General features: G+C 64.7%; 43 protein-coding genes, 6 rRNA genes and 1 pseudogene (2 of these 50 only partly in view). 14 read left to right on the forward strand and 36 right to left on the reverse strand.

The genetic code is table 11. The features are described from left to right. On the forward strand, positions 1-324 hold the final stretch of the coding sequence (locus tag VUN84_16955; protein XAS63953.1) for a hypothetical protein. It extends 669 nt beyond the left edge of the window; the window shows 324 of its 993 coding nt (coding positions 670-993); its start codon lies off the left edge, out of view; it ends in the stop codon at positions 322-324. A gap of 362 nt (positions 325-686) precedes the next feature. Here the strand turns inward: VUN84_16955 and VUN84_16960 are convergent, their stop codons facing one another. The 7 genes from VUN84_16960 to VUN84_16990 form a co-directional block, all read right to left on the reverse strand. Continuing rightward, positions 687-2,651: an NHL domain-containing thioredoxin family protein gene (locus tag VUN84_16960; GenBank protein XAS63954.1), complete on the reverse strand. Its 1,965-nt coding sequence runs from the start codon at positions 2,649-2,651 to the stop codon at positions 687-689. After that, positions 2,648-4,810 (reverse strand): cytochrome c oxidase assembly protein, encoded by a 2,163-nt coding sequence (locus tag VUN84_16965; protein XAS63955.1) that lies wholly within the window; start codon positions 4,808-4,810, stop codon positions 2,648-2,650. The genes VUN84_16960 and VUN84_16965 overlap by 4 nt, the downstream gene beginning before the upstream one ends. 162 nt (positions 4,811-4,972) lie before the next feature. Continuing rightward, on the reverse strand, positions 4,973-5,260 hold the full coding sequence (locus tag VUN84_16970) for an HU family DNA-binding protein (protein ID XAS63956.1): 288 nt from the start codon (positions 5,258-5,260) through the stop codon (positions 4,973-4,975). A gap of 354 nt (positions 5,261-5,614) precedes the next feature. After that, positions 5,615-5,731, reverse strand: a 5S ribosomal RNA gene (gene rrf / locus VUN84_16975). Positions 5,732-5,934: 203 nt separating this feature from the next. After that, positions 5,935-9,060, reverse strand: a 23S ribosomal RNA gene (locus VUN84_16980). A 17-nt stretch (positions 9,061-9,077) separates the two neighbouring features. After that, positions 9,078-9,209 (reverse strand): hypothetical protein, encoded by a 132-nt coding sequence (locus tag VUN84_16985; GenBank protein ID XAS63957.1) that lies wholly within the window; start codon positions 9,207-9,209, stop codon positions 9,078-9,080. 391 nt (positions 9,210-9,600) lie between these two features. Then, a 16S ribosomal RNA gene (locus VUN84_16990) occupies positions 9,601-11,124 on the reverse strand. Together the 16S, 23S and 5S rRNA genes form the textbook arrangement of a ribosomal RNA operon. Positions 11,125-11,619: 495 nt before the next feature. Here VUN84_16990 and VUN84_16995 point away from each other — a divergent pair. Further along, positions 11,620-14,088 (forward strand): HAD-IC family P-type ATPase, encoded by a 2,469-nt coding sequence (locus VUN84_16995; GenBank protein ID XAS65890.1) that lies wholly within the window; start codon positions 11,620-11,622, stop codon positions 14,086-14,088. Between the two features lie 107 nt (positions 14,089-14,195). Here the strand turns inward: VUN84_16995 and rrf (VUN84_17000) are convergent. The 7 genes from rrf (VUN84_17000) to rpmB form a co-directional block, all read right to left on the reverse strand. Beyond that, positions 14,196-14,312 (reverse strand): 5S ribosomal RNA (gene rrf, locus VUN84_17000). A gap of 204 nt (positions 14,313-14,516) precedes the next feature. Further along, positions 14,517-17,642: ribosomal RNA gene (locus tag VUN84_17005) — 23S ribosomal RNA — on the reverse strand. Between the two features lie 17 nt (positions 17,643-17,659). Further along, entirely contained in the window at positions 17,660-17,791 is a 132-nt protein-coding gene (locus tag VUN84_17010; protein XAS63958.1) for a hypothetical protein, read from the reverse strand. Positions 17,792-18,182: 391 nt separating this feature from the next. Then, a 16S ribosomal RNA gene (locus tag VUN84_17015) occupies positions 18,183-19,706 on the reverse strand. Between the two features lie 690 nt (positions 19,707-20,396). Continuing rightward, positions 20,397-20,702 carry a 30S ribosomal protein S14 gene (gene rpsN, locus VUN84_17020; protein ID XAS63959.1) on the reverse strand — a complete coding sequence of 102 codons (306 nt, stop codon included), beginning with the start codon at positions 20,700-20,702 and terminating at the stop codon, positions 20,397-20,399. A 4-nt stretch (positions 20,703-20,706) separates the two neighbouring features. Next, positions 20,707-20,874: a 50S ribosomal protein L33 gene (gene rpmG / locus VUN84_17025; protein ID XAS63960.1), complete on the reverse strand. Its 168-nt coding sequence runs from the start codon at positions 20,872-20,874 to the stop codon at positions 20,707-20,709. Then, positions 20,874-21,110 (reverse strand): 50S ribosomal protein L28, encoded by a 237-nt coding sequence (rpmB, locus tag VUN84_17030; protein XAS63961.1) that lies wholly within the window; start codon positions 21,108-21,110, stop codon positions 20,874-20,876. The genes rpmG and rpmB overlap by 1 nt, the downstream gene beginning before the upstream one ends. Before the next feature lie 475 nt (positions 21,111-21,585). On the opposite strand from rpmB, the gene VUN84_17035 reads away from it, so the two are divergent. The 3 genes from VUN84_17035 (at position 21,586) to VUN84_17045 (ending at position 24,405) form a co-directional block, all read left to right on the forward strand. Further along, positions 21,586-23,022 (forward strand): ferredoxin reductase family protein, encoded by a 1,437-nt coding sequence (locus tag VUN84_17035; GenBank protein XAS63962.1) that lies wholly within the window; start codon positions 21,586-21,588, stop codon positions 23,020-23,022. After that, positions 23,019-23,534: an FMN-binding protein gene (locus VUN84_17040; GenBank protein ID XAS63963.1), complete on the forward strand. Its 516-nt coding sequence runs from the start codon at positions 23,019-23,021 to the stop codon at positions 23,532-23,534. The genes VUN84_17035 and VUN84_17040 overlap by 4 nt, the downstream gene beginning before the upstream one ends. A 109-nt stretch (positions 23,535-23,643) precedes the next feature. Further along, complete coding sequence (locus VUN84_17045; GenBank protein ID XAS63964.1) at positions 23,644-24,405, forward strand: FAD:protein FMN transferase; 762 nt, start codon at positions 23,644-23,646, stop codon at positions 24,403-24,405. On the opposite strand, the gene VUN84_17050 is transcribed toward VUN84_17045, so the two are convergent. From VUN84_17050 to VUN84_17060, 3 genes are read right to left on the reverse strand one after another with little or no spacing between them, the layout of a single operon-like run. After that, positions 24,402-25,163 (reverse strand): SGNH/GDSL hydrolase family protein, encoded by a 762-nt coding sequence (locus VUN84_17050; protein ID XAS63965.1) that lies wholly within the window; start codon positions 25,161-25,163, stop codon positions 24,402-24,404. The two genes, VUN84_17045 and VUN84_17050, sit on opposite strands and share 4 nt — an antisense overlap. 41 nt (positions 25,164-25,204) lie before the next feature. Continuing rightward, a complete protein-coding gene (glsA, locus tag VUN84_17055; GenBank protein XAS63966.1) occupies positions 25,205-27,022 on the reverse strand; it encodes a glutaminase A in 1,818 nt (605 codons plus the stop codon). 43 nt (positions 27,023-27,065) lie between these two features. Further along, a complete protein-coding gene (locus VUN84_17060) occupies positions 27,066-27,554 on the reverse strand; it encodes a MarR family transcriptional regulator (GenBank protein XAS63967.1) in 489 nt (162 codons plus the stop codon). A gap of 102 nt (positions 27,555-27,656) precedes the next feature. On the opposite strand from VUN84_17060, the gene VUN84_17065 reads away from it, so the two are divergent. Next, entirely contained in the window at positions 27,657-27,944 is a 288-nt protein-coding gene (locus VUN84_17065; GenBank protein ID XAS63968.1) for a YciI family protein, read from the forward strand. A gap of 15 nt (positions 27,945-27,959) precedes the next feature. On the opposite strand, the gene VUN84_17070 is transcribed toward VUN84_17065, so the two are convergent. The 9 genes from VUN84_17070 to VUN84_17110 all read right to left on the reverse strand — a co-directional run bounded on the left by VUN84_17070 (position 27,960) and on the right by VUN84_17110 (position 40,140). After that, complete coding sequence (locus VUN84_17070) at positions 27,960-28,808, reverse strand: SGNH/GDSL hydrolase family protein (protein XAS63969.1); 849 nt, start codon at positions 28,806-28,808, stop codon at positions 27,960-27,962. Between the two features lie 78 nt (positions 28,809-28,886). Continuing rightward, the gene (locus tag VUN84_17075) at positions 28,887-29,894 is read right to left on the reverse strand and encodes a siderophore-interacting protein (GenBank protein ID XAS65891.1); all 1,008 of its coding nucleotides are present in this window, start codon (positions 29,892-29,894) and stop codon (positions 28,887-28,889) included. A 65-nt stretch (positions 29,895-29,959) separates the two neighbouring features. Next, the gene (locus VUN84_17080; protein XAS63970.1) at positions 29,960-30,796 is read right to left on the reverse strand and encodes an ABC transporter ATP-binding protein; all 837 of its coding nucleotides are present in this window, start codon (positions 30,794-30,796) and stop codon (positions 29,960-29,962) included. A gap of 1 nt (position 30,797) precedes the next feature. Further along, positions 30,798-31,823 carry an iron ABC transporter permease gene (locus tag VUN84_17085; protein ID XAS63971.1) on the reverse strand — a complete coding sequence of 342 codons (1,026 nt, stop codon included), beginning with the start codon at positions 31,821-31,823 and terminating at the stop codon, positions 30,798-30,800. A gap of 89 nt (positions 31,824-31,912) precedes the next feature. Continuing rightward, entirely contained in the window at positions 31,913-32,986 is a 1,074-nt protein-coding gene (locus tag VUN84_17090) for an iron chelate uptake ABC transporter family permease subunit (GenBank protein ID XAS63972.1), read from the reverse strand. Positions 32,987-32,996: 10 nt separating this feature from the next. Beyond that, a complete protein-coding gene (locus VUN84_17095) occupies positions 32,997-34,097 on the reverse strand; it encodes an iron-siderophore ABC transporter substrate-binding protein (GenBank protein XAS63973.1) in 1,101 nt (366 codons plus the stop codon). Positions 34,098-34,277: 180 nt separating this feature from the next. Then, complete coding sequence (locus VUN84_17100; protein XAS63974.1) at positions 34,278-37,760, reverse strand: ATP-binding protein; 3,483 nt, start codon at positions 37,758-37,760, stop codon at positions 34,278-34,280. After that, positions 37,757-38,689, reverse strand: coding sequence for a DUF4194 domain-containing protein (locus VUN84_17105; GenBank protein XAS63975.1), 933 nt, complete (start codon positions 38,687-38,689; stop codon positions 37,757-37,759). Before VUN84_17105 ends, VUN84_17100 begins: the two co-directional genes overlap by 4 nt. A gap of 2 nt (positions 38,690-38,691) precedes the next feature. Continuing rightward, positions 38,692-40,140, reverse strand: a complete 1,449-nt coding sequence (locus tag VUN84_17110) for a DUF3375 family protein (GenBank protein ID XAS63976.1) — start codon at positions 40,138-40,140, stop codon at positions 38,692-38,694. Between the two features lie 266 nt (positions 40,141-40,406). Between VUN84_17110 and VUN84_17115 the strand changes: the two genes are divergently transcribed. The 3 genes from VUN84_17115 to VUN84_17125 all read left to right on the forward strand — a co-directional run bounded on the left by VUN84_17115 (position 40,407) and on the right by VUN84_17125 (position 43,840). Beyond that, entirely contained in the window at positions 40,407-40,745 is a 339-nt protein-coding gene (locus tag VUN84_17115) for a hypothetical protein (protein ID XAS63977.1), read from the forward strand. A 64-nt stretch (positions 40,746-40,809) separates the two neighbouring features. Then, positions 40,810-42,822, forward strand: a complete 2,013-nt coding sequence (locus VUN84_17120) for an acyl-CoA dehydrogenase family protein (GenBank protein XAS63978.1) — start codon at positions 40,810-40,812, stop codon at positions 42,820-42,822. Positions 42,823-42,985: 163 nt separating this feature from the next. After that, positions 42,986-43,840, forward strand: a complete 855-nt coding sequence (locus VUN84_17125) for a YrzE family protein (protein XAS63979.1) — start codon at positions 42,986-42,988, stop codon at positions 43,838-43,840. On the opposite strand, the gene VUN84_17130 is transcribed toward VUN84_17125, so the two are convergent. After that, the gene (locus VUN84_17130; protein ID XAS63980.1) at positions 43,837-44,268 is read right to left on the reverse strand and encodes a YchJ family protein; all 432 of its coding nucleotides are present in this window, start codon (positions 44,266-44,268) and stop codon (positions 43,837-43,839) included. The genes VUN84_17125 and VUN84_17130 overlap by 4 nt on opposite strands. Before the next feature lie 221 nt (positions 44,269-44,489). Between VUN84_17130 and VUN84_17135 the strand changes: the two genes are divergently transcribed. From VUN84_17135 to VUN84_17150, 4 genes and pseudogenes are all read left to right on the forward strand, one after another. Further along, complete coding sequence (locus tag VUN84_17135; protein ID XAS63981.1) at positions 44,490-45,197, forward strand: hypothetical protein; 708 nt, start codon at positions 44,490-44,492, stop codon at positions 45,195-45,197. 40 nt (positions 45,198-45,237) lie between these two features. Continuing rightward, positions 45,238-46,242 carry an aldo/keto reductase family protein gene (locus VUN84_17140; protein ID XAS63982.1) on the forward strand — a complete coding sequence of 335 codons (1,005 nt, stop codon included), beginning with the start codon at positions 45,238-45,240 and terminating at the stop codon, positions 46,240-46,242. Positions 46,243-46,246: 4 nt separating this feature from the next. Continuing rightward, positions 46,247-47,100, forward strand: a pseudogene (locus VUN84_17145) (SDR family oxidoreductase). 112 nt (positions 47,101-47,212) lie between these two features. After that, positions 47,213-48,343 carry a sulfite oxidase gene (locus VUN84_17150; protein XAS63983.1) on the forward strand — a complete coding sequence of 377 codons (1,131 nt, stop codon included), beginning with the start codon at positions 47,213-47,215 and terminating at the stop codon, positions 48,341-48,343. Between the two features lie 23 nt (positions 48,344-48,366). Here the strand turns inward: VUN84_17150 and VUN84_17155 are convergent, their stop codons facing one another. The 9 genes from VUN84_17155 to VUN84_17195 form a co-directional block, all read right to left on the reverse strand. Then, positions 48,367-49,146: an SDR family oxidoreductase gene (locus tag VUN84_17155; protein XAS63984.1), complete on the reverse strand. Its 780-nt coding sequence runs from the start codon at positions 49,144-49,146 to the stop codon at positions 48,367-48,369. An 82-nt stretch (positions 49,147-49,228) separates the two neighbouring features. Beyond that, positions 49,229-50,029 (reverse strand): anti-sigma factor, encoded by an 801-nt coding sequence (locus VUN84_17160; GenBank protein ID XAS63985.1) that lies wholly within the window; start codon positions 50,027-50,029, stop codon positions 49,229-49,231. Next, positions 50,016-50,642 (reverse strand): sigma-70 family RNA polymerase sigma factor, encoded by a 627-nt coding sequence (locus VUN84_17165; protein XAS65892.1) that lies wholly within the window; start codon positions 50,640-50,642, stop codon positions 50,016-50,018. The genes VUN84_17160 and VUN84_17165 overlap by 14 nt, the downstream gene beginning before the upstream one ends. Next, the gene (locus VUN84_17170; GenBank protein ID XAS63986.1) at positions 50,642-51,061 is read right to left on the reverse strand and encodes a class F sortase; all 420 of its coding nucleotides are present in this window, start codon (positions 51,059-51,061) and stop codon (positions 50,642-50,644) included. Before VUN84_17170 ends, VUN84_17165 begins: the two co-directional genes overlap by 1 nt. Before the next feature lie 425 nt (positions 51,062-51,486). Next, a complete protein-coding gene (locus VUN84_17175; GenBank protein XAS63987.1) occupies positions 51,487-52,323 on the reverse strand; it encodes a DUF4397 domain-containing protein in 837 nt (278 codons plus the stop codon). A 140-nt stretch (positions 52,324-52,463) separates the two neighbouring features. After that, positions 52,464-54,104 carry a DUF4389 domain-containing protein gene (locus tag VUN84_17180; protein ID XAS63988.1) on the reverse strand — a complete coding sequence of 547 codons (1,641 nt, stop codon included), beginning with the start codon at positions 54,102-54,104 and terminating at the stop codon, positions 52,464-52,466. A 37-nt stretch (positions 54,105-54,141) separates the two neighbouring features. Beyond that, a complete protein-coding gene (locus VUN84_17185) occupies positions 54,142-54,486 on the reverse strand; it encodes a flavodoxin (protein XAS63989.1) in 345 nt (114 codons plus the stop codon). Beyond that, positions 54,483-55,538, reverse strand: a complete 1,056-nt coding sequence (locus tag VUN84_17190; GenBank protein ID XAS63990.1) for a zinc-dependent alcohol dehydrogenase family protein — start codon at positions 55,536-55,538, stop codon at positions 54,483-54,485. Before VUN84_17190 ends, VUN84_17185 begins: the two co-directional genes overlap by 4 nt. Then, positions 55,535-55,837: a hypothetical protein gene (locus tag VUN84_17195; GenBank protein XAS63991.1), complete on the reverse strand. Its 303-nt coding sequence runs from the start codon at positions 55,835-55,837 to the stop codon at positions 55,535-55,537. The genes VUN84_17190 and VUN84_17195 overlap by 4 nt, the downstream gene beginning before the upstream one ends. A 402-nt stretch (positions 55,838-56,239) precedes the next feature. On the opposite strand from VUN84_17195, the gene VUN84_17200 reads away from it, so the two are divergent. Further along, positions 56,240-57,671, forward strand: the 5' portion of a protein-coding gene (locus tag VUN84_17200; GenBank protein XAS63992.1) for an amidohydrolase family protein. It continues 56 nt past the right edge of the window; 1,432 of the gene's 1,488 nt are visible here — the first part of the coding sequence; the start codon lies at positions 56,240-56,242; the stop codon falls past the right edge of the window.

Raw genomic sequence — 57,671 nt, forward strand, 5'->3', positions numbered from 1 at the left:
GAATTCCTCGACACCTGCGCCGACACGGCCGACAAGGCGCAAAAGCTCCAGCCGGACTGCCCGTTCTACCACACCACCGACAACCGCGTGATGGACGGCACCATCGACTGGAGCATCACCGAATACCCCGCCGTCAAGATCGAGCCCTTCGGTGGACGCTGGGTAGTCGCGCCCCTGGACGGCAAAGCCCGGATCACGGCCCGGCAGATCGACCTTTTCACCGGGGCCATAACGGATTTGAACACGGTGCACGATTTCAGTTTCACCACCCGCCTGGACATTGACGGCGACACCGTCAACATCACCCCGCTGCTGAACTACTGACCCTGAGGCTGAGCCGCCGGCAACCCGTCCTGCCCCACCTGCCCGGTCCGGTCCGGTCCGGTCCTACAAGCGTGCTGGCGTGACGCCGGCCCCGTTGTTGCGGCGCTGATCCTTCCGGGTCTGCGCCCACTGATCATGATGCGGCCGCCGAGGTTCCATCGCGATCCAGGCCTGGCGGAAGAGAGTGCGTGCGAGGGTTTCACCGTGGACTCGGCACCCCGGTCCGCCCGACGCCACCCACCAACCACGAAGAGCCGCCAACGGCGCCGTGGGCCGCCCGCATTCCGCGGCCGCGGGTTCTCCGCCGGGCCAATAGTCCACTGTCCGTGACACCGCGGCCACGGACAGCTCTCCAGCGGGGCTTAGTCCATACCCCGCAGGTCCAGGACCAGCCCGGTGTCGCCGTCGGCCTGCAGGAGAACCGGGATGCCCCAGTCCTGCTGGTACAGGTGGCAGGCGGCGTGGTCCGGGATTTCACCGTCTGCGTCCTCCGGACCGTCGCAGGCCGCAGCGCGGGCAGTGATGTGCAAAACTCCTTCGGGCACGTCGGCGGCCAGTTCGAGGGTGCGGGTCAGACCCACGGAGGTTCCCCCGCCGGCGAGCAGCAGTTCCGGCGGGGTGGAGGAGATCTTCAATTGGGTCGGGTCGCCCCAGCGGTCGTCCAGCTTCTGGCCGGTCGGCGCGCTGAACCGGACGGTCAGCTCCAGCAGCCCGGCGGCCACAGGGGTCTTCGGCCGCTGCGTCTGGGCTGCGCCCTCGTCCACCTGCTGCGCCTCCTTGGGGATCGGTACGTAGATGAGCTGGTGCTTGTTGGCTTCGACCACCACCAGCAGCGGCTCAGCGCCGGCCACCTGCGTGTGGTCCACGATCACGTCGGAAGGCTCGGACAGCCCGCGCGCCAGGGTGGAGACCGTGCCGGAGGCGGGGTCGTAGCGGCGGACGGCACCGTTGTACGTGTCCGCGATCGCCACTGAGCCGTCCGGGAGAACCGTGACGCCCAATGGGTGCTGCAGGCGCGCCTCGGAGGCCTCGCCGTCGCGGAACCCGAAATCGAACAGGCCCTTGCCGACGGCGGACTCAACGGTAACGGCGCCGCCGTCGCCGATCACGAGTTTGCGAAGCGCCGAGGTTTCGGAGTCCGCCACCCAGATGTTGCCGTCGGCATCCTCGGCGAGCCCGGAGGACTGCGCGAACCAGGCTTCCGCGGCCGGGCCATCGAGCAGGCCCTCCAGGCCGTTGCCGGCGATGATGGAGACAGCGCCGGAGCGCGGGTCGAAGCTGAAGATCTGATGCACGCCGGCCATCGCGACCACCACCGCGTCCAGCTTGGCGGACCAGACAACGTCCCAGGGTGAGCTGAGGGCGACCCGCAGCGGATCAGCCTCGAGCCTGGCACCATAGGCGGCGCCTTCCTCGTCCACCCGGGCCGGACCGGTCTCCAGGAGCCGCTGCACGCCGTTGCCGGCCAGGGTCCGGACCGTTCCGCCCGCGAGGGACAGCCCGCGCAAGCGGTGGTTCACGGAATCGGCAATCACGACGTCGTAGCCTGACGCGGCAGCGGCGTCCGCCGGCAGCAGAACGAGCCCCTGCGGCTCGTTGAAGCGGGCGTCGGCGGCGCCGCCGTCGGCGTGGCCCTTCTCGCCCGAGCCGTAAGTGGCCAGCACGGTCTGGAAGTCGGTGGAAAGCTCCACGAGGCGGTGGTGGCCGGTGTCCGTGACGAGCCAGGAGCCGGCGTCGCCTGCAGCGTCAGAGCCGCCGCGGCCGGCGGGAAGGAAAAGTGCCTTGCCGGGGAACCGCAGGGTACCCGACGTCGGCTCCGGAGCCACATAGGGGCCGTCGCCGCGGTGCAGCGTGCCCTTGGCCTCATGCTCGGCGATCAACTCCGGAATCAGCACCGCGAGGCCGTCCGCGTGGCCCTCTCCGGAGAGGTGCGCCACGATGTAGCCTTCGGGGTCGACGACCACCAGTGTGGGCCAGGCCCGGGCGGTGTAGGCCTTCCAGGTGTCCAGCTCGGGGTCGTCCAGGACAGGGTGGCGGATCTCGTAGCGTTCCACGGCCGCGGCCAGGGCCACCGGATCCGCTTCGTGCTCGAACTTGGGCGAGTGGACCCCGACAGTCACGAGGACGTCGGAATACTCCTGTTCGAGCGGGCGGAGCTCGTCCAGCACGTGCAGGCAGTTAATGCAGCAGAAGGTCCAGAAATCGAGCAGCACGATCTTGCCGCGCAGCGATTCCAGATCCAGGGATTTGCCGCCGGTGTTGAGCCAGTTGCGGCCCACCAGTTCGGAGGCGCGGACCCGGAGGTGGGTGCGTACGGTTTCGGTCATGAGCGTCCTTCCAGCTTGGTATTGCGTTCGGCCTGCCGGGCATCGCGCTCAGCCAGCTTGGCAAACATATCGTTGTAAGCAGTCAGATCGGCGTCATTATTCCTGTCCGCCGCCCGGTCGGTGCGCTTGGACTCGCGGGCATCGGAGCGGGACCATTGGACCGCGACGCCGATCGCCACCAGCAGCGTCGGTATTTCGCCGATGCCCCAGGCCACGGCGCCGCCCATCTGCTGGTCCAGCAGTGCCGACGCGCCCCAGGTCCGGCCGAGGTTGCCGAAGTAGTCCGCAGCGAGGAGCCCGGTGCCGCCCATGATCGCGACGCCGAAGAACGCGTGGAAGCCCATCGTGGCTAGCAGGAGCAGCAGCCGCATGGGGTACGGCGCGCGCCGGGGCAGCGGGTCGGCGCCGATCATGGTCAACACGAAGATGTAGCCCGTAAGGGCGAAGTGCAGGTTCATCAGCTCGTGGCCGACGTGGTCGCGCATCGCATAGCCGAAGGCGTCCGAGTAGTAGAACAGCACGATCGAGCCGGCGAAGTTGGCGGCTGCGAAGAGAGGGTGTGTGACGAGTTGGGAGAATCTGGAGTGCACGAAGATCAGCACCCACTCGCGGGGGCCGCGCGAGCTGTCGCGCCGCGGGGCCAGCGCACGGAGGGCCAGCGTCACCGGAGCTCCCAGCACAAGGAAGATGGGGGCCACCATGGTCAGCGCCATGTGGTCCACCATGTGGGCGGAGAACAGCACCCGGCCATAGACCGACGGCGGACCGGAGGTGACGTAGGTCAGGACCACCAGCCCGATGACCCAGTTGACGGCACGGAACCAGGACCAGGAATCCCCGCGTCGGATCACCTTCCGCATGCCCAGGACGTAGGACACGAAGCCAAAGATCGCCACGGTGACCCAGAGCCAGTCGAGTCGCCATTCACTCAGCCAGCGGTCGGGGGTGAGCTCCGGCGGCAAGTCGTAGCCGGAGACGATGAAGGCCGGCGACGCGTTCGGCACCAGAGCCTCGCCCTGCGGCGGCGCCGAGCGGCCCAGCGCGACGGCGATGCCCGACGTCGTCCCCATGATCAGCAACTCCGCAACAACCAGCTGCCACAGCACGCGCCGGGCTGACAGTCCGCCGTCCCGGCTGCCCAGCTGCGGGATGACCCAGCGCCGGTGCATCAGCCCGATGCCGCCAAGGACCAGGGTGGCCGCTGCCTTCGCAAGGACTAGCTGGCCGTAGGACGAGCCGAAGAGATCGTCCCACGACGTGAGGCGGATGCTGGCGTTAATCACCCCGGACGCGAAGACGAGCACGAATGCGAAGCCAGCCAGGGCGGAGAAACGCCGGAGCGTCGGCTCAGTGATGTCCGGGTTGCTCCCGTTCTTCGAACCCGCCGCAGCGCCGCCCAGCAGGCCTGAGAGCAAGGCCAGCATGATGATGCCCCCCACCCAGGCCGACACGCCGACCAGGTGCAGGCCCAGCGAGTTGATGGCGCCTTCGTGATCCGCAGAGCTGGCCGAGTGGCCAATCAATGCCGACGGGACCAGGCCCATCAGGGACAGCACGAGAGTTGCCGCCAGCCCGCCCAGCGACCGGATGCCGACGAGGGCGGTCGTTACGACGGCGGCGATAATGACGACGGCCAGCCAGGCGCGGCCAGTCTCGATGTCAGTCATGAAATAGACCAGGGAGCGGGTGAATTCCGGATCACCGGAGATCTGCTGGCCCGCGATGTCCGCGTAGCTGAGCACCAGCACGGCAACAGCCGAGAGCGTCCATACGGCGCCCGCGGCGGCGGCTACAGCCAGCGCACGGGTGAAGGCCGGATGTTCCGGGAGATTCCTGGCTTTGGACCGGGACCCGGCCAATGAGCGCGGCAGGATTCCCACGGCGAAGAGCAGGCCGCCGATCACGGTGGCCAGCGAGACGTTATGCAATGCTTTGCTGGCGGGCAGGCCCCAACGGACCAGTGCCCCCGGGTCGGAGACTTGGCGGGCGGCAGCCGCGCCCGAGAACAGCAGGGCGGCTACCAGGCCCAGGAAAAGCGCTGCAAGGCCCGCGTACAGCCAGGGCCGGGAGATCGCGCCGTTGCCCGCAACAGCGCTTCTCGCTCCCCCGGTCGGGGTCGGAGCGGAGGAGGTGGCACGGGGAGTAGCTGCAGCTGGCACACTTCCATTGTCCGCTACGCCCCGGCCGCAGGCCGAATCGGGAATACCAGAGGACCAGCGGAAACCGCCTCCCGTGGCCGGGCCCCGCCGACGGCGTGGCAGCTAACCAAAAAGGAGCGGCGACCCAAGGGGTCGCCGCTCCTTTCAAGCAATTCCGGAAGACTACTTCTTCTTGGAGACCGCAGCCTTCAGCTTGGAGCCGGCGGTCAGCTTGACGCTGTGGCCCGCGGCGATCTGGATGGTCTCGCCGGTCTGCGGGTTGCGGCCGGTGCGAGCTGCACGGTCGGTGCGCTCGACTGCAAGCCAGCCCGGGATGGTGATCTTTTCGCCCGCGGCGACGGAGGTTTCGAAAACCTCGAACAGTGCATCCAGCACGGAGTTGACGGCTGCCTGGCTGGTGCCGGCCTTGCCTGCTACGTCTGCAACAAGTTCACTACGGTTCTTAGCCATTTATGTCCTCCTGGACGGTCATGATTCCTGGAGCCTGCACACGGCGTGCGCACAAGCCACTGTTCGAAAACTTACCAGCTTGGCGCGGCAGAGGCGGCAAATTCCGCGTGTTTTCGGTCTTTTTCGAGGAAAAAGCCGGGATTCACTGCCTTTGGGGGCCATATTTCGCCGAGAGCGGACGAGCCTGCAGCTCCGGTACTGCCCGCCTTGAAGCTCCTGCTGCACCGGCTGGTTCCCCGTCGGAACTCCCGCTGCGCTAACCGGCTCCGGAAGCCGGCCGGGCTCCCGCGGTGGGGGTTAAATGCGGGAGAGCCCCTGACCTGGTGGTTAGGGGCTCTCGACCGTTTAATGGTGTTCCGGCGGTGACCTACTCTCCCACACCCTCCCGGGTGCAGTACCATCGGCGCTGTGGGTCTTAGCTTCCGGGTTCGGAATGGGACCGGGCGTTTCCCCCACGCTATGACCGCCGTAACTTTTTCTCCGCACCGTACCAGGGGCCCCGTGGGGGGGGTGGTGGTGGGAAACTTTTGGTTACAACTGTGGTGTTGTTATTTTGTTGTGTTCGCAAGCAACGGGTTTGTTGGTTGGGAACCACATAGTGGACGCGTGCAGTCTTGTTATCTTTGTACCTCCCGGTGGTGCAAACGCTTTTGAATCGTTTGCCCGGGTGGTGTGTGGTGTAAGTTATCGGCCTATTAGTACCGGTCAGCTTCACGAGTCGTTAGTCCTCGCTTCCACATCCGGCCTATCAACCCAGTGGTCTGGCTGGGGGCCTCTCACACACAAGGTGTATGGAAATCTCATCTCGAAGCGAGCTTCCCGCTTAGATGCTTTCAGCGGTTATCCCATCCGAACGTAGCTAATCAGCGGTGCACTTGGCAGTACAACTGACACACCAGAGGTTCGTCCGTCCCGGTCCTCTCGTACTAAGGACAGCCCTTCTCAAATTTCCTGCGCGCGCAGCGGATAGGGACCGAACTGTCTCACGACGTTCTAAACCCAGCTCGCGTACCGCTTTAATGGGCGAACAGCCCAACCCTTGGGACCTACTCCAGCCCCAGGATGCGACGAGCCGACATCGAGGTGCCAAACCATGCCGTCGATATGGACTCTTGGGCAAGATCAGCCTGTTATCCCCGAGGTACCTTTTATCCGTTGAGCGACGGCCATTCCACAATGTACCGCCGGATCACTAGTCCCGACTTTCGTCCCTGCTCGAGATGTCTCTCTCACAGTCAAGCTCCCTTGTGCACTTACACTCGACACCTGATTGCCAACCAGGCTGAGGGAACCTTTGGGCGCCTCCGTTACTTTTTAGGAGGCAACCGCCCCAGTTAAACTACCCATCAGGCACTGTCCCTGACCCGGATTACGGGCCGAAGTTAGATGTCCAAAGTGACCAGAGTGGTATTTCAACGATGACTCCACCCGAACTGGCGTCCGGGTTTCAACGTCTCCCACCTATCCTACACAAGCCACTCCGAACACCAATACCAAACTATAGTAAAGGTCTCGGGGTCTTTCCGTCCTGCTGCGCGTAACGAGCATCTTTACTCGTACTGCAATTTCGCCGAGTTTATGGTTGAGACAGCGGGGAAGTCGTTACTCCATTCGTGCAGGTCGGAACTTACCCGACAAGGAATTTCGCTACCTTAGGATGGTTATAGTTACCACCGCCGTTTACTGGGGCTTGAATTCTCAGCTTCGCCTTGCGGCTAACCGGTCCTCTTAACCTTCCAGCACCGGGCAGGAGTCAGTCCGTATACATCGTCTTGCGACTTCGCACGGACCTGTGTTTTTAGTAAACAGTCGCTTCCCCCTGGTCTCTGCGGCCCCTGCACGCTCCGGACAGCTGGTGTCCATCACGATGGGGGCCCCCCTTCTCCCGAAGTTACGGGGGCATTTTGCCGAGTTCCTTAACCATAATTCTCTCGATCGCCTTAGTATTCTCTACCTGATCACCTGTGTCGGTTTGGGGTACGGGCGGCTAAAACCTCGCGTCGATGCTTTTCTCGGCAGCATAGGATCACCAAATCCCCCCTTGACGGGGGTCCCATCGGGTCTCAGGCATCATGAACAGCGGATTTGCCTACCGTTCGCCCTACATCCTTAGACCGGGACAACCATCGCCCGGCTTGGCTACCTTCCTGCGTCACACCTGTTAATACGCTTGCCTCCCAGGATCAGGTCCCGCGCTCCACCAAAACCCTCCACCCACAAGGGGTGTCAGGCAGGTCTCGGGCAGTTAGTATCCCCTGTTCAACATGGACGGTTTTTCGCCGGTACGGGAATATCAACCCGTTGTCCATCGACTACGCCTGTCGGCCTCGCCTTAGGTCCCGACTTACCCAGGGCAGATTAGCTTGACCCTGGAACCCTTGATCATTCGGCGGACGGGTTTCTCACCCGTCTTTCGCTACTCATGCCTGCATTCTCACTCGTGTAGGCTCCACCGCTGGTTTACACCGCGACTTCACTGCCCACACGACGCTCCCCTACCACTCCAGACGCCTGAACCACAAGGGCTTGGCTACTATCTGAAATCCACAACTTCGGCGGTGTACTTGAGCCCCGCTACATTGTCGGCGCGGAATCACTTGACCAGTGAGCTATTACGCACTCTTTTAAGGATGGCTGCTTCTAAGCCAACCTCCTGGTTGTCTTCGCAACTCCACATCCTTTCCCACTTAGCACACGCTTAGGGGCCTTAGTTGGTGGTCTGGGCTGTTTCCCTCTCGACTATGAAGCTTATCCCCCACAGTCTCACTGCTGCGCTCTCACTTACCGGCATTCGGAGTTTGGCTGACGTCAGTAACCTTGTAGGGCCCATTAGCCATCCAGTAGCTCTACCTCCGGTAAGAAACACGCAACGCTGCACCTAAATGCATTTCGGGGAGAACCAGCTATCACGAAGTTTGATTGGCCTTTCACCCCTACCCACAGCTCATCCCCTCCATTTTCAACTGAAGTGGGTTCGGTCCTCCACGACGTCTTACCGTCGCTTCAACCTGGCCATGGGTAGATCACTTCGCTTCGGGTCTAGATCACGCCACTGCAACGCCCTATTCAGACTCGCTTTCGCTACGGCTTCCCCACACGGGTTAACCTCGCGACGTAACACTAACTCGCAGGCTCATTCTTCAAAAGGCACGCCGTCACAGCTACAAGGCTGCTCCGACGGATTGTAAGCACACGGTTTCAGGTACTGTTTCACTCCCCTCCCGGGGTACTTTTCACCTTTCCCTCACGGTACTGGTCCGCTATCGGTCATTAGGGAGTATTTAGGCTTATCAGGTGGTCCTGACAGATTCGCACGGGATTTCTCGGGCCCCGTGCTACTTGGGATACTCCCCGGGCGGTACACAACATTTCGGTTACGGGGCTCACACCCTCTCTGGCCGGCCTTTCAAGACCGTTCACCTATGCCTGCACTACACACCCCACTGTCCCGGCAGAGACAGAATGGGAAGTCCCACAACCCCGACCATGCAACGCCCGCCGGCTATCACACATGGAACGGTTTAGCCTGATCCGCGTTCGCTCGCCACTACTGACGGAATCACTATTGTTTTCTCTTCCTGCGGGTACTGAGATGTTTCACTTCCCCGCGTTCCCTCCACGCACCCTATGTGTTCAGATGCGGGTCACCAGGTGACTCGCGCCCCTGGCGGGGTTTCCCCATTCGGACACCCTGGGATCACAGTCCGGTTATCGACTCCCCCAGGCTTATCGCAGATTCCTACGTCCTTCTTCGGCTCCTAATGCCAAGGCATCCACCGTGTGCTCTTAAAAACTTGACCACAAAAGATCAAAAACGCTAATTTTCGAGAGAACCACGAAAACCAGCCACACCCAACAACACCCCCACAAAGGGAATGCCACCACGCGCAGCCAGATCCAGGTTCATATTCTTGGAAATTGCTTCTTTATAAAAGATGCTCGCGTCCACTATGTAGTTCTCAAACAACAACCCCAAACCACACACCCCACACGCACCCCCGCAAAAGGGGCGACACCGTGTGCTCGCTGCAGCCAGGAAACCAGAAACACAAGTCCCGGCAGAACAACAACCCCAAAAGGCCATCCCCCCACCGGTCCTGTTGCCTCAGGACCCAACAGTGTGCCAAACACTAAACCACCAGCACCCCCCGCACACCGTTCCAGGAACCACACAAGTGCAGAACCGTACTAAGTGCCGCAGGAAAAACCAGCGGCCGCTATTTGTTGATATTCCACCCGTGAGCACCCGCCGCAGAACTTACGTCTGCGCAACGGGCGTACTCCTGACAACCCCTCCACACTCACATACATGAGGCAAGGTGGCTGTAGGTGCTCCTTAGAAAGGAGGTGATCCAGCCGCACCTTCCGGTACGGCTACCTTGTTACGACTTAGTCCCAATCGCCAGTCCCACCTTCGACAGCTCCCTCCCACAAGGGGTTAGGCCACCGGCTTCGGGTGTTACCAACTTTCGTGACTTGACGGGCGGTGTGTACAAGGCCCGGGAACGTATTCACCGCAGCGTTGCTGATCTGCGATTACTAGCGACTCCGACTTCATGGGGTCGAGTTGCAGACCCCAATCCGAACTGAGACCGGCTTTTTGGGATTAGCTCCACCTCACAGTATCGCAACCCTTTGTACCGGCCATTGTAGCATGCGTGAAGCCCAAGACATAAGGGGCATGATGATTTGACGTCGTCCCCACCTTCCTCCGAGTTGACCCCGGCAGTCTCCTATGAGTCCCCGCCATAACGCGCTGGCAACATAGAACGAGGGTTGCGCTCGTTGCGGGACTTAACCCAACATCTCACGACACGAGCTGACGACAACCATGCACCACCTGTAAACCGACCGCAAGCGGGGCACCTGTTTCCAGGTATTACCGGTTCATGTCAAGCCTTGGTAAGGTTCTTCGCGTTGCATCGAATTAATCCGCATGCTCCGCCGCTTGTGCGGGCCCCCGTCAATTCCTTTGAGTTTTAGCCTTGCGGCCGTACTCCCCAGGCGGGGCACTTAATGCGTTAGCTACGGCGCGGAAAACGTGGAATGTCCCCCACACCTAGTGCCCAACGTTTACGGCATGGACTACCAGGGTATCTAATCCTGTTCGCTCCCCATGCTTTCGCTCCTCAGCGTCAGTTAATGCCCAGAGACCTGCCTTCGCCATCGGTGTTCCTCCTGATATCTGCGCATTTCACCGCTACACCAGGAATTCCAGTCTCCCCTACATCACTCTAGTCTGCCCGTACCCACCGCAGATCCGGAGTTGAGCCCCGGACTTTCACGGCAGACGCGACAAACCGCCTACGAGCTCTTTACGCCCAATAATTCCGGATAACGCTTGCGCCCTACGTATTACCGCGGCTGCTGGCACGTAGTTAGCCGGCGCTTCTTCTGCAGGTACCGTCACTTTCGCTTCTTCCCTACTGAAAGAGGTTTACAACCCGAAGGCCGTCATCCCTCACGCGGCGTCGCTGCATCAGGCTTTCGCCCATTGTGCAATATTCCCCACTGCTGCCTCCCGTAGGAGTCTGGGCCGTGTCTCAGTCCCAGTGTGGCCGGTCACCCTCTCAGGCCGGCTACCCGTCGTCGCCTTGGTGAGCCATTACCTCACCAACAAGCTGATAGGCCGCGAGTCCATCCAAAACCACAAAAAAGCTTTCCACCCCCCACCATGCGATGAGGAGTCATATCCGGTATTAGACCCAGTTTCCCAGGCTTATCCCAGAGTTAAGGGCAGGTTACTCACGTGTTACTCACCCGTTCGCCACTAATCCACCAGCAAGCTGGCATCATCGTTCGACTTGCATGTGTTAAGCACGCCGCCAGCGTTCATCCTGAGCCAGGATCAAACTCTCCGTTGAAGTAAAACAGACACAACCAACACCCCCGGGAAAACGGGACGCGCCAGCTGCACAAAATTTGAAACCAGCTGTAAAAACCAGACCACACCACGGGGTGGCGCAATCCAGTCAATTCAACCAATTCAATACAATAAATTGGTATCAACAAACTTGGCACACTATTGAGTTCTCAAACAACAGACACACCCGGCACCACCACAACCACAAGCCATGGATCGCTCCGGAGCAACTTCCCAAACTTACCCGATACCGCGAAGCTACGCAAATCAACGTTTCCGCGATTCCCCACTCCACCAGCACCATCCCCACCCAAAAACAACGCGTAACAAACCACGCCATATTCCAGGCCGTTCAGAAGGGGGTCGGTCGCTTTCTTACCGCAACAGCGGCGGCGACTCGAACAACAATACACACCCCCACGACCAACCACAAATCCATCCCCCGTGCCCTCCATCACACGCATTCGGGACCACCTGCCGATACGATCAGGAGGTGATGGCAGAACACCGGCGCCAGAAGCAGGTCCCCCTCCACCGCCGCGTGTCCGGGCCGGCCGCCGCCGGCCTCTCCCGGGGCGACGTGGCGTCGCGGATGAGCAGCGGCCTGGACAACCGCGTACCGGACGCTACCAGCCGAAGCCTCTGGGAAATCGTCCGCGCCAATGTACTGACTCTTTTCAATGCAATCGTCGGCACGAGCTTTGTCCTCCTGCTCCTGCTGGGCAGCTGGCAGGATGCCCTTTTTGGACTGGCCGCCGTCGGCAACGCCGTCATCGGTGTCGTGCAGGAGTACCGCGCCAAAAGGTCCCTGGACCGCCTCGCCGTCCTCGAAGCTCCACAGGCCAGGGTGCTGCGGGACGGCACGGTTCAGGAAATCCCGACCGCCGACGTCGTCCTTGACGACGTCCTGGTGCTCCGGGCCGGCGACCAGGTGACAGCCGACGCTTCCGTCCTCGAGAGTGGAGGGCTGGAGTCCGACGAGTCGCTCCTTACGGGGGAGTCGGACCCCGTGGACAAGGACATGGGAACCGAAGTGCTCTCCGGTTCGCTCATTGTCGCCGGGCGGGGTACCGCGCGGGTGGTCCGCGTGGGAGCCGACTCCTTTTCCAGCAAACTCGCCGCTGACGCGAAACGGTTCTCGTTGGTCAACTCGGAAATTCGGAACAGCCTTAACCGTATCCTCGGGTGGGTGAGCTGGGCACTGCTGCCGGTGGCCCTCATCGTTGCGAACGGTGAAATGCAATCCCGGGGCGGTTGGGAAGCCGCCATTGCCAACGGGGCATGGACATCCGCGGTGGTGGGTGTGATTGCGAGCGTCATCGCGATGGTTCCGTTGGGGCTGGTCCTGCTCTCGAGCGTTGCTTTCGCTGTCGGCGGGGTGCGGCTGGCCGGCGAGAAGGTCCTGATCCAGGAGCTGGCGGCGGTCGAGGGCCTGGCCCGCGTCGATGTCCTCTGCCTTGACAAGACCGGGACGCTTACGGAGGGCAGGATTGTCTTCGACGGCGTGCACGAACTTGACGGCCCCGCGCAAGCCGGGTGGGAACACGCCCTGGGCTGGTTCGCCGCGGATCCGGATGCCAATGCGACATCCCGCTGCCTCGCATCGGATTTCGAGCACGACGGCGGCACCCAGGCCGTCTCGTCCGTTCCGTTCTCGTCCGCCCGGAAATGGAGCTCCGTGACTTTCGACGGAGGAGGTACCCGGGCGGGCTCGTGGATTCTTGGGGCCCCGGAGGTTGTGCTGTCCGGAAGAACCGATGGAGCGGACGGGACGCCGGCGGACGGGACGCCGGCGGCCGGCAACGCCTTGGTAAAGGCGGGCCGTCTCGCTGCCACGGGGTTACGGACCGTGGTGCTGGCGTACGCCGACGGCGCCGCGATCACTGCCGACAAGGCGACACTGCCCGCACGGCTGCATCCCGTGGTTGTGCTGACGTTTAGGGAACAGATCCGTGTCGATGCCCGGCAGACGCTCGATTACTTCCGCGAACAGGGTGTCGAATTGAAAATCATCTCGGGGGATGACCCGCGAACGGTTTCTGCGATTGCCCGGGCAGTCGGCCTGGACGTCGAAGATGGGTACGATGCCAGGCAGCTTCCGGCCGATCCTGTCCTGCTCGAGGAAGCAATGGACGCGAACACCGTCTTTGGCAGGGTCAGTCCTGAACAGAAAAAAGACATGGTGGCGGCGCTGCAGCGCCGTGGGCATACGGTTGCGATGACCGGCGACGGTGTCAACGATGTGCTCGCGTTAAAGGAAGCAGACCTTGGCATCGCGATGAACTCGGCGGCGCCCGCCACGAAAGCAGTGGCGCGGCTGGTGCTGCTGGACGGCCGGTTCGACCGGCTCCCGGGGGTGGTGGCGGAGGGACGCCGGGTGATTGCCAACATTGAGCGCGTGTCCAAGCTGTTCCTCAGCAAAACCGCCTACTCAATTGCAATCGCCGTCAGTTTTGGTCTCCTGAATCTGCAGTTTCCTTTCCTGCCGCGCCAGCTGTCCTTCACCGACGGACTTACGATCGGGATCCCGTCATTCTTCCTGGCCTTGATGGCCAACAGCCAGCGCTACCGGCCGGGATTCCTGCGCCGGTCGCTGGCGTTTTCCATCCCCGCGGGCCTGATTGTCGCTGCCGCCTTGCTGGGGTTAAACCTGTACGCAGGCTCCCGCGGCGACGCGGGAGCGGCGCCCGGGTCATTGCAGTCCGCGTCGGTCCTGACCCTGGCCGTCACCGGCCTGTGGATTCTCTGGGTGGTCTCCCGCCCCCTGGACGCCAAAAAGGTGGGAGTGCTGCTGATGATGTGCGTAAGCCTCGTCATCCTGCTGAACGTGCCGTTGGCTCAGAGCTTCTTCCACCTGGCCTGGCCACAGCCGGACGTGCTGTGGGTAGCCGCCGTCGCCGCTGTGGGCGGAGGGCTCGCCATTGAGCTCCTGGCGTTGGTCCACGGCCGGCGGTTTCCCCGCTAAGACCGTTGTCACCGGCCCTGGGAGAACGCCCCCCGAAACGCGGTGGGGGCTTAAATGCGGGAGAGCCCCTGACCTGGTGGTTAGGGGCTCTCGACCGTTTAATGGTGTTCCGGCGGTGACCTACTCTCCCACACCCTCCCGGGTGCAGTACCATCGGCGCTGTGGGTCTTAGCTTCCGGGTTCGGAATGGGACCGGGCGTTTCCCCCACGCTATGACCGCCGTAACTTTTTCTCCGCACCGTACCAGGGGCCCCGTGGGGGGGGGTGGTGGTGGGAAACTTTTGGTTACAACTGTGGTGTTGTTATTTTGTTGTGTTCGCAAGCAACGGGTTTGTTGGTTGGGAACCACATAGTGGACGCGTGCAGTCTTGTTATCTTTGTACCTCCCGGTGGTGCAAACGCTTTTGAATCGTTTGCCCGGGTGGTGTGTGGTGTAAGTTATCGGCCTATTAGTACCGGTCAGCTTCACGAGTCGTTAGTCCTCGCTTCCACATCCGGCCTATCAACCCAGTGGTCTGGCTGGGGGCCTCTCACACACAAGGTGTATGGAAATCTCATCTCGAAGCGAGCTTCCCGCTTAGATGCTTTCAGCGGTTATCCCATCCGAACGTAGCTAATCAGCGGTGCACTTGGCAGTACAACTGACACACCAGAGGTTCGTCCGTCCCGGTCCTCTCGTACTAAGGACAGCCCTTCTCAAATTTCCTGCGCGCGCAGCGGATAGGGACCGAACTGTCTCACGACGTTCTAAACCCAGCTCGCGTACCGCTTTAATGGGCGAACAGCCCAACCCTTGGGACCTACTCCAGCCCCAGGATGCGACGAGCCGACATCGAGGTGCCAAACCATGCCGTCGATATGGACTCTTGGGCAAGATCAGCCTGTTATCCCCGAGGTACCTTTTATCCGTTGAGCGACGGCCATTCCACAATGTACCGCCGGATCACTAGTCCCGACTTTCGTCCCTGCTCGAGATGTCTCTCTCACAGTCAAGCTCCCTTGTGCACTTACACTCGACACCTGATTGCCAACCAGGCTGAGGGAACCTTTGGGCGCCTCCGTTACTTTTTAGGAGGCAACCGCCCCAGTTAAACTACCCATCAGGCACTGTCCCTGACCCGGATTACGGGCCGAAGTTAGATGTCCAAAGTGACCAGAGTGGTATTTCAACGATGACTCCACCCGAACTGGCGTCCGGGTTTCAACGTCTCCCACCTATCCTACACAAGCCACTCCGAACACCAATACCAAACTATAGTAAAGGTCTCGGGGTCTTTCCGTCCTGCTGCGCGTAACGAGCATCTTTACTCGTACTGCAATTTCGCCGAGTTTATGGTTGAGACAGCGGGGAAGTCGTTACTCCATTCGTGCAGGTCGGAACTTACCCGACAAGGAATTTCGCTACCTTAGGATGGTTATAGTTACCACCGCCGTTTACTGGGGCTTGAATTCTCAGCTTCGCCTTGCGGCTAACCGGTCCTCTTAACCTTCCAGCACCGGGCAGGAGTCAGTCCGTATACATCGTCTTGCGACTTCGCACGGACCTGTGTTTTTAGTAAACAGTCGCTTCCCCCTGGTCTCTGCGGCCCCTGCACGCTCCGGACAGCTGGTGTCCATCACGATGGGGGCCCCCCTTCTCCCGAAGTTACGGGGGCATTTTGCCGAGTTCCTTAACCATAATTCTCTCGATCGCCTTAGTATTCTCTACCTGATCACCTGTGTCGGTTTGGGGTACGGGCGGCTAAAACCTCGCGTCGATGCTTTTCTCGGCAGCATAGGATCACCAAATCCCCCCTTGACGGGGGTCCCATCGGGTCTCAGGCATCATGAACAGCGGATTTGCCTACCGTTCGCCCTACATCCTTAGACCGGGACAACCATCGCCCGGCTTGGCTACCTTCCTGCGTCACACCTGTTAATACGCTTGCCTCCCAGGATCAGGTCCCGCGCTCCACCAAAACCCTCCACCCACAAGGGGTGTCAGGCAGGTCTCGGGCAGTTAGTATCCCCTGTTCAACATGGACGGTTTTTCGCCGGTACGGGAATATCAACCCGTTGTCCATCGACTACGCCTGTCGGCCTCGCCTTAGGTCCCGACTTACCCAGGGCAGATTAGCTTGACCCTGGAACCCTTGATCATTCGGCGGACGGGTTTCTCACCCGTCTTTCGCTACTCATGCCTGCATTCTCACTCGTGTAGGCTCCACCGCTGGTTTACACCGCGACTTCACTGCCCACACGACGCTCCCCTACCACTCCAGACGCCTGAACCACAAGGGCTTGGCTACTATCTGAAATCCACAACTTCGGCGGTGTACTTGAGCCCCGCTACATTGTCGGCGCGGAATCACTTGACCAGTGAGCTATTACGCACTCTTTTAAGGATGGCTGCTTCTAAGCCAACCTCCTGGTTGTCTTCGCAACTCCACATCCTTTCCCACTTAGCACACGCTTAGGGGCCTTAGTTGGTGGTCTGGGCTGTTTCCCTCTCGACTATGAAGCTTATCCCCCACAGTCTCACTGCTGCGCTCTCACTTACCGGCATTCGGAGTTTGGCTGACGTCAGTAACCTTGTAGGGCCCATTAGCCATCCAGTAGCTCTACCTCCGGTAAGAAACACGCAACGCTGCACCTAAATGCATTTCGGGGAGAACCAGCTATCACGAAGTTTGATTGGCCTTTCACCCCTACCCACAGCTCATCCCCTCCATTTTCAACTGAAGTGGGTTCGGTCCTCCACGACGTCTTACCGTCGCTTCAACCTGGCCATGGGTAGATCACTTCGCTTCGGGTCTAGATCACGCCACTGCAACGCCCTATTCAGACTCGCTTTCGCTACGGCTTCCCCACACGGGTTAACCTCGCGACGTAACACTAACTCGCAGGCTCATTCTTCAAAAGGCACGCCGTCACAGCTACAAGGCTGCTCCGACGGATTGTAAGCACACGGTTTCAGGTACTGTTTCACTCCCCTCCCGGGGTACTTTTCACCTTTCCCTCACGGTACTGGTCCGCTATCGGTCATTAGGGAGTATTTAGGCTTATCAGGTGGTCCTGACAGATTCGCACGGGATTTCTCGGGCCCCGTGCTACTTGGGATACTCCCCGGGCGGTACACAACATTTCGGTTACGGGGCTCACACCCTCTCTGGCCGGCCTTTCAAGACCGTTCACCTATGCCTGCACTACACACCCCACTGTCCCGGCAGAGACAGAATGGGAAGTCCCACAACCCCGACCATGCAACGCCCGCCGGCTATCACACATGGAACGGTTTAGCCTGATCCGCGTTCGCTCGCCACTACTGACGGAATCACTATTGTTTTCTCTTCCTGCGGGTACTGAGATGTTTCACTTCCCCGCGTTCCCTCCACGCACCCTATGTGTTCAGATGCGGGTCACCAGGTGACTCGCGCCCCTGGCGGGGTTTCCCCATTCGGACACCCTGGGATCACAGTCCGGTTATCGACTCCCCCAGGCTTATCGCAGATTCCTACGTCCTTCTTCGGCTCCTAATGCCAAGGCATCCACCGTGTGCTCTTAAAAACTTGACCACAAAAGATCAAAAACGCTAATTTTCGAGAGAACCACGAAAACCAGCCACACCCAACAACACCCCCACAAAGGGAATGCCACCACGCGCAGCCAGATCCAGGTTCATATTCTTGGAAATTGCTTCTTTATAAAAGATGCTCGCGTCCACTATGTAGTTCTCAAACAACAACCCCAAACCACACACCCCACACGCACCCCCGCAAAAGGGGCGACACCGTGTGCTCGCTGCAGCCAGGAAACCAGAAACACAAGTCCCGGCAGAACAACAACCCCAAAAGGCCATCCCCCCACCGGTCCTGTTGCCTCAGGACCCAACAGTGTGCCAAACACTAAACCACCAGCACCCCCCGCACACCGTTCCAGGAACCACACAAGTGCAGAACCGTACTAAGTGCCGCAGGAAAAACCAGCGGCCGCTATTTGTTGATATTCCACCCGTGAGCACCCGCCGCAGAACTTACGTCTGCGCAACGGGCGTACTCCTGACAACCCCTCCACACTCACATACATGAGGCAAGGTGGCTGTAGGTGCTCCTTAGAAAGGAGGTGATCCAGCCGCACCTTCCGGTACGGCTACCTTGTTACGACTTAGTCCCAATCGCCAGTCCCACCTTCGACAGCTCCCTCCCACAAGGGGTTAGGCCACCGGCTTCGGGTGTTACCAACTTTCGTGACTTGACGGGCGGTGTGTACAAGGCCCGGGAACGTATTCACCGCAGCGTTGCTGATCTGCGATTACTAGCGACTCCGACTTCATGGGGTCGAGTTGCAGACCCCAATCCGAACTGAGACCGGCTTTTTGGGATTAGCTCCACCTCACAGTATCGCAACCCTTTGTACCGGCCATTGTAGCATGCGTGAAGCCCAAGACATAAGGGGCATGATGATTTGACGTCGTCCCCACCTTCCTCCGAGTTGACCCCGGCAGTCTCCTATGAGTCCCCGCCATAACGCGCTGGCAACATAGAACGAGGGTTGCGCTCGTTGCGGGACTTAACCCAACATCTCACGACACGAGCTGACGACAACCATGCACCACCTGTAAACCGACCGCAAGCGGGGCACCTGTTTCCAGGTATTACCGGTTCATGTCAAGCCTTGGTAAGGTTCTTCGCGTTGCATCGAATTAATCCGCATGCTCCGCCGCTTGTGCGGGCCCCCGTCAATTCCTTTGAGTTTTAGCCTTGCGGCCGTACTCCCCAGGCGGGGCACTTAATGCGTTAGCTACGGCGCGGAAAACGTGGAATGTCCCCCACACCTAGTGCCCAACGTTTACGGCATGGACTACCAGGGTATCTAATCCTGTTCGCTCCCCATGCTTTCGCTCCTCAGCGTCAGTTAATGCCCAGAGACCTGCCTTCGCCATCGGTGTTCCTCCTGATATCTGCGCATTTCACCGCTACACCAGGAATTCCAGTCTCCCCTACATCACTCTAGTCTGCCCGTACCCACCGCAGATCCGGAGTTGAGCCCCGGACTTTCACGGCAGACGCGACAAACCGCCTACGAGCTCTTTACGCCCAATAATTCCGGATAACGCTTGCGCCCTACGTATTACCGCGGCTGCTGGCACGTAGTTAGCCGGCGCTTCTTCTGCAGGTACCGTCACTTTCGCTTCTTCCCTACTGAAAGAGGTTTACAACCCGAAGGCCGTCATCCCTCACGCGGCGTCGCTGCATCAGGCTTTCGCCCATTGTGCAATATTCCCCACTGCTGCCTCCCGTAGGAGTCTGGGCCGTGTCTCAGTCCCAGTGTGGCCGGTCACCCTCTCAGGCCGGCTACCCGTCGTCGCCTTGGTGAGCCATTACCTCACCAACAAGCTGATAGGCCGCGAGTCCATCCAAAACCACAAAAAAGCTTTCCACCCCCCACCATGCGATGAGGAGTCATATCCGGTATTAGACCCAGTTTCCCAGGCTTATCCCAGAGTTAAGGGCAGGTTACTCACGTGTTACTCACCCGTTCGCCACTAATCCACCAGCAAGCTGGCATCATCGTTCGACTTGCATGTGTTAAGCACGCCGCCAGCGTTCATCCTGAGCCAGGATCAAACTCTCCGTTGAAGTAAAACAGACACAACCAACACCCCCGGGAAAACGGGACGCGCCAGCTGCACAAAATTTGAAACCAGCTGTAAAAACCAGACCACACCACGGGGTGGCGCAATCCAGTCAATTCAACCAATTCAATACAATAAATTGGTATCAACAAACTTGGCACACTATTGAGTTCTCAAACAACAGACACACCCGGCACCACCACAACCACAAGCCATGGATCGCTCCGGAGCAACTTCCCAAACTTACCCGATACCGCGAAGCTACGCAAATCAACGTTTCCGCGATTCCCCACTCCACCAGCACCATCCCCACCCAAAAACAACGCGTAACAAACCACGCCATATTCCAGGCCGTTCAGAAGGGGGTCGGTCGCTTTCTTACCGCAACAGCGGCGGCGACTCGAACAACAATACACACCCCCACGACCAACCACAAATCCACCCCCACATACCGCCCCACACCCCCAAAAACCCCGCCACCACACCAAAAACCAGCACCCACCAACACTCCCGCCGGCCAAAATGCCGGCACGCAGCCTATGTGTGGTGCATCACCACTACCAGCCCGCCACCCGCCGCCGCACGTCGGACGTCGGGACGTCGGGACGTCGGACGTCGGACGTTAACGCAAGAAGGGCCGGCAACCAATTGGTTGCCGGCCCTTCTTTAAGCCACTGGCTTCAAGGGTACTGAATTACCAGGAAGACTTCGTGATGCCCGGGAGCTCACCGCGGTGAGCCATGTCGCGGAAGCGAACACGGGAGATGCCGAACTTCTGGAAGGTACCGCGCGGGCGGCCATCGATGATGTCGCGGTTACGCAGACGTACCGGTGAGGCGTTGCGGGGCAGCTTCTGCAGGCCGAGGCGGGCGGCTTCGCGAACTTCGTCGGTCGAGTTGGGGTCAACCAGAGCCTTCTTCAGTTCGAGGCGCTTTGCAGCGTAACGCTCGACGATGACTTTACGCTGTTCGTTCTTAGCGATCATTGACTTCTTAGCCATGTGTTTAGCGCTCCTCTCGGAATTCGACGTGCTTGCGGATGCGGGGGTCGTACTTCTTCAGAACCATGCGGTCCGGGTCGTTACGACGGTTCTTGCGCGTCACGTAGGTGTAACCCGTGCCCGCGGTCGACTTGAGCTTGATGATCGGACGTACGTCCTTGTCCTTAGCCATTAGAGCTTCACTCCTCGTGCCAGGATGGCGGCTACGACGACGTCGATGCCACGCACGTCGATGGTCTTGATGCCACGCGCAGAGACCTGCAGGGTGACATTACGGCGCAGGGACGGAACCCAGTAGCGCTTCTTCTGGATGTTCGGGTCGAACCGGCGCTTGTTGCGTCGGTGCGAGTGCGAAATGCTGTGTCCAAAGCCCGGCTCGGCTCCGGTCACCTGGCAGTGTGCTGCCATGACGACTCTCCTCAAAATAAATGAAACGGTTGCGGAGTTCCCGCGTAACCGTGCGACAGGCGGCGTCCGCATCCAGCGCCCACATTGCTCGATGGTCCCGCGGTGTTCAAGCAGGCGGCGTAAGCCGGCTGCGTTCACTACGGCGAAGATTGTGGACCACGGTTACCGGCCGCTGAATCCAAATGGAAGGCCGCGACGAAGTACCGGGATGCTGGGCGAATACAGGAATGCACGCAACTTGAGCCCCTAACTACCGGCCTGCAGGATTGCCGATATTACCGGCAAGTCCCGCCAACCGGAGCAATTGCGCACGCTCCGCGCCACCTAGCGCCTACCAAGTCTACGAGTCAGAGGAATTAAAGACCAATCCGGTGATCCGAGGTGTATAAGGCGAGCTGGCGGTCTGGCAGGAAGTCACATCGGCACCCTAGTGCTTTCACAGCAAATTGATAGGCCGCGGGCGGACGGTGGAACCATGAACTCTTTACTCCGGACGACCGTACGGGACCCGGCCCGGCCCGCCCCTGTGGAGCGGTTCCGGGGTCAATCCCGGCGCCGGCTGGTCCGGGCTGATCTGCTGACAGTGCTGGCCTGGGCATCGGTTGCTGCGGCCATTGCGCTCTGGCTCGCCGACGGCGGGGCGACCGGGTTTTCGACCCTGGCTGGGACTTTCACAGCCCTCGGGATCGTCGCCGGCCTGGCCGGTATGGATCTGGTGTTGCTGATGTTGTTGTTGGCCGCGCGGCTTCCCGTGATCGACAACGCCGTGGGGCACGACCGGGCCTTGGAATTCCACCGTAAGCTCGGTAAACCGTCGCTCTACCTGCTGCTTGCCCACGGCATCCTGATCGCAGCCGGTTATGGGATGGCCGAAGGGCTCAACCCCGTCAGCGAGCTGGTGTCACTGTGGGTCCAGGTTCCCGACATGTGGCTTGCGATCGTCTCCCTGGCACTGTTCATTGCCGTCGTTGTCACCTCACTGGTGGCCGTCCGACGCCGGTTTCCTTACGAGTTCTGGTACGCCGTCCACCTACTGACCTACGTGGCCGTCCTGACCGCAATCCCGCACCAATTCAGCACCGGGGCTCTCTTCGCCGAGGGCACGTGGCAGCGCTGGTATTGGCTGGTCATCTGCATCGGTACCGGCGCCGCCTTGGTCCACTACCGGGTTCTCGAGCCCCTCGTCGCCACCGTCCGGCACCGTCTGACGGTGCGGCGCGTCGTGACAGAGGGTCCCGGCGCCGTGAGCATTGAACTGGCAGGCCGCCACCTCGACGAACTGGCCGGCAGCGGAGGCAGGTTCTTCATCTGGCGGTTCCTCGCACCGGGCGCCTGGTGGCACCCGCACCCCTTCAGCCTTTCCGCAGAACCGGCAGTGTTCGATTCCTCCGGCCGCGGCACGCTGAGGATCACGGTGCGCAACCTCGGGCGGGGCTCGGCGCAGCTGACGCGGCTGCGGTCCGGGACCAGGGTGGCCATCGAGGGCCCGTACGGGCTGTTCAGTACCGCGGCGCGCAGCAGGAACCACGTGGTGATGATCGGAGCCGGCATCGGCATCACCCCCATCCGGGCACTGCTGGAACGAACCCCGTTCGAACCGGGCAACGCCACGGTGATCCTCCGCGGGCACAGTGAGGCCGAGCTCTATCTGGGCACTGAAATCCTGGACCTTTGCCGCCGGCGGGGCGCCACCTTGTTTCATGTCACAGGCCCGCGGAGCGCCGGCGGCCCGACCTGGCAGTCCGAAGCGGCCGTCCGGTCAGGGCACCGGCTGGCCAGCTACGCCCCGGACGTCGCGGACTCCGACGTCTACATCTGCGGCCCGTCCACGTGGGCCCGCAGCGCGATCAGCGAGGCCCGTGCGGCGGGCGTACCCGACGAGCAACTCCACTACGAAAGGTTCGACTGGTGAGAATACGCGCAGCAGTTTCTGCAGCATTGGCATCCGCGGGGATACTCCTCGCCGGCTGGCAGTCCGGCGCCCACGTCGCGGAGACGGGGAGTGCGGCGTCGGCCACGTCGGCCCCTGCTACGTCCGGAGTGAGCAAGGGCGGCGGAACCACCGGTTCCAGCGGCGCGGCCGGTGCTTCCGGAACCGCGAGCGGAACAAGCGGCTCGACCAAAAGTTCCGGCACCGGGGCCCAGGGCGCCGGAACCTTCACCGGAGCGCAGGTCCAGACCCGCTACGGATCCGTCCAGGTGCAGATTACCGTGAAAGCCGGGGCGGTCTCGGATGTCACGGCTCTGCACTTGACCGACGAAGACCGGAGGTCCGTGCAGATCAGCAATCGGGCCGCTCCGCTGCTGCGTGCCGCTGTCCTCAAGGCCCAGTCGGCGCAGGTGCAGACCATCAGCGGCGCCACTGTCACCAGTGATGCCTACTTGACTTCGCTTCAGGCAGCCCTCGATGCAGCCAACCTTTAAGCCCCCGCCCGCCGCCAGTCCGGCAGATGCCGGACTCAATTCGGCCACCGCCCGCCCGGCCGGCTCCGGCCAGGACGGTCCTGACCTGAGGAGCAGGACGTTCCGGTGCATGGGGACCGTCATCAGCCTGACCCTGCCGGTGGATGAGTGCGGGACGTGGGAGGGCGAGCCGGTGCTGGACGCTGCCACGGCCGCCGTCGAACGCGTATTCACCGGCTTGGACGCGACGTTCAGCCTGTACCGCCCGGATTCGGAGGCCAGCCGGCTGGCCCGCGGCGAACTGACACTCCGGGACACCTCGGCGGCGTTCCGGGCGCGGTTTGCGGACGCCACAGGCTGGCGATTGCTGACCGACGGCTTCTTCACCCCCGAGCGGCCCGACGGCGTCCTGGACCTCTCCGGCATCATCAAGGGGTACGCCATTGACCAGGCCGCCACTGCCCTGGCGGCTGCCGGCGTCACTGACTGGTGCCTGAACGCCGGCGGGGACGTGCTGGTGGGCGGCTCACCCCGGCCGGAATGGGGGACCCCCTGGATGGCGGGCATCGTGGATCCGCAGGACCGCGGGGCACTGCTCTCGGGCTTCGCGCTCGGCGGCACCGGACGTTGTGCCGCCCTGGCGACGTCCGGAACCGCCGAACGCGGCAACCACATCTGGCGTGCCGGAGCGGGCCGCGCCGGCAGTCGACCCATCGAGTTCCGCCAGGTGTCGGTGGCTGCCCCGGACATTCTCACCGCGGACGTGCTGGCCACGGCGATCGTCGCAGGAGGCCAGCGGATGTTGGACTGGGCTACGGACAGCTGGGATGTCGAGGTGCTGGCCGTCCGCGGGGGCGGGGAGTTGCTCGCGACGCCGGGCTTCCGCGCCTAGAAGTGCGTGAGCGTCCCGTAGCGCGGAGCCAGCCCGTCGCCCGAGGACTTCCCCGTGACCCGGCGGACCACCCAGGGTCCGGCGAATTCGCGTACCCAGCGGGCGTTGGCGCGCACTGCCTCGGCCCGGCTGAGCTCCGGAACAGGGGTCATGGGTGGAACGTCGATCGAGTGGTCATGTTCCAGGACGGTGAGGACGCGCTTGGCCATGTTCGCGTGGCCGGCAGGGGACATGTGCATCCGGTCGGTGGCCCACATGCTCCAGTCGTAATACTCGCTGAAGCGCCAGTAATCCACCAGCAGGGCGCCGTGGTCACCGGCGATGCCGCGGACCAGTTCGTTATAGATGGCCGTGCGGCCGCGGGTGGTGGCGAAGATCTTTGAACCCCGGGAGTCGAACCCCGTGAACATCACCACGGTGGCGCCGGTGGCCTTGAGCTTGCGGATCCCGGCGTCGTACTCCACCAGCAGATCGTCGATATCGACCTTGGGCCGGAGGATGTCGTTGGCGCCGGCGTAGATGCTCACGAGGGTGGGGTTCAGTGCCACGGCGGCATCGACTTGCTCTGCCATGATCTGGCGCAGTTTCCGGCCCCGGATGGCGAGGTTCGCGTAGCCGAAGGCCGGATCAGCGGCGCCAAGCTGCTCGGCGACCCTGTCTGCCCAGCCCCGGACTCCGTTGGGACGGGCTGGGTCGTCATCGCCGACGCCTTCCGTGAAGGAATCGCCAAGGGCTACGTAGCGGGACGTGAAATCCATGGCTCCAGTCTGCCAGCAGTTGCCCCAAGCAAACAAAAAAACTATTCCCGGATCCGGACCACCGATTCGCGGAGGTACTGCTCCACCCGGGTGTAGGCATCGCGGGTCAGGGCCTTCCAAAGGGCGAGTGCCAGGCGCGGGTCGGCGGTTTCCAACTCGGCGATTGCTTCCGCGCTGAGCACCATGACCTCCACCGGCCCGACGGCACGCACCGTCGTCTCCTGCCGGTTGCCGCTGCCCAGCGCAAGTTCGCCGAACGTCATACCGGCGCTGAGCGTATTGAGCTTGACCCGTTCCGCAGTGGGCCCGGGGGAGGTGCTGCTGACCCGGCCCGAGGTGATGAAGTACACCCCGCCGAACCGCAGGCCGATGCGCCGGATGACGTCGCCGTCGTCGTAGGACCGCGGGGTCATGAGGGCTTCCAAAGCCGCGGCGTCAGTCTCCTCCAGCGGCGCCAGGGCCGGCGACACCGTGACCGGAACGTGGTCGGGCAGCAGCAGATGGTCCCCGTGCCGTTCCAGCAAACGGTTTTCGGAGTATTCGACGGCGGCGCTCCGGGTCGCGAAGGACGGCACCAGCCGTTGTTTCAGCGGTTCCAGGGCCTCCGCGACGGAGCCGTCCGCTTCAACGAGCACCAGCTCCCGGCCGGTATCGGCCATCCCCTGCCGGGCCTTGGCCAGCATGCGCACGGCAACCTCGCTGATCTGGTCGGTGCGGCGCAAATCCAGAACCACCAGGTCGACGTCGTCCGGCAGGCTGCTGAGCTCGCGCACCATGGACTCGGTTCCGGCGAAGAGGAGGTCGCCGTTGACCTCGATCACCCGGGCCCGGTGGCCGTGGGCACGGAGGACATCCGCAGCCTCGTCGTTCCGGCGGATGCCCGAGGGCGTCTCGGTCACGTCGTAGGCGGCGAGGATGGCGGACCGGCCTGTCCGGGCCGCGCGGACGAAGTGGAGCTCCATGTCCCGGGAGAGGCGCTGCGCGGTGGCCAGGCCGCGGACGCTGCTGCCGTGCTCATCCAGCGGCGGCGAATAGACCGCCAGGCCCACCTGTCCGGGCAGCACGGCGATGATCCCGCCGGCCACGCCGCTCTTGCCCGGCATGCCAACGCTGCTGATCCAGGCACCGGCGTCGTCGTACATTCCGGAGGTCATCATGACCGACAGCACGCGTTCCACCGGTCCGATCTCCAGTACCTGTTTGCCGCTGATCGGGTTCCGTCCGCCGTTGGCCAGGGTGGCGGCCATGATCGAGAGGTCGAAGCAGTTCACCAGCACGGAGCACTGGCGGAAGTAGTCTGCCAGCACCGGGGCGGGGTCGTCCTCGATGATGTCGAACGAGCGCAGGAGGTACGCGAGCGCCGTATTGCGGTGGCCGTGCTTAAGTTCGGATTCGAAGACCTGCTCACTGACCGAGAGCTGGCGGCCGGCGAAAGCGGAGTACGTGCTGAGGATCCGTTTGAAGCCGGACTGCCCGCCCGAGCCTCTAATAAGCGAGGTGGCAGTGAGGGCCCCCGCGTTGATCATGGCGTTGGCCGGCCGGCCGGTACCTTCGGCCAGGGAAATTTCATTGAAGGAGTCCCCGGAGGGCTCCACGTCCACTTTGGCGTCCACGGCCTCGTCGCCGAGGTCCTCGAGGGCCAGTCCGTAGGTAAAGGGCTTGGAAATCGACTGGATGGTGAATTCCTCGCGGGTGTCACCAATTTCGTACACCTTGCCGTCCACGGTCGCGAGGGCGATGCCGAAGTTATCCGGGTCCACATTGGCCATGGCCGGAATGGTGCTGTAGGGCAAGCCGTCCTTGAGCTGGGCGATCTCGGCGTGGATTTGGCGCAAGTAGCTGTCGATCGGCGATTCCATACTGCCAACACTAGGGGACATCGCACCGCGGCCGTTGCGGGCCCTAGGCCTGCCCGCCCTCCCGCAGGATCCAATGGTCCCTGTCCAGCCTGCCCACGATCTTCTCGCCAATCCGGGCGAGTTCGGCGACGTCTTCCTCGCTCAGGGCGTCCAGGAACAGCGAACGGACAGCGTCAACGTGGCTGGGGGCGAGTTCCTCGATGGTCTGCATCCCGGCGTCGGTAAGGTGCGCCGTCGTTACCCGGGCATCGCCGGGGTGCGGGCGGCGCTCCACCCACCCGCGGTTCTGCAGTTTGGTAACCACGTGGGAGAGCCGGGACAGTGAGGCGCTGGTGCGGGCAGCGAGTTCACTCATGGGCAGGAAACGGCCGTCGGCCTCTGAGAGCATCGCGAGGACGTTGTAGTCAAAAAGGGAGAGTTTGCGCGCGTGATGAAGCTGGGTGTCCAGCGCTGCCGGCAGCAGGGTATTGATGCTCACTTGGGCCAGCCAGGCCCGTCGTTCGTCGGCATTGAGCCAGCGCGGTTCAGTCATGGCTACAGTCTAGGAGTATTGATCATTGACGGTTCAACTTCGGCGGCGTCAGCCCCGGATGATTCCCGTCACGGCGTGCGGGACTGGCGGTAGGCTGACCCTATGTATGTAGTCTCGCTGACTTACAAGGTCCCCGAAGAGATCGTTGATTTCCATCTGCCCGCCCACGTGAGGTGGCTGGAGGATGCGTTTGACCAGGGCATCTTTCTGGTTGCGGGGCGGAAGATCCCGCGCACGGGCGCCCTGCTGCTCTCCAATGCAGACCGTGGCGCCCTCGATACCTCCTTGGCCAGCGATCCGTTCTACGTCAACGGCGTAGCGGAATTCGACGTCGAGGAATTCCATGCGAGCCGGGTGGCGCAGGGCTTTGAGAACCTGCTGGACAGCTGACGCCGGGCGCCCAGATCAGGAATGTGGACCAGCCGCCGGGACCTTGGCGGTTAGTTTCTTGAGTCCGGCCCTTGGCGGGACCCGGACGGGCTCCGGCCAGCGGGGGCTGAGCTTATCGCCCAGCGTGACTCCCCGGAGCTTGCGCCCGAACAGCGGGACCACCCAGTCGGAAACCCAGCGGCGCTGCCGGCGTTCCCAGCCGCGCAGGCCAAGCCGGGCCGGCGGCGCCCATTCCTTGCGTTTGACCGTGTGCTGCACCCCAAGCTGGTCCAGGACCTGGCCGGCAAGATACTTGTGCCCCGCCTTGGACATGTGCAGCCGGTCCGAATCCCACATCCGCGGATCGTAAAATGCATCGAAGCACCAGTAGTCCACCAGCACGGCCCCGTACCGCTCTGCCACTTCGCGGACCCGCCGGTTGTATACCGCGTTTCGGCGTTTGAGGGGCTCCAGGAGAGCCGAGACTCTCACATCGAACCCGGTGAACAACACCACCGTTGCCCCGCTGGCGGCAAGCCGGGCGACGAGGAACTCATAGTCCTTCATCAGCGCGTGGATGTCGGTGCCGGGATCCAGAATGTCGTTCCCGCCCGCGTACACAGTAACCAGGGTCGGTTCCATCGCCAGGGCGGGGTCCAGCTGTTCGGCAATGATGTGCCGCAGCCTCTTGCTGCGGATGGCAAGGTTGGCGTATTCCCATCCCGGGTCCGCCTTGGCCAGCTGCTCTGCCACGCGGTCCGCCCAGCCCCGGACCCCGTTCGGGAACCGGGCGTTATAGTCCCCCACGCCTTCGGTAAAGGAATCCCCCAGGGCAACATAGACCCGCCGCCCACCAGGACCAGGAGCTAAAAGGTTCTCGGCCATGCCGCCACGGTAGCCGGGCCGAACGACGTCGGGGTGAACAAGCGGGGCACAACAGGTGAGCCGAGCACAAGGCCGCGGTTAGAGCTCAGACTTCCCCTGCCGCCAATACCCCATAAACGACACCTGCTTCCGGTCAATCCCTACGTCCCGCACCAAATACCGGCGCAGCTCCTTCACCACCCCGGCTTCCCCGGCGATCCAGGCGTAGAACGGCAGGGCACCGGCGGGTATGTCCGGATTCCTGCTGGCACTGACCGCCGGGGCATCGATCCTGCCGGGGGTTTCCCACAGGATGTCGTGGTCCACGTTGACGTCCTCAGGTTCTGGCCCGGCCGCAGCTCCGCGGGCTGACCGCAGCCCCACCCAGCCGGGCAGGCTGACGGCGGTCCGGACCGCTTCCTGCAGTAATTCTCCGTGCGGCCGTGAACGGCCGGTCGCCGCACCGCGCGCAAGCCAACTGACCTCAACATCAGCAGCTGTGGTGAGGCCTAGGAAGTCGCCGGCTTCCGGAACCTCGAGGATGGCGTGCCCGCTTACGTAAGAGGGCAGGCTTGCGAGGATGGCGCTGATGGCCGGCACCGCTGTCTCGTCGCCGGCGAGCAGGATCCGCTGCGCCAGTCCGGGCCGCCATTCGATCCCGGAATACGTCTCCGCGGTGACGCAGTGCGCGGCCCGGTTGTTGGGTCCGATCAAGGTCAGGGAGTCCCCCGGTTTGGCGTTACGGGCCCAGGTGGCGGCCGGCCCGCCGTGGCCGGCGGCGTCAACGTGCAACACAAAGTCGACGTCGAGTTCGGGGTAGACGGTGTCGAGGCGTTCCTGCCGCACGGTGTAGGTGCGCATGGTGCCCCGGGTCGCAGGATCCATGTCCAGCCACTCGCGGTACCAGCCGGGCTGCTCCGTCCGGAACTCCGGCAGGGGCAGAACAGTACCGTCGGCCAGTGACGGGATCACCAGTTTGATGCGCAGGTCCAGGGTGTTGCCGTGGACGCCGAAACTCCGCAGCGAATAGCCGCCGAGCGTGATCCGCCGGAAATGGGGCCCGAGCTGCTGCACCGCCGTGACCTGGACACTGAAGGCGCGGGTCATGGGTTCGGCGGGCCGGGGGAAGTCATGCTCTGGCCGGGTGCGGGCCGGGGTGGCGTTTGTAGCAGTCATGGAACCAGCTCCAGGGTGGGTGGACGGCGTACATCGGCATGATGGCGGCCGAGCGGGATGATCAGGGGTGCGCCGGATACCGGGTCGGGGAGGACCCTGGAGTCCAGGGCAAACACCTCACGGACCAGGTCCTCGGTCACCACGGCGCGGGCTGCCCCTTGGGCAAGGATCCGCCCCTCCTTCATGGCGATGATGTGGTCTGCGTACCGCGCGGCGAGGTTGAGGTCATGCAGCACAATGGCCACAGTGGTGCCGCGCCGGCGGTTAAGGTCGGTGATGAGGTCCAGTACCTCCACTTGGTGGGTAAGGTCCAGGTACGTGGTGGGCTCGTCCAGCAACAGCACTTGTGTTTCCTGCGCCAGGGCCATCGCGATCCACACCCGCTGCCGCTGTCCGCCGGAGAGTTCATCCACGTTCCGCCCGGCAAGCTCCAGCGTCCCGGTGGCCGCCATGGCCTCCTGCACGGCCCGTTCGTCCTGTGCCGGTCCGTCGGCGGCCCGGCTCCGGAATCGGCCCTGATGCGGGTAGCGCCCCCGGCCCACCAGGTCCCGGACGGTGATGCCATCGGGCGCCGTGGGATGCTGCGGCAGCAGGCCCAAAGTGCGGGCCACCTCGCGGGCGGGACGGCGGTGGATGTCCTGCCCGTCGAGGGTCACAATGCCCCCGGCAGGCTTGAGCAGCCGGGCGAGGCCGCGCAACAGGGTGGATTTCCCGCAGGCGTTGGCCCCGACGATCATGCTCACCCTGCCCTCCGGGATTTCCACGCTGAGTCCCTCAATCACGGTCCGCTGATCGTATTTCAGTGTCAGGTCCGAGGCCTTCAACGATGCCATCTCAGGTGTCCTTTCGGTGGGAAGTGAGGAGTTGCCAGAGCAGGAAGGGAGCACCGAGGGCGCCGGTGACCACCCCGACCGGCAGGACCGTTCCGTCCAGCAGCAGCGGGGCACTGTTGGCGGCGATGTAGTCGGCACCGAGAACAATCACCACACCGGCGAAGGCCGAGGCCGGCAGGCTCGATTTGCGGACAAACCGGCGGGCGATCGGTCCGGCGAGGAACGCGACGAACGAGACCGGCCCGGCGGCCGCCGTCGCCGCCGCGGCGAGCCCGACGGCTGTGACCACGATGCCCAGCCGTACCGCGCCCACCCGGACGCCAAGGCCGGCGGCGGTGTCGTCGCCGAGTTCAAGGATGCGCAGCGGCCCGGCGAGGACCAGAACAGCGGGGACCAGGGCGGTCAGGGCGAGTCCAAGGACTCCAGCCCGGTCCCAGGTCGCGGAGTTAAGCGAGCCGTTGAGCCAGATCAGGATGTCGGCGGCGGAGCGGATATCCGCCCGGGTCAGCAGGAAACTCACCACTGCGTGCAGGGCGGCGGCGATGCCCACCCCGGCCAGGATCAGGCGGCTGTCCGCGGCGTCACCCCTGCTGCCGCCGGAACCGAAGGATCCGCTGCGGGAGATGGAGTAAATAAGCCCGGCGACGCCCAGGGCTCCGGCGAACGCGGCGCCCGCGACTGCGGCGCCGGATGCCCCGAAAACCACCATGGCCGTCACCGCGGCGGCGCTGGCCCCATAACTGATGCCGATCACGTCCGGGCTGGCGAGAGGATTGCGGAGCATGGTCTGGAACAGGGCGCCGGACAGTCCGAAGGCGGCACCGATCAGTGTTCCCACGAGCGCTCGCGGCAGCTTGTGTTCCATCACGATGAAGCTGGCGCCGGGGATCTTTTCACCCCCGGTGACGTGCGCCGCAAGGATTCTGAGGAAATCGGGGACGGTGACGGTGTAACTGCCCAGGAGCACGCACGCGGCGAAGAGACCGGCGGCGGCCAGGGCCAGCAGGGCGGTCCGGGTGGGCACCATCCGCTGGTGCCCTTCTGTGCGAGTTGACAGATCACGGCAGTGTTTGCGGGTGCCGGTGCCGCGAAGTGCCGCCCCGGCGTCGGGTCCCCTCACAGGCCGGCCGCCTTGCCGCGCCGGATCAGCCACACGAACACCGGCGCTCCGAGGAGGGCAGTCAAAATTCCCGCGGGGACTTCGCCGGGCAGCAGGATGACGCGGCCGGCCACGTCGGCGGCCAGCAGCAGTGCCGGGGCCAACACCAGGGAAAAGGGCAGAATCCAGCGGTAATCGGGACCGGTCAGAAAGCGGACGGCGTGCGGAACCACCAGGCCCACGAAGCCGATCGGGCCCGCAAGTGCCGTGGCTGAGCCGCAAAGCAGGACGATGCCGAGGGCGGAGAGGCCGCGGCTGAGCCCCACCCGCTGGCCCAGGCCGCGGGCGAGGTCATCGCCCAGGGCGAGGTTGTTGAGGATCCGGCCCGTGCAGAGCACCATCGCGGCGCCCAGCAGCAGGAACGGGAGCGCCGGAACAATCACGGCCCAGTCGCGGCCGGCGATCCCGCCTACCTGCCAGAACCTAAAGCGGTCCAGTGTGTCCCGGCTGGAGACCAGGATGACGTTCGTGAGCGAGGAAAGGCCCGCGCTCAGGGCGGCCCCTGCGAGGGCGAGCTTCACCGGCGTCGCACGGTCCCTGCCGAGCGAGGCGATCACGTAGACCACGACGGCGGCAGCCGCGGCGCCGAGGAAGGCGAACCAGATGTACCCGGTCAGTGTGGTGACGCCGAAGACGTAGATTCCCGTCACGATGGCCAGCGCGGCGCCGGCGTTGATGCCGAGGATGCCCGGGTCCGCGAGGGGGTTGCGGGCCACCCCCTGCATTGCCGCGCCGGCGAGCCCAAGGGCGCCGCCGGCGAGCAGCCCGAGGATGGTCCGCGGGATCCGCGCGTGGACCACGGCGTGGTCGCCGCTGGCCGGGTCGAAGCCGGTCAGCGCCTGCCCCACGGTTCCAAGATCCAGGCCGCGCGCACCGATGGCGAGCGAGGCCCCGGTCAGCAGCACCAGCACGGTGACGGCAGCCAGCAGCCAGCGTACCTGTGGTCCCCTGGCCGGGCCGGTTGCAGGCACGGCGTTCCTCGGGGCGGTGCGGGCGGCAGTGCCGGGCGGCGGCGTCCTGGCCAGGTTCATGGAACGGTGCCTACTTCACCGCGGCAGGAACGTTGTCTGCCGCGGCCGCCAGCTTCGGCAGGAAAGTGTCCAGCGCCCAGGGCAGGCTCAGGGGTGAGGAGGCGGAAATGGACAGGGTCAGCGTGGTGTCCGAGTCGGCGACCAGTGCGCCGCTCTTGATCGCCGGGATCTGGCCCAGCAGGGGGTCGGTCTGGATGGATCCGGCGGTTTGCACGTCCGGAACCCAGGTCACAAACACGTCGGAGGTGAGTTCGTTGGCCTTCTCGGCGGACCACGGGATGAAGAATGCCGTGGAGCCCTGGGTCTTGTCTGCGACCGCGGGGGCCAGTGTCATGCCGATTTCGCTGAGGAAGCGGGGGCGGTTGTCGTTGGCGGTATAGACGTTAACGCCGTCGCCCTTCGCCGGTTCCAGGTTGCCGTAGATGAAGGTCTTTCCGGCCAGCTGAGGGTATTCCGAGGCCTTGTCCTTGATGGTGGCTTCGGTGGCGGTGATGAGCGTGGCGGCTTCGGCTTCCTTGCCAAGGGCTTTACCGATGATGGCCGTGGAATCCTGCCACGGCGTACCGTAGGCGACCCCCGGGTGGGCCACCACAGGGGCGACTTCGCTGAGTTTTTTGTAGTCCTCTTCCGTCAGGCCGGAATAGGCGCCGAGGATGATGTCCGGGTTGAGCTTGGCAATCTCGGTGAAGTTGATGCCGTCGGCCTCGGAGAACTGGGCGGGCGCCGTCGCCGAGCCGAAGCCGGCGCCGAGCGTCTCAAGCGCAGAGTCCTTCCAAGGAGTGGAGCCCTGGCCGTTGCCACCCCATTCATTCTTTGGCACGCCCACCGGCACGACGCCGAGGGCGATGGCGACGTCGTCGTTGACCCAGGAGACGGTGACGACGCGCTTCGGCTGGTCCTTGATGGTGGTTTCGCCAAACACGTGCTTGATGGTCACCGGGAACGCAGGGCTCGTCGATTGGTTTACGGCCTCCGACGAGGCCGATCCCGCCGGGCCGGTGGAGCAACCGGCCAGGGAGAGCGCGACGGCGGCCAGAACGGCGGTTGCCTGGCTGCTGGCGCGGAGGAAACGGCGCCGGGGCACGGCGCGGCTCGGGGCAGGGAGAGGCATGGGATTCCTTAGGCTGATGAAGTGAACCTAAGTAAGGCTAGCCTACCCTTACAATAATTACGCAAACATTTCATCACGTAATTGCGCCAAGGCAAGAAATGCGGGGTCCATTACGGCGCATCCCGGTCGGGAGGACGGGCCGTAAGTGACCCCGCGGTGTGGTTGAAGGAGGCGGGCCGGTCAGCGCAGGACGATGTCCACCGGATTCGCCTCGGAGCGCCACGTACCAGCCAACCCGGGGCGCGGCCCGATCACGGGAGCCGTGAGCACACCGGAGCGGTTGGTCCGTTTGTCGCGCAGGATTTCGGTGACAGAGCCTAAGTGACGGGACAGGTCAATGACGTTTTCCGGCGCGGCCAGCAGCAGCTGGAAGCCGAACTCGTGCAGGGCTTTGATGCCGGCGCCCGCGAATTCCTCCGAGGCCAGCACGAAGGCCTCGTCCATCATCACGGTGCCGTAGGTGGTGAAACCCTGCTCAGCTATGCCCAGCTGGTAACTCAGCGCCGCGGCCATGATGAACGCGGTGAACCGCTGCCGCTCACCGCCGGACATCGCTCCGGTGTCCGCGTGCATGAAGACCTCGGTTTTCCTCGGCCCGCCTGTGGACGCCGTGGAACCTGGCCTTCGGACCTCTCGGTGTTCCTTGCACTGGATGAAAAGATGCCCGCGGACATCCAGCACCTCGGCACGCCAGCGCCGGTCCTCCGGCGTCTGTGATCCCAGCCTCTTCACCAGGGTCTCGAGCGATTTGTACCGGGTGGTGAGCTCGGCGTCGTCATCCCCCTCGGCGCTGGCGGCACCGGACGCCGGCGCGGGCGCCTTTCCCGGACGGGTGTGCCGGACCTTGAGCGCGTTCTGGATGGCGTCTTTGAACTGCTTCGCCGGCGCAGGCAGAGTCTGTTTGATGTCCAGTTCCAGGAAACTTCCTTCGTGGAAGTTGACCTCGGAGAGGATGCCGTTCAGCGGCAGGATCCGGCTCGTAATGGAGCGGCGTTCCTCATCCAGCAGGTGCAGCAGGGTGCTGAAGGATTCGTGCGTGCGCTGGTTGAAGAACTGGCGGAACTCGGCTTCCTGCGCGGGCAGGCCATCGCTGACAATGGCGTGGTACCGGGCCTCGAACTCGCCCGCGGCGCCGATCGAGGTACCGTGATCCGCGGAAACCGCCGTTCCCCATTCCCGGGCGAAGCCCTCGAAAATCCGGGTGAGCCGCTCCGAGGTGGCCTGTCCGCGGGATTCGGCCGCGTGCAGCTCGGCCAGGAGGCGGGTCCGGACCTGGTTGGCGAGGTTGTCCAGCTCGTGCATTTCCAGGATGTCGCCCAGGCCGGTGAAGTACGGTTGAAGTGCCGTGACGGCCGCGTCCGACGGCGGCGACTGCGCCAGCCGCGTCCGAGCGGCCTCCAGCAGCGAATCTGCCGCGGTGAGCTGCGCGTCGAGGGCCTTGTACTCGCTCTGCAGCACGGCGGCGGTCTCGGTGCTGGACTGGTGCTTGTGCCGGGCAACCTCAATACTGGCCCGCAGCGGTTCCAGGTCCGCCTGCGCGGCGAGGGCGTCCCTGAGGCGCTGCTCGATCCGGGCGAGGTCCTCCGCGGCCACGGCGGCCGAGACCTGTTCCCAGGGGCGGTGGTCTTCGGCGACCCGGCGCAGTGCCTCAAGCTGGCGGCTCATTCCCTGGTGCGACTCCTCCCGGCTCTGCGCGAGTTCGGCGGCACTGGCCAGTTCCTGCTGCAGGTCCGCCACCTGCGCCGCGACGAGCTCCAGCTTTGCGGCGTTGTCGAAACCGAGAACGTAGTCCTGCCGGGAGACGAAGCGGTCATCCTTTTCCACGGTGTGGCGGTTGCGCTTGACCACTCCGCCCAGGCTCAGGCCTCTGTCCAGCCCGGCCAGCTCATCCGGATCCTGGACGCACGGGTACGCGAAATCGAGGGCGATCCGTTCCCGGATCCACTCGCCCGCCTCCGCGGCGGGCCCGGCGGTGAGGATGTCCAGTTTGGTGAGCAGCTCGCCGTCGGCCGTGTCCTCCACGGCCAGCGCCCCGCCGGGCAGCGGCTTCGAGACGTCCACCGCGCGCAGCGCACCCCGGACGGAGTGGTCGTTGAGATAGCGGGTGACGGCGGTGAAGTGCTCGCCCGGGACCAGCAGCGTGGTGGCGAGGCTGCGCAGGGCACGTTCGGCAGCCGGCCGCCACTGTTCCTGGCCCTCGGCGAGGTCCATCAGCTCTCCGCCGAACGGCATTTGCTCCTCGGGAATGCCGGTGGCCGCGGCGATGGCGGTGCGGTTTTCAATGCTCGACGGCGGCAGCAGGGACTTGCGCGTCTTGAGCGATACGAGTTCCTGCTGGGCCGCGGCGAGCTCGCGCTTATGTGTCGCGTGCCCGTCGAAGGCTTCGAAGCGCAGTTCCTTGAGCGCTTCGAAGTCCTCTTTCAGTTCCGCCGAGCGGGCGGCCGCGTGCTCGTGGGCCTGTTCCCAGCCGGTGGCGGTCCACTCCAATGCAAGGCCGGCGTCGGCGAAGGCTTTCCGGGCGGAGTCTTCCACCTGGCGGCGGAGCTTGAGCCCCACCCTCGCGTTCTCGAGCGACTGCTCGATCGCGGAGATCGCGTTGCCGCCCTGGTTGTTGTAGTCGGCCTCGAGCTGGCGGAGCTCCTTGGCCAGGACGTCCCGGACGCCGCGCTCCGCACCGAGTTCCCTGGCCTTCCCCTGCGCCAGTTCCTTGAAGCGGGCGAGCGTCTTCTCATGGACGGTGACGGCCAGTTGCTGCCTGTAGGCCTCGAATTCTTCGCCGGCGAGCTCCCTCAGCCGGTTCGAATCCAGCAAAGACTGGGCATATTCCTTGTTCAACCCGGGGACTGGCGCCAGCTGGTCCCGTTGCTGCCGGACGTCCTCGAGCCGTTGCCGGATGGACATCAGGTTACTGAATTCCTCGACGACGTCGTCCGCGGCGGTCAGTGTGGCCGGCGCGTCCAGGACCTGGTCGCGGAAGAAGTTGTTCACGCTGCCGCCAAGGCCCTTGCCGGCCTGAATGACGCGCAGCAACGGCAGCGCCTGGTCTGAATTGATTCCCAGCAGGCGCCGGAAGCGTTCCGCGAAAGCCTTGTGCACGTCGAAGACCTGCGCGTCCGGGAAGATCGTGTCCAGCGCCGACTTGGTGAAGCGCTTTTCCGCGATGCCCTCAATTGCCACGAGATCCAGCGGTTTGTTGTCGATCAGGTAGTACCGGCCGACGCTGGACTCGGTGCCGTTCTTGGGCAGGTCGAACAAGGCCGATACCGTCACCCGGGTACCGGCGGCGTTGTCGAATGTCAGGGCGACGGCGGACCACGTGGCACCGGGTCGTTGGAATGCGCTGGCCGAGCCCTCTCCGACGGCCTTGTCCCCGACCTTGCCGCGCATGTACGTGAACGTGGTGCGTTTGTCCTCCAGGGCGCCGCCGGCGCGCTGGGCCGCGGCTTCGTTCGAACGCGGCCGTGCGTCGAAAACCCGCAGCATCGCGTCGAACAGCGTGGACTTGCCGACGCCGGAGTTCCCGGTCAGCAGGGTGCCGTTGCGGTCCACATGCATGGTGTGGGCGCCATGGAAGGTGCCCCAGTTCACCACCTGCACGAGGGCGAGCCGCATCTGGCCCGGGTTAGTGAGCTCGCCCATGGGCAGCATGGTCGCGATGCTCACTTGGCTTCCTCCGAGTCTTTGGTCATGCCCTTGTGGTCGCCTTCCGCGGCGCCACCGGACACATGCTCTGCATGCTCGCTCGTTCCTCGCTTAGACGCATGCTGCCGCATGTCCCCGGCGCCACCGCTGCTGTCAGTAACCGGATCGACGGCATCGCCGTCGTCCGAGTCATCCTCCCCCGGGCCTACCGCGTCACCGTCGAACTCGAGGAGGGGTTCGGTGCCGGCGGAGTCGGTGGAGGCTGCTACCAGGGCTTCGATTTGGGCCGGGATATCGCCGATGTTCTCGAACGGGAGGGCCAGGGGGAGGGCGTTGGAGATGGTGTAGACCTCGTCCAGGCCGGTGGGGAGGAGGAGCTGGCGCGCCAGGAGCTTGGTGATGGCACGGTTGACGACGTCGGCATCGCGAAGGGCGTCCTGCTGGCCGGCGGGCTGGTAGTGGGCCACGAGTTCCGCGATTTCCTCGCGCGTGATCGTGGGGTCAGTCTGGGCTGTGACGTGGCGGTCCAGGAGCAGGCGCAGGCGCAACAGCACGATGGTTTCGACCCGGCTCAGGGCCCGCTGCTGGCGCAGGATACTCGAACGGGTACTGCCACCGATGGCCTCCGGGTCCACCGGGCGCAGCACTGCCACCTTGCGTTCGTGGTCCAGCTGGAGCGTCAGGAAAAGCTCGGACAGGCGGCTGCGCAGGATCAGTTGGTGGTCCAGCAGGGTGGTCCAGAGTTTCTCGTCCCGTCCGCCGTCGACGTAGGGGCCCTTGAGGAGCTTCACGAGGGCCTGGCGGACCTTCATGGGGAGCACTCCGGTGTCGCCCGGGAAGAGGGCAGCGCCGTCGACGAAGGTGTCACGCGCGGTGACGGTGAAGGGGTCGGCGTGGACGTGCTGGGCAGGCTCCGCAGCGGTGTCCGCCGTCGGAAAGTCTTCAGTCATCTTCAATCCTTCTTGAGCGTGACGACCGGCAGGTACGCGGTGCGCGTGGAGCCGTCGATCTGTTCGAAGTCCAGCGTGTCCCAGGCCTCGCGGTCAAAGCCGGCGCCGCCGAGCAGGGCGGAGGAGAGCAAGGCGCGGATCGAATTGATGTGGCGTTCCCCGGCCGGAAGCTGCCCCCAGGCCTCCGCCAGGGTGGCGGCGCCGGCCATGGCTGCGCGGATTGCCGCAGGGCTGGCTTTGCCGGTCCGCGGCGCCCGCACCCGGTCCGAGTCGCTGAACGCGATTGGGTCGGCCAGCTTCGGCGGGGCCGCGAATTCGTCCGGGTCGAACAGCTTGACCATGGCCAGGGATTCGAACCCGGCGTTGAAAAGTACCGGGCCGCGGACCAGTCCGGGCCTTTCGCGCTCGTACGGCAGGGACCTGACAGCCTGTTCGGCCTCGCGCAGGACCTTGCGGAGGCGGACAGACTGGCGGAAATCATCGCTCTGGACGTAGGTGTTGAGGCTTTCGCTGAGCTTGCCGTAGATCCGCTGGATCTGGCTGTGCTGGGTACGCAGTTCCGCCACCAGGTTTTTCAGCGTCTCCCGTTCGTCATGGCTGAGGTCATCGGCGAACTGCCGGCTGAGTACCTCGCCGATCGCTGACCGGAATCGCAGTTGCTGCTGCGGGTCCTCCAGGAATGCCGTGAAGGACCGGAATGTTCTGCCCTCGGGGCTCTGCCGGAGCCGTTTGTCCGCTTCCAGCACTTGGGCCATCGTGGCGCCCTTGCTGAGGGATTCTTCGATGATCTGGTTGCGGAGCTCGCCTACCAGCTCCTCGATCCGGTCACGCATCTTCTTATAATCTGCGGGCAGGCTGGCGGCCAGGTCCAGGATGTTGCCGGCGGCCTCGACTGCTTCGTCGTCGTCGAGCAGCCCGTCAACGCCGCCGGAGCTGATGTCCGAAATCAGCTGGCGCCGTTCGCCGATCTCCTCCTCGAGGGATTCCAGCCGGGCGCTTTGGTCAGGGTTGGTCTCGTTGGCGAGCTTCTCGACGTCGCCGAGCAGGGTGCCGAGCCGCGAACCGTTGAGCGTGGAACGCTCACTGGAGAGGCTGTCTAAAAAGGCGAGGACCCGGGCGGCGGGTTCGGTGAGCTCGTACACGATCTGCCCGGACTGGTTGCGCCGGGTCAGGAAGTTCTTGCGGGTCCACTCGTCGCCGAACGATTTCCCGTTGGCCGTTCCGCCCAGTACAGGGTCCTGGCGGCGGAGCTGCTCGAGGAAGGCGTCGACGTCGGCGTGGAATTGTTCCAGCGGAAGCTGGGGCCTGGTGCGGGTGAAAGAGGCCTGCAGCACGGCGATCACCCAGGGCGCCGAGCGGGTCAGGGCCCAGGCCGGGCCCTTGGTCAGGAGTTCAAGGTCCCGCAGCCTGGCGGTGATGGCGTCGGCGGAGGACAGGGCGGAGCGGGACACGCACTCTCCTTTAACTGCCGTGGGATCTGGGTTGGGGCAGCGGATCCGGAAAAACTGCCAGCTACAAGGTTAACGCAGGCCCGGGCACGTCACGGAAGTCCGCCTCCGGGCGGAGTCTCCGCAACCGCTCCGTGACCTACGCTCCAGTAGTATTTCGATCCCATATCAAGAGCCCCGGCACGCGTCGTGGACTCTGGCTGGCACGCTGTCGGCACCCTACGCTCGGGCTACTGATTGAACAGATGCACATGGTGCAGGGGGAAAAAATGCAGTTTGACCTTAGCGCGGTGGAGACGGCAACACTGGTCTTTATCGGAACTCTCGTGTTTGCCCTGGTGATCGCGGCGTTCATGATGACGGCGGCCTTCGTGGCCATGATCCTGGTGGGTGCAGGGCGGTTTACCTGGCTTGTTGCCGCGAACGTCCTGCTGGGCCTGGTCCACGGCATCAACCACGCTTGGGACCGGCTGGTGCACCACGCCTCCCGGGCAGGGCTTCCGGGCGACTTTTCCGGTGACTTCGTCGGGGACATTGCGGCCGAATTTAGGGGCCAATCGGCCCCTAGCACCGGCACTTACCCGCGGGTAGTATTGCGGGACAGCTGAAGGGTCTTCCACCCACGGCGGATCCAGGGCTCGAGCCGGTAACCCCGGTTAGAGGAGATGCCCGATGAGCTCCGCCGTTGAGAACCCAGCCACTGGCACTGCAGCCGACAGCCCTGCCGCGGATGTCCCCATCCCGACCGAGGCGATCGGCCCGGACGCCACCGCGGCCGATGCACGGGCCATCACCGAGGCTGCCCGGGACACCAGCTGGGACCGGCCCAGTTTTGCCAAGGGCCTCTACCTTGGCTCCTTTGACCTCAGCCTGATCCACCCCTGGCCGGAAGCCCCCGCAGACGACGTCGAACGCGGGGAGGATTTTATGGCCCGCCTCACCGAATACTGCCGAACGATGTCCGGGCGCACTATTGAGCGGGACGCACAAATTCCGGACGAATACCTCAAGGGCCTCGCCGAGCTGGGTGTTTTCGGCATGAAGATTCCCCGGAATTACGGCGGCCTCGGCCTCTCGCTCGTGTACTACGGACGCGCACTGGGCCTGCTGGGCTCGGTCCACCCCAGCCTCGGCGCCTTGCTCTCGGCACACCAGTCCATTGGCGTACCGGAGCCGGTCAAAGTGTTCGGCACCCCGGAACAGAAACACGAATACCTGCCGCGCTGCGCGGCCGGGGCCATTACCGCGTTCCTGCTGACAGAGCCCGACGTCGGCTCGGACCCTGCCCGGATGGGCAGCACCGCCGTCCCCTCCGAAGACGGGAAGTCCTACCTCTTGGACGGTGTTAAGCTCTGGACCACCAACGGCGTGATCGCCGAACTCGTGGTGGTCATGGCGGTGGTTCCCTCCCACACAGGCGATGACGGCACCGTGCACAAGGGCGGAATCAGCGCCTTCGTCGTCGAGATGGACTCCCCCGGCATCACGGTGGAAAACCGCAATGCGTTCATGGGCCTGCGCGGCATCGAGAACGGTGTCACCCGGTTCCACCAGGTCCGGGTGCCCGCCGCCAACCGCCTGGGCCGCGAGGGCCAGGGCCTGAAGATTGCCCTCAGCACGCTTAACACCGGCCGGCTCGCGCTTCCTGCACTCTGCGTCGCCTCGGGGCGGTGGAGCCTGAAGATCGCCCGTGAGTGGTCCAATGCCCGCACCCAGTGGGGCCGCCCGGTGGGCGAACATGAAGCCGTGGGCAAGAAGATCGCTTTCATTGCGGCCAGCTCTTTCGCACTCGACGCGGTCTTCGAGTTGACCGCCGAGATGGCCGATGCCGGCCAAAAGGACGTCCGGATCGAGGCCGCTCTGGCCAAGCTGTGGTCCACCGAGATCAGCTGCCGGATCGCCGATGAATTGGTCCAGATCCGCGGCGGCCGCGGCTTTGAGACGGCGGACTCGCTTCAGGCACGGGGTGAGCGCGCCGTGCCGGCTGAGCAGCAGTTCCGTGACCTGCGCATCAACCGCATTTTCGAGGGATCCTCGGAGATCATGAAACTGCTGATCGCCCGCGAGGCCGTGGATGCGCACCTTGCAGCGGCCGGGGACCTCGCCTCCGCGGACGCCAGCCTGTCCGAGAAGGCCAGGGCCGCGGTCGGAGCGTCCGGTTTCTACGCAAAATGGCTGCCCAAGCTGGTGGCCGGGGCCGGCATGGACCCGCGGTCCTACACCGAATTTGGCCGGCTCGCGAAACAGTTGCGCTTCGTGGAGCGGTCCTCCCGGCGGCTGGCGCGGCAGACGTTCTATGGCATGGGTCGGTGGCAGGCGAAGCTTGAGCACAAGCAGGCGTTCCTGGGCCGGATCGTGGATATCGGTGCCGAGCTGTTTGCCATGGCCGCGTCCTGTTCCCGGGCGGAAATGCTGTTGCGGACCACCCCGGAGAAAGGGGCTTCCGCCTACGAACTCGCCGAGGCGTTTTGCGAACAGGCCCGGGTGCGGGTTGATGAGTATTTTGATCAGCTCTGGAGGAACACCGACGACAGCGACCTGGTTGTCTCCCGACATGTCCTGGCCGGGAACCATGAATGGCTGGAGGCTGGCGTGCTGGATCAGTCCGAGGGCACCGGTCCGTGGATAGCCGACGCCGGCCCGCGCGCGTCGGTCAAGCCGAATCTGCACCGGAAATACCGTTGAGCGGGAGCGTCGGCGCCAGACAACCCGGCGGAGGGAAATAGTAAGCATCCTTGCTACCTTGTACCGCCCGTGCTTAGCTGGACACGATTCGAACGCCGGCCCGCGCCTTGCGGCAACGGGCCCAACAACGGACCCGCAATTTCAGTGAAAGTGAGCAGTCCTCATGAGCAGCCCAGTAGGCCCCGAAGATCGCGATCCTCGACGCGTCCGGAACGAGGAAGCAGGCGCCAGCCAGGACGCCCGGGTCCACGACGCCCGCCAAGAGGCAGACCGCCGCGAGGACACCCGCACCACCGAAACCCGTGTCATCCCCACCGGAGCCGGGACCACCGCACCCACCCGCGCTCAGGATGTGGTCCGCACCGGGCCGGTGACCGCCGTGCGCCACGAAGAGCCGGTGCGCCAGGACCAGCCGGCTTATGAGACCGCCCCCGAGGTCCCTACCCGCGAAAGCGTCGTGGCCCGCGAGAAGGAGCAGTTCGGCGGCATCAAAGTTGGCTCCGCATTCTTCGGCTGGCTCGCGGCCACCGGCATGGCCGTGTTGCTGACCGCGCTGGTCGCGGCCGCCGGCACGGCCGTCGGGCTTGCCACGAATACGGACGTCAATGCGGCCGTCACCTCCGGCAATGAGACGGTGGGGCTCGTCGGCATTATCGTGCTGCTGGTTATCCTCTTCGTGTCCTATTACTGCGGCGGCTACGTCGCGGGCCGGATGGCGCGCTTCAACGGCACCAAACAAGGCTTCATGGTGTGGGTCTGGGCGCTCATCGTCGCGGTGATCGTCGCCATTCTCGGCGTGGTGGCCGGCCAGAAGTACAACGTCCTGGCGCAGCTCAACAGCTTCCCGCGCATTCCGGTCAACGAGGGTGCATTGACCACCACCAGTGTCATTGCCGCGGTGGTGGTGGCTGCGGTGGCCCTTGTCGGCGCCGTCCTCGGCGGAACGGCCGGCATGCACTTCCACCGCAAGGTGGACCGCGCCGGGTTCACCCCGGTGGACCGGGCGCGGGAACGCTAAGAGACACCATCAAGGTAATACCAGCGGCGGTCAACCCGCAGGAAGCGGCTCGTCTCGTGGTGGACGCCGCGTTCGCCGCCGTGCCGGTAATGGGCCCTGAACTCGACGGTCCCCTCTGTATCAAATGGTCCGCCGCCTAAGGTGGAGACGATATCCAGCCGACGCCACGTGGTACCGGGCTCCAAGTCCACCACGCCCGGCCGTGAGTCCGGATGCCAGGTCCGCAAGAGGTAGCCGGCGTCGAGCACCACGAAGGCGCTGTACCGGGAGCGCATCAGCTCCTCGGCTGTTGCAGCGTGCGCTCCACCGCTGTGGTACCGGCCACAGCACTCGGCGTACTGTTCACCCCTAAGGCAGGGGCAGTTGCCAAGGAACGGGACCGGGACGGGCCCGAGGGCACCCGGGCTGCTGGCTGCTGGGGGTGTCACAGGGTCCTCTCCGGAGGCCGGGGGCACCGGCAGGGCTTGCTACCGACTATAAGCCACCGTCCAGCGGCCCCGCAGGGCAGCCGGTGTAACAGCTTCGACACGACTTGGCCGGGAAGCCAGATACCTGCGTCTCCGGGGGAAAAAGTCCGTATGGTTAGGGGTGCCGTGACCCCGCCGTGCCGGCGGGCGCGTCGCTTTGAAGGCCAGTTAGGAGAGGTGAAATGGGAGATCCGACAACCATCGCCCTGAACCTGACCTTCCTTGGCACCTTGGCAGTGGCGCTCGTCATGTTCTTCGGCCTGTTTCTGGTCTTCGTGGCCACCTTGGTGATCGCGGGCCTCGGCCGGCTGTGCGCCGTGACCGTCATGGGCCTGGGGCGCGCGCTGTTCAGGACTGGCCGCAAGACCGCCGGAACCTCGCAACGGAACACCACAGTCCGGTTTGCCGGCACCATCTCGAATCGCCCGCCGGCCGAAGCGCCGAAGGCTGCCCCACCGGCCAAGCCGGCGAAGCCTGCGAAGGCCGCCAAGAACGAAGCCACCCTTTCGCCCGGCTGGGCCGCCGCCGTTGCGCGGGCTGACCGCCGTGCCGCCGCCCGCGCCAAGGCGGAAGCAGCGCCCACGGTCAGGGTCTCTGTGCGCGAACTGCCGGACCCCGCCGCGCCGGCGCGCGACCTCACCGCCGTCGCACCGCTGGTGGCATCGGCCACCGACCCGAACGGCCGGCCCGGCACCAGGCCGGCCGCCTTCAAGAAGGCGCCGGTGCCCGCTGTGAACTCCCTGCTGGACACGGGCTCGCTGGTATCCCGCCCCGGCCGGTTGCCGCTGCCCCTAAAATCCCAGGGTGCGCCCGCGGCCGAAACCGCAGGCCAGCAGGCCAACCACCGGCCCAAGTCCGCGGCCCAGGCCCAGGAACGCAAAGCCGGCTGAGGTCTTACCCCCGGCAGCCAAGTCGGCTACGGTGAAACCCATGGAATTCAGATACCTCGGGAACAGCGGCTTCAAAATATCGGAAATCACCTTCGGCAACTGGCTCACCCACGGGTCGCAGGTGGAGAACCAGGTCGCCACCCAGTGCGTCCGGGCTGCGCTGGACGCCGGCATCAGCACCTTCGACACCGCCGACGTGTACGCCAATACGGCGGCGGAGACCGTGCTGGGTGAGGCCCTCCGGGAGGAGCGGCGCGAATCGGTGGAGATCTTCACCAAGGTCTTCGGCCCCACCGGCCCCAAGGGCCACAACGATCTCGGGTTGTCCCGCAAGCACATCATGGAGGCCATCAACGGGTCGCTGACCCGGCTGCAGACCGACTACGTGGACCTGTACCAGGCCCACCGCTATGACTACGAAACCCCGCTGGAAGAGACCATGCAGGCCTTCGCGGACATCGTGCGGCAGGGCAAGGCCCTCTACATCGGCGTCAGCGAATGGACCGCCAACCAGATCCGCGACGGCCACGCCCTCGCGAAGGACCTTGGCTTCCAGCTGATTTCCAACCAGCCGCAGTACTCCATGCTGTGGCGGGTCATCGAGGCCGAGGTTGTGCCAACGTCAGAGGAGCTCGGCCTGTCGCAGATCGTCTGGTCCCCCATGGCGCAGGGTGTGCTGAGCGGGAAATACCACCCCGGCAAACCGGCCCCGGAGGGCAGCCGCGCCACGGACGCCAAGGGCGGATCCAAGATGATCGAGCGCTGGATGTCCGACGAAGTCCTCACCGGTGTGCAGCAGCTCAAGCCAATCGCGGACGAGGCCGGGCTGACCATGGCCCAGCTGAGCATCGCCTGGGTCCTGCAGAACAAGAATGTTGCCTCCGCCATTATGGGCGCCTCCCGGCCTGAGCAGATCGAAAAGAACGTCGCGGCAGCCGGCGTCAAGCTGGACGCCGGGATCATGGACAAAATCGACGCCGCAATCGGCGCCCTGGCCGAACGCGACCCGGCACAGACCAAGTCTCCCGCCTCCCGGGAGGCCTAGGCCCGTGGCCGGCGCGCCCACGCTCGCCGTCACCGGGTCCACCGGGCATCTGGGGGCCTGGTGGCGCGCGGGCTGGCCGACGCCGGCAGCCGGCAACGGCTGCTCGTGCGTGACCCCGGCCGGGCACCGGAACTGCACGGAGCCGTGCCCGGCATCTTCACCTACGCTGACCGGATACTAGCCGAATCAGCCCTCAAGGGGGTGCAGACGCTGTTCATGGTGTCCGCCGCGGAGGCTGAGGACCGGCTGCAACAGCACCGCACCTTCGTGGACGCGGCGGCAGCAGCCGGGGTGCAGCACATTGTTTACACCTCGTTCTTCGGCGCCGCCCCCGACTGCACCTTCACCCTGGGCCGGGACCATTTCGCCACAGAGGAGCACATCAGGGCCTCCGGGATGGAGTTCACCTTCCTCCGGGACAACTTCTACCTGGACTTCCTGCCACTGCTGGCCGGGGACGACGGCGTCATCCGCGGACCCGCCGGGCAGGGCGCCATGGCGGCTGTGGCCCGGGCGGACATTGCCCGGTCCGCCGTGGCCGTACTCCGGGACCCCGCCCTGCACGTTGGCCGCACCTACAGCCTCACCGGTCCTGCGGATATCTCCCTGGCCACGGCCGCGGACCTCCTCACCGCCAGGACCGGCCGCACCATCACATTCCAGAACGAGACCCTGGAGGAGGCCTACGCCTCTAGGGCCCCGTTTGGGGTTGCTCGGTGGCAGGTGGACGCCTGGGTGAGCACCTACACGGCGATCGCCGCCGGGGAACTGGCCGGGCCGACGCCGGCGGTCCACGAACTCACCGGCCGCGAGCCGCTCAGCCTGGCGCAGTTGCTGGACGATTCGCACAAGATTTAGCGGGCGGTTGCCGGGCCGGCCCGGTATTGACGGCTTCCGGGGTGCGGCGTAGACCTGACTACAGGTGACACCGGTCCAAAACCGGGCTGGTCCGGACCAGAATCGCAGTGCCATGCCAAAGCAGCTTTCCCCCCACTCGTCCATTCTGAAAACCGCGCGCTCCGGCCGGAAACCCGGGGAACACGCCGGCGAACCCAGCTACGGACCGCTGACAGGCGAGGAACTCCAGCTCGCGGCGCGGAATCATTCGCTGCCGTTGGAGGCGCTGCGGGAAGACCTGACGCCGCCGGGCCTGCATTACGCGCTCACGCACTTCGATATCCCGTTCCTCGAGGCCGAGCGCTGGCACCTGCAGATCAGCGGGGCCGTGCAGCGGTCCCTGGAGTTGAACCTCAAAGCACTCCGCCGGGCGCCGCGGGTCAGTGTCCCTGTGACCCTCGAATGCGCCGGCAACGGCCGCTCGCTGTTACGGCCCCGGCCGCTGAGCCAGCCCTGGCTCCTCGAAGCCGTGGGCACCGCCGTCTGGACCGGAGTTCCACTCGCTTACCTGTTGACCCAGGCCGGGGTGCAGGACGGCGCCGTGGAAGTCCTGTTCACCGGTGCGGACACGGGGATCCAGGGCGGGGTGCGGCAGCAGTTCGCCCGGAGCCTGCCGATCGCCGAGGCGCTGCGGCCTGACATCGTGCTGGCCTACCGGATGAACGGAACCGACCTGTCCCCGCAGCACGGCTACCCGGTGCGACTGGTGGTGCCCGGCTGGTACGGCATGGCCAGCGTCAAGTGGCTCTCCACGATCAAGGTCCTGACTGCACCGTTTGAGGGTTTCCAGCAGGCGGTCGCCTACCGTTACCAGCAAAACGCGGACGACGCCGGTGTCCCCGTCACCTGGATGAAAGTGCGCTCGCTCATGATCCCGCCGGGCATCCCGGACTTCTTTACGCGGCACCGGGTGCTGCCTCCCGGCCCGGTGATGCTGGCCGGGAAGGCGTGGTCAGGCGGAGGTGCGGTCCAGCGCGTCGAGGTGGGCATCGACGGCACATGGACCCCGGCACAGCTCGAACGCCCGGCCGCCCCCTTCGCGTGGTGCGCCTGGTCCCTGCCCTGGATAGCTGATTCCGGCGAGCACGAACTGGCCTGCCGCGCCACGGACGCCAGTGGTGCCACCCAGCCGCTGGAACAGGTCTGGAACTATCAGGGCATGGGCAACAACGCCGTCCAACGGATCAAGGTCACGGTCCAGTAGCGGCCCGGCCGCCCCTGCCGCCGCTAATAGTCAACGATCGCGCCGGCAGAAATGTTAACCGTGGCGTCGGTGATGGCACCGGCCTTGTCCGAGGCGGCGAAGCAGGCCACGTTGCCGACGTCGGCCAGCGTTGCGGTGCGGTTCAGGTGCGCGGACCTGGTGATCTCCTCGACGATCTCTTCCCGGCCCTCTGCCTGCCAGGGAATCGTCTCAACAATCCCGCCGGAGACCATGGTCACCACGCGGATTCCATGTCTGCCGAGTTCCAGCGCCCATTGCCGGCGCAGCCCTTCCATCGCGTCCAAGGCCACTTTGAAGCCCCCGAGACCGGGCAGCGTCCGGGGTCCGGAGCCGCCGAACATCAGCACCACCCCGGAGCGTTGCTTGATCATGTGGGTGGCCGCCGCCCGGGTGGTGAGGAAATGGGTGCGGCTGGCCAGGGTGACTGGCTGAACGAAGTCATTGACGTCGATCTCCATCAGCGGCTGCTGGACGTCGCCGAAGGAAATGGCGTTGAAGGAGATGTCTATCCGCTTGCTTTTCCGGGCCGCACGGCCCACGAAAGCGTCCACCTGTTCCTCGTCCAGGGCATCCACGACGGCGGTGTCCGCCTGTCCGCCGGCTTCCAGGATGTCCCTCGCCACTTTTTCCAACGCAGGCTCCGTGCGTCCGGCGAGGTGCACAACGGCGCCCTCTGCCGCGAAAGCCCGGGCCACGGCGCCCCCAATGGAACCTCCCGCGCCGTAAACCAATGCGGTCTTGCCCTGCAGCAAACCGCCTCCCGGCACCTCGTTGTTCCGCATGATCGCCTGCCTCCCGGCTGGAGTGGTAAATTCCCTCCACTATGTTCTCGCCGGACACTGCTGGCAAGAGGGGCGGGCACGATCAGGAAGCGAGAGTTCCGCGGACGATACTCACGCTCGAGTGCGCGGGATCGCCGTCAACCGGTTCATCGGATACGTCCACGATCGGGTACTCACCCAGGTTCAAGCCCGCCGGCACCGAAAAAATGCCGGAGTCCGAGGTCATCACTCCCAGGCTCACGAGCCGTGACAGGTCCGGCGCGATCAGCCAAACCTCCTGGTATCCTCGGGCCTCGTTCTTGTCGACGTGGATCTCCAGGGTGCGCTGACCGTCCCTGGACTCAACCACCCGGGCCGAGCCGGTGGCAGAATGCTGGTCCACGGGCGCGAGTAGCGCCTGGGCCAGCGGGGTCAGGGCCGGTTGGTTCTGTTGCACGGACCAGAAGACGCCGGCGGCCAGCAGCGCTGTGGCGGCAGCCGCCGCCAGCCATACCCCGGGGCGGCGGAGCCAGCCACGGCCGCCGTCGACCTCCCGCACCCCGCCGCGGCCCGGGAGACGGAGCGGCGCGGCGGCACCGGACGGTGGGGCAGGGACGTCCGGTGACGGTGGCAACGGCCCGGCTCCCGACGTCGGGGTTCCCAGTGGATCGGCGGCCACGGCGCTGGACAGCCCCAGGGCACCATGGATTCCAGCCCACACCTGCGGCCCCGGCGCTTCCAGCGCCGCGGAATCCGGGCCGGGCCGCACCGCCACGACAGCGCGGCGAAGTCCCGCGTAGTCCCCGGCGCATGTGGCGCACGAACGGAGGTGGTGTGTGGCGTCATCTCCGAGCTCTTCCCCGAGGGCCAGCAGGCTCAGGGACTCCGGATCAAGATGTTGCACGTTCTACCTCCAATCGGCTTCTTAGCTGGGACAAACTGCGGCGGATGTGGCTTTTGACCGTACCAAGCGGCAGGTCCAGTTTCTGTGAGATCTGCGAATGCGTCAGGTCCTCGTAAAAGGCGAGCTTGAGGATGGATCCCTGCGGCTCCCCCAGCCTTTCCAACTCACCGTCCAGCAGCAGCCGGTCGGCCAGCAGCTCCGCGGCCGCGTGCCCGGCGCCTTCGTCGGGCACCGGTGAGAGCTCGACGGCGGCCAGCACCTTCCGGGTTTCCCTCGTCGAGGCTGCCTGGGCGTCGGTAATGACATTCCTGGTGATGCCCACGATCCAGGCCGGGAGCCTCGCCTTCGTCGGGTCGAACGCCGACCGCGAGCGCCACACCCGAATAAAGACGTCCTGGGTGACGTCGTCAGCAGCAGCGTCGTTGCGCAGTGAGCGGAGCGCCAAAGCATGCACCATGGGAGAAAACTGACGGTACGCCTCGACCAGCACGGTCTCGTCGCCGGCAGCAAACGCGTCGTTCAGCCCCGCATCCCACGCGGAAGAGCTCTCGAAAGGTGCCAAGCTTGGCTCCTTTCCGCTGCTGATGGCGACGACAAGCGCAGCGTCCCGCATCAAGCCGGTACCGCCGTGACAATCACATTGTCGCCGTAGTCCTGTTGTTCGTCCAGCCATCGGCCGCCGCAGGTCACGAGCTTGAGCTGGGGTGGTCCGTCGCGCCGAAAGATGGACGCACCGTCAAACGCGTCCTTGGCCATGAGTTCCACCCCGGTCACCCGGAAAGTCAAGGCTGGGGCTCCCTCCCGCTGCACCTGGACGAGGGTGCCAGGGGCGACTGTCTTGAGTTGGGAGAAAGGCGCATTCTCCGAGGTCGTGTCGACGTGCGCCGCCAGGACGGCGGTCCCGGTGGCGGCTCCGGGCGCCGGCCCGAAGCGATACCACCCGGCCTCATCGAAGGGTTCCGGGATCTCCATGGCCCCGTCCGGGCTCACACCCACTTCCACGACGGGCATGTTGATGGTGGTCCCGTCCACGCTGAGGAAACTCGGGGCCGGGTCCGGGGCCGGCCGGCTCAGCGGGCTTGCCGGCCGGACCGGGACAGCGGGTTTGGGAACGGCTGCAGGTGTGGGAGGCGCCGCGGGCAGGGCCTGTGGTCCAGCTGCGGCCGGGCGACTGGCGCCCGGGCCGGCCGCCCGCAATTCACTCCCCTCCGCGGCCACGGGCGGCGGCGGAACGGTCCCCGGCGCAGCGCAGCCACCGAGCAGCAGCACCGTGCCAACGGCAGCAGCTGCTATGTGTGCATGGAAGCGCCGTCGTGCTGCCGTCCTCCGGTCACGAGCCGGCGGCCGGAGGACGGCTTCCGCCGTCGCGGTGGGTTTCATGTCCGTCCTTTCCGGGGAGGAGCAGCGGCCGGCCGCCCGGCGGGGGAGCCGGGCGGCCGGAAACCGGTTGCGGGGTGCTAGCTGTTGCGGCGGAAGGCCGGCTGCCTGCGGGCAACAGCGATCCCGCCGGCGAGCAACAGGAGCGCCGCGGCGCCGACACCGACCGTCGTGGCCGTCTGACCGGCTGAGGCGGTCCCGGCGTCAGAAACGCCTGCGCGTGCTCCGGGAACGCCTCCCGGTGCAGAGTGCAGACCGTCAATGGTTTGTACCGCCAATTGCAGGTTCTTGTCCGCAAGGCTGCCCCAGGCGTACACCACCGTGTGGGTGCCTTCTGTGACTGTCACATCTGCCGGTCCAATCACCGGGGCCGTCGTGCCGGCTGCGGCCACGGCAACGGACAAGGTGCCGGGATCCAGCGTCAGCGTTTCCTCCTTGGGGTTGGCAAGGCCGGAAATCACCGGCGACCCCCCGGCAAGAATGTCCACGGCCGGTGCCGCTGCCGTGTGGCGGACCGTGAGCTTGCCCTTGCCGGCATCGATCTGCGACACGTCGTTGGTAAAGAAGTTGGCCGTCGGTTTGCCCTCGGCGTCGAGGTTGGCCACGGCCGTGTAGTTACCGTTGGCGGCAAGAGTGACCTTGACGGGGCCGATTACCGGCGCTGATGCGTCCGCCGCATTGGCGGCGGTGATGGCCAGGTCGTACTCGCCCGCCGGGAGGGCCAGCGGACCGGCAAGGGTGCCCGGGGCGAAGTCGTCCAGGGTGCGCTCGCCGTTGACATACACGTCAACAGTCAATCCCGGCACGCCGTGGAGAACGGAAAGCTGGGCGTCGGATTCGGCCGCCTGGGCAGGACCGGCGAGGGTAAGAGCTGCCGCGATCGCGACGGCTCCTGCGGTGAAAAGGCTGGTACGCATGTACATCTCCTTCAACGGCCCGGCCAGCGGGCGATTTTTGCTTACACCCCTACTACCGGCAGGGTGGGGCATTTGGATGCACATGCATGCAGAAATTTTAGTGCGCGACGTTGGTAGGCCCCGGATGACCGCGGCGGGTTCTAGGTGCGCGGCGCAGCGTCCGGTCCGGGTGGCGGTGCCGGGCTGACGGCGGAAGCCGGTCCGGCCGGGGGAACGGTGGCGGCAAGTCCGGCGGTGTCACCCGGATCCTGCGGACCCACGTCCAGATGGAATGGCGGGTATTCATCGCGCATCAGGGAAACGTAGGTCATCACGCGATAGATCCAGCGGTTCAGCCCCATCAGGAAGTCGAAAAGGCCCCTTGTATAGACGCCGGTGAACAGCAGGATTAATCCGGCGATCAAGACCAGGAGCCCGAACAACGAGAAACCCGCCCCTCCCTGTACCCACTGGCCGTCGCGGTAAACCCAGGCCTGGGTGGTGCCGGTCAACAGCGAGATGATCAGCAGGTGCGGTATGGCCAGAAGCCAGGATTTCACCAGCACCAGGCCGCGGGAGAGTTTCTCGGGGTACTCGACGTCGAAGTCTGCCGGATAATCCGTGCGTGCCAGGGTGAACGGCGGATACATGTCCGTGCCAAGAGCCCCGTAGGAGTAAAACGATACGCGCCAACTCCAGCGGAGGACGCCGACGTTGAAGTTGAACAAGGAGCGCGGGTACCGGCCGGTGAAGAGAATCGCAAACCACGCCACGATCGCGACAACCACGAAGGCAAACCACAGGAAAAACAGGACGATGAAGTGTGGGATGGCCAGGAGCCACTTAACCAGCCACAACCAGCGCGACAGGTTGGGATCCAGATAACCGCTGAGCCGGGCCGGATAGACGACGCCGGCAGTATGGGGAATGCCCGATACTGCGCCCGGGCCGGCTCCGGCCGGGTAAAGCTGCGGGACTGCTGCCGCAGGCAGGGGCTGCGGGTAGCCCGGCCGGGCCGGGGCTCCGGGCTGGGCTTGCGGGTACCCGGGCTGGGGCCCGGGATGGCCTGGCACGGCTTGCGGGTCTCCAGGCTGGGGCTGCCGTTGGCCGGGCCGGGGCGGTCCGTTGCTGTCGCGGCCCAGCCCGATGGCGCCGAGCACAATCAAGGGAACGCCAAGGAGCAGCAACACGATCCCGCCGGTCAGCAGCCCGACGAAGACAGGCCACAGCAGATCCGAGCGTGCTCCGGCTTTCATGTCCACGTTCACGGGGGCACTGCCGTCGGCATTCATGATCACCACGGCCCAGTTGCCGGACCGCAGGTCCCATTTCAGCTGCTGTTCTCCCGCACCCGTGGCGGACGCGGCCCAGAAGCTTTGGTCAGCCGGCCTGGCCGGAATCTGGGCTCCGGCCACATCCCGGTACAGCGCCCGGAAAGGGTTGAAGCGCACGGCGGTGATCTCCGAATGACTGACGCCGTCAAGATAGGCAGCGACGTCGCTCTGCGGGCCCACTCCAATGAAGATTTCCTTGCCGGCATCCGCGGAGCCGCTCAGCATGAGACTTCCCACGACACCCACCGGAACGGTGTCCGGCACGCCGTTCTCGGTCATGATGTCCAAGCGGGGCGAGGTGAGGGCGTAGGAGTTCGTGACGTAGCGTTCCGCCGGGGTGGTGAAGTACCCGCCGTCGCGCTGCAGGTAGTTGGCGAAACCCGCTGCGCCGGCGCCGGCGAGCAGTGCCAGTCCGAGGAGGGCGCTGATCGTGCCCAGTACCAGCATGACTATCCGGCCTGCGCGCATGGCCGCCGTCCTTTCCGATGACTTAGCCCAGCGTGATTCAGCTCGCGACCGAGGCGAGAAGCTTTTGTGCCCAGCTTTCGGCTTTCCCAATTTCACCGTCGCGAAGGGGACCCTCGCTGCCCCGGACGTAGAAGGGCATGGGGGCAGCGATGAGGTCTGCCCCGCCGGCCTTCAGTGCGTGAGCTATTTTCCTGGCGGCGTCGCCGTGGATGAACATCCGGACACGGGTGTCGAACGCCGCGGCCTTCACCCCCCGGAGGGACCCGTTTCCCAAGTCAGAGAGCAACGCGGTGATCTTCGGCGTCGGACGCCATCCATTGATGGGGCTGCCGACCACGAGAAGGTTGCCGTACGCGGAGTCGTAGACAACGAGGGCCTTCACGCCGTGATCACTACCTTCAGCGCCTTTGTTTCGGCCGCCCGGGAAAACGTGTCGTACGCCTCCAGGAAGTTCTCAAAGGTGAAGTGGTGGGTGGCAAATTTTTCCGCCGGCACCTTTTTCTGGGCGACGAGCTTGAGCAGCATCGGGGTGGTGTTGGCATTGACCAGGCCCATGCTGATGTTGATGTTCTGGATCCAGAGGTTTTCCACGTGCAGTTCCACGGATTTGCCGTGCACGCCGACGTTGGCGACGTTGCCGCCGGGACGCACGATGTCCGTGCACATGCTGAAGGTTGCGGGGATGCCGACAGCTTCGATCGCGACATCCACCCCCTGCCCGTCTGTCAGCGCGAGCACCTGTTCCTTCCAGTCGGCATCGCCTGAGAGAACGACGTCGGTGGCACCGAACTCGCGGGATTTCTCCAGCCGGTTCGGGTCAAGGTCCACAGCGATGATGGTGGCGGCTCCGTAGAGGCCAGCCGTGGCGATGGCGGCGAGACCCACCGGACCCGCCCCGACGACTGCGACCGTGTCGCCCGGCTTGACGCGGCCGTATTGCACCCCGATTTCGAATCCGGTGGGAAGGATGTCGGACAGCATGACGGCCTGTTCATCGGTGACACCCTCCGGAAGCAGGTGAAGGGAGTTTTCGGCGTAAGGCACGCGGACGTACTCGGCCTGGGTGCCGTCAATCAGGTGGCCGAAAACCCAGCCGATGCCTGATGCTCCTTCCTCGCCCATGCAGTGCGAGTACAGCCCGGTTTTGCAGTTGGCGCAGTGGCCGCAGGACTTTATGCAGGAGATGATGACCCGGTCGCCCACCTTCAGGCTGGTGACCGAGGAGCCGATTTCGGTGATGGTCCCAACGCCCTCATGGCCGAGGATTCGGCCTTTGGTCACGGCAGGAACGTCTCCCTTAAGGATGTGGAGGTCGGTGCCGCAGATGGTGGTGGTGTCCACCTTGACAATCACGTCGCTCGGATTCTGGATCGTGGGATCGGGGACGTCTGTCCAGGATTTCTCTCCGGGACCGCCGTAGACGAGGGCTTTCATGCGTTCTCCTTGATTCTGAGGATTTCCGGCGGATCCACGATGCGCAATTGGCACGGTGTTACCGACTCGTCGATGCCGGATGACACGACTGACCGGCGGGCGTGCTCGTGGAGGTCGTCCATGGCCTCGGCCGTGACGCGGGCGTGAGCCAGGTCAACCACGATTTCGTAGCCGGGGAGTTTTGCTGCCACCCGGCGGCAAACCACATGGAGAGCCCTGATGTTTGCGGGTGTCACCACGCCCCGAACGTTGACGCGTGCCGACTTCTCTACGGCGTCAATGCGGATGAGGACCCTCATGCGGGGATCCCCGTGAGAGGGGTGTGCGTAGTAGGAACTGGACCGGTTGCCGTGTTGTCTGGGGGTCACGGGGCATCAGAGCTCCCGCGCAAACTGCGGGCGGACTCAACGCTGCAAATAACACTGAAGACTGTCATGGTGGCTGCGGTCTCCCGCCCCGGTCCCGCAGGCGCGGTAAGGAGCGGAATGCCTTTTCCTTCCCCAAGGTTCGAGCGAGACCGTATATCTGAAAGCGAGCGGTCCCTTCCCCAAAGGCCGTGCAGGACCCGCCCCAAATCCAGCATGGTTGATGCGCCGTCCGGGGATAAGGGGCGAAAGTCCCTTCCCCGCCCGCCGCCCGGTTCCCGGCGCAGGGGCAGGTCCGGCTAGGTGCACCGCGCTGCGGCACTTAGCCTGTCTCATATGCCTGAGACTCCTGATGATGCAGTGAACGAGCTCGTGCTTGCCTCGGTGCGGATCCCCGGCGGGACGGCGCTGTACGACATTCACGTGGCCAAGGGCGTGGTGTCACGGATCGTTCCCGCGGGGACTGTCGGCAGCTCCGGATCCGGCGTGGTCAGCCTGGACGGCCGGTACGTCATTCCGGGACTGTGGGATGAGCATGTCCACATGACCCAGTGGGCCCTCGCCGCCAACCGGATCGACCTTTCCGGCGCCGTTTCGGCGTACGGGGCAGCCGGCGTCGTGCGCTCTTATCTGTCCGGCCGGAACCACGGTGGCCGGACGGCGGTGGGCGTCGGCTTCCGGGACGCTGTGTGGGCGGATGTCCCCAGCCTGGAACTGCTCGACGGCGTCACCGGGGGTGTGCCGACGGCGCTGCTGAGCCATGACCTGCACTGCGTCTGGCTTAACAGTGCGGCAGCGTCCCGCTACGGCGTGGCGGTGGACGCATCCGGGCTGCTGCGGGAGGAGCCAGCCTTTGCACTGACGCGTGAGCTGGCCAAGCTGCCGGAGGCCGTGGTGGACGCATGGGTACAGAACGCCGCTAAGGTGGCGGCAGCGCGTGGCGTCGTCGGGATTGTCGACTTCGAGATGACCTGGAACCGTGACGTCTGGCTGCGCCGGGTGGCTGGCGGGTTCGATTCGTTCCGGGTGGACGCCGGCGTCTATCCGCAGGACCTGGCGCGGGCCGTCGGCGACGGCATGCGCACCGGGCAGGAGTTCGACGGCGGGGCGGGGCTGCTGCGGACGGGTCCGCTCAAGGTGCTGATCGACGGCTCCCTGAACACCCGCACGGCCTACTGCGTGGATCCGTATCCGCACGGCGGACGCGGACTGCTGACGGTAAGCGAAGCGGAACTGCTGGACCTGTTGGTTCGGGCCGGGGACTCCGGGTTTGTCCCGGCCGTGCATGCGATCGGCGACGGCGCCAACGAGGTGGCACTTAACGCTTTTGCGGCCGCCGGGATCGCCGGGCGGATTGAGCATGCCCAGTTTGTCCGCGCTGCGGACTTCGCCCGGTTCGGCGAGCTGGGCCTGACGGCGAGCGTCCAGCCAGCCCATGCCCTGGATGACCGTGACACTGCCGATTCGAACTGGGCGGGGCGGACGGACAGGGCCTTCCCGCTGCGGTCGCTGCTCGCGGCCGGAGCGAAGCTGGCGCTCGGTTCGGATGCGCCGGTGGCGCCGCTGGAGCCGTGGACCGCCATGTCGGCGGCCACCACCCGTGCCGGGCTGGACGGGAGAGAGCCCTGGCATCCGGAACAGGCACTTTCCCGGCAGGAGGCCCTGGCCGCATCCACCCGCGGACAGGGCAGCATCAGGGTCGGGGCTGCGGCAGATCTTGCGGTCCTCGACGGCGACCCGCTGGGGGTATCCGATGCTGCCTTCGCCG

Source organism: Micrococcaceae bacterium Sec5.8, assembly GCA_039636775.1.
GTDB lineage: Bacteria > Actinomycetota > Actinomycetes > Actinomycetales > Micrococcaceae > Arthrobacter.

Coding starts and splice junctions, on each gene's coding strand:
- VUN84_16960 (XAS63954.1), bottom strand. CDS start 2,651: ATGACCGAAACCGTACGCACCCACCTCCGGGTCCGCGCCTCCGAACTG.
- VUN84_16970 (XAS63956.1), bottom strand. CDS start 5,260: ATGGCTAAGAACCGTAGTGAACTTGTTGCAGACGTAGCAGGCAAGGCC.
- VUN84_16995 (XAS65890.1), top strand. CDS start 11,620: ATGGCAGAACACCGGCGCCAGAAGCAGGTCCCCCTCCACCGCCGCGTG.
- rpsN (XAS63959.1), bottom strand. CDS start 20,702: ATGGCTAAGAAGTCAATGATCGCTAAGAACGAACAGCGTAAAGTCATC.
- rpmG (XAS63960.1), bottom strand. CDS start 20,874: ATGGCTAAGGACAAGGACGTACGTCCGATCATCAAGCTCAAGTCGACC.
- rpmB (XAS63961.1), bottom strand. CDS start 21,110: ATGGCAGCACACTGCCAGGTGACCGGAGCCGAGCCGGGCTTTGGACAC.
- VUN84_17035 (XAS63962.1), top strand. CDS start 21,586: ATGAACTCTTTACTCCGGACGACCGTACGGGACCCGGCCCGGCCCGCC.
- VUN84_17045 (XAS63964.1), top strand. CDS start 23,644: ATGGGGACCGTCATCAGCCTGACCCTGCCGGTGGATGAGTGCGGGACG.
- VUN84_17050 (XAS63965.1), bottom strand. CDS start 25,163: ATGGATTTCACGTCCCGCTACGTAGCCCTTGGCGATTCCTTCACGGAA.
- glsA (XAS63966.1), bottom strand. CDS start 27,022: ATGGAATCGCCGATCGACAGCTACTTGCGCCAAATCCACGCCGAGATC.
- VUN84_17060 (XAS63967.1), bottom strand. CDS start 27,554: ATGACTGAACCGCGCTGGCTCAATGCCGACGAACGACGGGCCTGGCTG.
- VUN84_17065 (XAS63968.1), top strand. CDS start 27,657: ATGTATGTAGTCTCGCTGACTTACAAGGTCCCCGAAGAGATCGTTGAT.
- VUN84_17070 (XAS63969.1), bottom strand. CDS start 28,808: ATGGCCGAGAACCTTTTAGCTCCTGGTCCTGGTGGGCGGCGGGTCTAT.
- VUN84_17075 (XAS65891.1), bottom strand. CDS start 29,894: ATGACCCGCGCCTTCAGTGTCCAGGTCACGGCGGTGCAGCAGCTCGGG.
- VUN84_17080 (XAS63970.1), bottom strand. CDS start 30,796: ATGGCATCGTTGAAGGCCTCGGACCTGACACTGAAATACGATCAGCGG.
- VUN84_17085 (XAS63971.1), bottom strand. CDS start 31,823: ATGGTGCCCACCCGGACCGCCCTGCTGGCCCTGGCCGCCGCCGGTCTC.
- VUN84_17090 (XAS63972.1), bottom strand. CDS start 32,986: ATGAACCTGGCCAGGACGCCGCCGCCCGGCACTGCCGCCCGCACCGCC.
- VUN84_17095 (XAS63973.1), bottom strand. CDS start 34,097: ATGCCTCTCCCTGCCCCGAGCCGCGCCGTGCCCCGGCGCCGTTTCCTC.
- VUN84_17105 (XAS63975.1), bottom strand. CDS start 38,689: ATGACTGAAGACTTTCCGACGGCGGACACCGCTGCGGAGCCTGCCCAG.
- VUN84_17115 (XAS63977.1), top strand. CDS start 40,407: ATGCAGTTTGACCTTAGCGCGGTGGAGACGGCAACACTGGTCTTTATC.
- VUN84_17120 (XAS63978.1), top strand. CDS start 40,810: ATGAGCTCCGCCGTTGAGAACCCAGCCACTGGCACTGCAGCCGACAGC.
- VUN84_17125 (XAS63979.1), top strand. CDS start 42,986: ATGAGCAGCCCAGTAGGCCCCGAAGATCGCGATCCTCGACGCGTCCGG.
- VUN84_17135 (XAS63981.1), top strand. CDS start 44,490: ATGGGAGATCCGACAACCATCGCCCTGAACCTGACCTTCCTTGGCACC.
- VUN84_17140 (XAS63982.1), top strand. CDS start 45,238: ATGGAATTCAGATACCTCGGGAACAGCGGCTTCAAAATATCGGAAATC.
- VUN84_17150 (XAS63983.1), top strand. CDS start 47,213: ATGCCAAAGCAGCTTTCCCCCCACTCGTCCATTCTGAAAACCGCGCGC.
- VUN84_17155 (XAS63984.1), bottom strand. CDS start 49,146: ATGCGGAACAACGAGGTGCCGGGAGGCGGTTTGCTGCAGGGCAAGACC.
- VUN84_17165 (XAS65892.1), bottom strand. CDS start 50,642: ATGCGGGACGCTGCGCTTGTCGTCGCCATCAGCAGCGGAAAGGAGCCA.
- VUN84_17175 (XAS63987.1), bottom strand. CDS start 52,323: ATGCGTACCAGCCTTTTCACCGCAGGAGCCGTCGCGATCGCGGCAGCT.
- VUN84_17180 (XAS63988.1), bottom strand. CDS start 54,104: ATGCGCGCAGGCCGGATAGTCATGCTGGTACTGGGCACGATCAGCGCC.
- VUN84_17190 (XAS63990.1), bottom strand. CDS start 55,538: ATGAAAGCCCTCGTCTACGGCGGTCCCGGAGAGAAATCCTGGACAGAC.
- VUN84_17195 (XAS63991.1), bottom strand. CDS start 55,837: ATGAGGGTCCTCATCCGCATTGACGCCGTAGAGAAGTCGGCACGCGTC.